Source organism: Nonomuraea sp. CA-143628, from assembly GCF_050942315.1.
Classification (GTDB): domain Bacteria; phylum Actinomycetota; class Actinomycetes; order Streptosporangiales; family Streptosporangiaceae; genus Nonomuraea.
On record NZ_CP192072.1, the window covers coordinates 2,536,175 to 2,590,297 of the forward strand.

Consider the following 54,123-nt stretch of genomic DNA (forward strand, 5'->3'; position numbering starts at 1 on the left):
CCTCAACGTGGCGCTGATCACCCCCGGCGGTTCGGAGTACACGGTGGCCGAATGCCGCGACTGGCTGGAAGGGGCCGGGTTCCGGTTCATCCGTGCCCACCGCCTTCCCATCGGCAACGACACGGTCGTGGTCGCCGAGCGGACCGGCTGATCCAGCGGAAGGGGCAGGGATCATGACGGAATGGGATGTCCCCGCGTTGCTCGAGGTCGCGGCCAAGACACCGCGCGAGGCGTTGGCCGTCCTGGCCAACGCCGACCGGTTCGCACGTGCGATCCATGTGCTCGCCGAGCTGAACATCGCCGACCACCTCGCCGCGGGCCCCAGAACGGTGGCGGAACTGGCCGCCGAGGTGGGCGCGGATCGGCCATCGCTGTATCGGGTGCTGCGGTGCGCGGCGTCGGTGGGCGTTTTCACCGAGGTCGCCGAGGAGAGATTCGGGCTGTCCCCGATGGCGGAAGGGTTGCGTACCGACATCGCGGACTCGGCGCGCGACGCCATCGTCATGGATGGATCCGATTTCTTCTACCGGGCGCTCGGCGCGCTCGGCCACAGCGTACGCACCGGGGAAACGGCGTTCGACCACGTCTTCGGCATGCCGATCTGGCCCTATCTGGAGAGTGACTCCGGGTCGAGCCGCATCCTGGATGACGCGATGGCCGCCATCAACCGGCGGCTCGGCAACCGATATCTCGACCGGATCGACTTCGGCCGGTTCCGGCGGGTCGCCGACATCGGCGGCGGTAAGGCGATCTTCCTGGGCCTGCTGCTGGAGCGCTTTCCCGGATGCGCCGGCGTGCTCTTCGAACGGCCGGCGATGGTCGAAGCGGCCGTGGCCTCGATCGCCGAACAGGGGCTGTCGGACAGGGTGACCGTCACGGCGGGCGACTTCTTCGCCGGCCCGCTGCCGGCCGGGTGCGACGCCTACATCCTGAACATGGTCCTGCACGACTGGAGCGACGAGGCGGCCGCCCGGATCCTCCGCCAGGTCAGGACGGCGATCGGCGACACCGGTGCCGTGCTGTTCGTCCTGGAGCAGGTCGTGTCGGAGCTGAACACATGGGATCGCGCCAAGCTGCTGGACATCGACATGCTCACCGTCTGGGGCGGGCGCGAGCGCTCCATCCACGAGTGGGAACGCCTCCTGCGCTCGACCGGCTTCGCCCTGGCCAACCAACCCACACCCGGAGAATGGACGGTACTCGAATGCCTGCCTCAATGATGTTGAACCTGCTCGCCATGGCCGCGCTCGCTCCTCTGTGCGTCGGAGGGATCTTGCTGCCATGACGGATCATTCCCCGACTCTCACTCCGTTCGCGGGGCAGCACGTCGTCGTCACCGGCGGCAGCTCCGGAATCGGCCGCGCCGCGGCGCTGATCTTCGCCCGGCAGGGCGCGGAGACGGTGTTCATCACCGGCCGGGACGCGGAACGCCTGAAGGAGACGGCCACGCTGCATCCGAAGCTGGTCCCCGTGGTGGCCGACGTCTCCACCGCCGAAGGCGCCGACGCGGTGGAAGCGGCGGTCGGCGCGGGTCCCGGTGTCCTCGACGTCCTGGTGCACAACGCGGGGATCACCAAGAAGACGCCCCTGGGCAGGGTCGACATGGCGGACGTGATGACGGTGCTAGGCACCAACCTGATCGGCCCGCTGATCCTGACGGACCGGCTGCTTCCCCGGTTGCGTGCCCCCGGCGCCAGCATCGTGCTCGTCACGAGCGTCGAGGGGCACCGGCCGCCACCGTTCGGCTCCTCGCTGTACGCGGCGTCCAAGGCGGGCGGCGAGATGTTCACTCGGGCATGGGCGGTGGAGCTCGGCGAGCGAGGCATCCGGGTCAACGCGGTGGCTCCGGGTGTGACCAGGACCGACGCGGCGGCGCGCGCCGGCTTCAGCCCGGCCGACGCGCGGCTGGCGCTGGAGATCTTCGGGCAGGCCACGATCGCCGGACGGGTGGGCGAGCCCGAGGAGGTGGCCGTCTGGATCACCCGGCTGGCCGAGCCCGGCAGCGCGTACGTGACAGGACAGGTGATCTCGGTGGACGGAGGGATCGAGCTCACTGGTATCCCCCGGAAACGGCCCATGAGGCCGCCGGCCGAGGCCGCCGACGCGGAGCGGCAGAAGTCGCCGTGACCCATGCGCTTCGAGGACCTCTTCATCGCGGCCACCGGTGTGTGGTTGCCGCCCGCCGTACCGGCCGATGGCGTCACACCGGGCAGCCCCCGCTCTGACGGCATCACGTCGGTGACGGTGTCCCGGAGCGAGTCCGCGCCGGAGATGGCCACCCGGGCGGCTCGCTCGGCCCTGGCGCGAGCGGGCCACCGCGGCGACGACATCCGGCTGCTGTTGCACGCGAACGTCTACTACCAAGGGCATGATCTCTGGGCGCCCGCCTCGTTCATCCAGCGGTACGCCGAGGTGGGGGACTGCCCGGCCATCGAGATCCGGCAGATGTCCAACGGCGGAATGGCCGCGCTCGGCCTCGCGGCCTGCCACCTGGTCGCGGCCGGGGACGGCGCGGCGGCGCTGATCACCGCGGCGGACCGGTTCTGCCCTCCGGGGTTCGACCGGTGGCGCAGCGACGCCGGGACGGTGTACGCCGACGGCGGCGCGGCGATCGTCCTGTCCCGCGGCGCCGGCTTCGCGCGGCTGCGCTGCCTGGTCACCGAGTCCGACCCCGGCCTTGAGCGGATGCACCGCGGCGACGATCCGTTCGGAGTCGAGCCGTTCTCGGTCCGCGGCCGGGTGGATCTCGATGCCGCCAAACGGGCCTTCCTCGCCAAGGCCGGGATCTCCGAGAGCGTGGCACGGGTCGCGGCCCGCCAGCACATGACGATCAAGCGGGCGCTCGCCGAGGCCGAGAGCAATCTGACCGACATCGACTGGTTCGTCCTTCCCAACTTCGGCCGCCGGCGGCTGGAGCTCACCTACATCGGCCCGTACGGCATCGACATCGAGCGGACCACCTGGCCATGGGGCCGGCGGGTGGGACATCTCGGCGCCGGGGACCAGCTGGCCGGGCTGGACCACCTGGCGGCGACCGGGCGGCTGCGGCCGGGCGACCGATGCCTGCTCGCCGGCGTCGGCGCGGGGTTCACCTGGTCGTGCGCGGTCGTCGAGGTCCTGGCGGCACCGGGCTACCCGGCGAGGGAGGACGACATGGCAAGGAAGGAGGGGCCCGATGACCGGTGACGGTCGAACCCGAACACGCCTGCTGGCCTGGTCAGGGGCGGACGAGCACGACTGGCGGCAGACCGGCGCCGCGCTGGAGCGATGGCTGACCACGGACGGTCCGCCCGAGTTCCAGGAAGCGGTGGACCAGTGGCGGCCGCCCACCCCGGCCGGGCCGGTACGCGGCGCCGTACTGGCCGCGACCCATGCCGAGGCCCTGGCCGGAGTGCGTGCCTCGGCGCCGCGACAGGGCCGGAGACGGCCCGTGGCGCTGCTGTTTCCCGGCCAAGGCGCCCAGCACGCCCGTATGGGGGCAGGGCTCTATCAGCGAGATCCCGAGTTCACCGCCCGCATGGACGAGGTCTTCGGGCTGTTCGGCCCGCACGGGCGGGCGATCAGGGACGACTGGCGATCACCGCGGCCGGCGCTCGACCTCGACGACCTGCGACGGGCGCAGCCGCTGCTCTTCGCCGTCGACTGGGCGCTGGGCAGGCTCGTGCTCAGCTGGGGAGTACGGCCGGCGGCGCTGCTGGGCCACAGCGTGGGCGAGGTCGCCGCGGCGGCGCTGGCCGGCGTGTTCACCATGGCCGACGCGGTCACGGTGATGCGCGATCGGATCGACCGGCTGACCGGGCTACCGCCCGGCGGAATGCTCGCGGTCGCCGCCGGTCCCGATGAACTGCGCCCGTTCCTCGCCGACCTCGACGGCGCGGTGGTGGTCGGCGCGGTCAACGCGGCCCGCCAGGTGATGCTGGCCGGCCTCGACGGGCCGCTGCGCCAGGTCGAGCGCGGCCTGCGCGCCGCCGGCTACGGGTGTCGCAGGGCCAGGGCGACGACCGCGTTCCACAGCCCGGCCATCGCCGCGGCGCTGGCCGGATCGCGGGAGGTGATGGCCGGTCTGGCACTGCGCCCGCCCGCCATCCCCCTCTACTCCGGCTACACCGGCGGGCTGATGTCGCCCGGTACCGCGACCGACGTGGATTTCTGGGCGGACCAGCCGGCGGAGCCGGTGCTGTTCGGCCCGGCGCTCGACCGGCTGCTGGCCGAGGGCGACTACCTGCTGGTCGAGGCGGGCCCGTCGGAGAGCCTCACCGCGCTCGCCCGGCGCCATCCGAAGGTGCGATCGGGTGCCGGCGACGTCGCGGCCCTGCTGCCGGCCGGGCCCGGCGAGGGCGAGCGGGATCGGCGCGCGGTGCTGGCGGCGGCCGCGAAGCTCTGGCTCGAAGGCCACGACCTCGACCTTGAGCGCTTTTAGCGACGTGACGGCAGAAAGGTGTGCCAGCAGATGGATTCCCCAACTGAGGTGCTGATCGCGGGCGCCGGGCCGGTCGGCCTGACCGCGGCACTCGACCTGACCCGGCGCGGCATCGGGGTGCGGATCATCGACGCCGCGCCCGGTCCCGCCACCACCAGCAGGGCGATCGCGACCCATCCCAGGACACTGGAGATCTACGAGCAACTGGGGGTGATCGACGCCGTGCTCCGCAGGGGGCGGCGGATCACCGGGTTCGCGCTGTACAGGGACGGGCGCCGGCTGGCGCGGCTGGCCGCCGACTACACGGCCATGCCGACCCGATTCCCGTTCACCATGGCCATCGACCAGATCGTCACCGAGGAGATCCTCCGTGACGCCCTGCGCGAGCACGGGGTCGTGCCGGAGTGGGGAGTGCGGCTGGAGTCACTCCAGCAGGACGAGGAGGAAGTGACGGTCCAGCTGCGCCAGGGCGACTCCCGCCAGAAACACGGGGTGCCCTGGTTGATCGGCTGCGACGGAGGCCACAGCACCGTGCGCTCGGAGCTCGACCTCACGCTGGTCGGCACGTCGAGGCAGACCTGGCTGCTGGCCGACGCGCAGGTCGAGACCGACCTCCCGCCGAACAGCATCTACTGGATCCGCGCCGAACGCGTCACCATGATGGCCGTGCCGTTCATCGAGCCCGGCCGATGGCGGCTGCTGGACACGGTGGACGTCGACTACGACGGAGACCCGGTACGGCTCGCCGAGCGGCTGACCCGCAAGCTGCGGATCGGGCTCGGGCGGCCGGTGGTAGTACGTCCGCCCGGCTGGGTGTCGGTGTTCACCGCCCAGCAGCGCATGGTGCGGACGATGCGCCGTGGCCGGTGTTTCGTCGCCGGCGACGCGGCTCACGTGCACAGCCCGGCGTCCGGCCAGGGCATGAACACCGGGATCCAGGAGGCGTACAACCTCGGCTGGAAGCTGGCCATGGTCATCAGGGGCCACGCCGGGCAGGCGCTGCTGGACACCTACGGCGTCGAGCGCGTCCCCGTCGGCGCGGAGCTGCTGACCTCCACCGAGAAGGCCACCCGGCTGGTGCAACTGAGCAACCCCGTGGCGGACCGGCTGCTGCCCGTGGTCTTCGCCGCGGTCTCCAACATCCCCGCGCTGCGCAGGCGGATGCAGGGCAGGATGCTCGGCGCGGTGTCCGGCCTGAACCTGGAGTACTCCGACAGCCCGCTGACGCTCAACGGCGCCGAGCCGCGCCCGGGCCCCGGCCAGCGACTCACCCGCCGCGTCGCCGGTCCGCCGGAGTCGGCCGCCGAGCAGGCACTGACCGCGGAGCTCCAGGACCCGCGCTGGACGCTGCTCGTCGCCGGTGACCTTCCCGAGCCGCTCGAAGCCGCGAAAACCCGTCACGACGCGTGGCTGTCCGTGCGCTCGGCCGGTTTCGACCTGCCGGACCATGACGGCGCGCTGCGCGCCGGCCTGGGGTTGACCGACGGCGGCTGGATCCTGGTGCGTCCGGACGGCTATGTGTCGGCTCGCGGCCGGCGGCTGGACCGGGAGCTCATCGACACGCTCTCTGCCCGGCTGTGGCCGGACCGGACGGTCGAGCGGACCTGAAAGGAACGGCGGAGCGGGGATTCCCGCTCCGCCGTTCCCACATCAGCCGACGCGCCGCTGCATGGCCTTCTCCAGGCGCGCGTGCAGCTTCGAGCCGGACTCCTGACGCATCATCCGGCGCAGCATGATGGGCGCGATCAGCGCACCGGCCACCGCCCACGCGACGAGTACGGCGACGCCGGCCGGAAGCCGCCACGATCCGCCGATCTCCACGGCGGCCATGGCGTCGGGCAGCAACGCCGAGCGGGCGCCGAGACCCAGCCAGTACATCGGGAAGGCCTCGCCGATCCACTGCAGCGCCTCGGGCAGCCGGGTGATCGGGTAGAAGACACCGGAGACCGCCGCCAGCGCGCACAGCGGGAACATGACCAGCCCGAAGCTATGCGAATTGGGCAGCAGCGGACCCACGGCCATCCCCACCGGCAACGCCGCCGCCAGGCCGAGGAGCGACACGACGGCCAGTGTCAGCCAGGTGCGCGCGCCGTGGACGACCAGTTCGGGGAACACCGCGAGGCCGGCGCCGAGAGTCAGCGCCGCCGTGATGGCGATGGAGCAGGACAGCCCGACGACCTTACTGACCAGGTAGCCCACCATGCCGCCCGGCACGGTCCTGGCGCGCAGCAGCGTCCCGTCCTCCCGCTCGACCGCCAGGGTCCCGGCCATCGTCGCGATGCCGTTGAGACCGATGTTCGCCCCGAGGACGCCGGGCAGCATCGTCACTCCCAGCGAGAACTGCGTGCCCGGCACCGCGAACCCCCGGGTGAACAGCATGGCGGTGAAGAAGATCCCGGTGGAGATGAGCGTGACCACGACATGGTGGCTGTCCAGGAACAGCTGCCGCAGCTCGATCAGGCCGTGTCGTACCCCCGCGCGCAGGGGGACGTACGCGGCCCTCATCGCGACCTCACGGGTGACGTGCCGGATTCCCAGTCCCGCACCAACGTCAGGTAGCTCTGCTCAAGGGTGGCCCGGTGCACCTCCAGATCATCGATGTCCGCGCCGTGTTCGGCGTAGAGCTGGTGAACGAAGCGGGCCGGCGCCGGGGTGGAGGCGTTGAAGCGCCGGCCGTTCCTGCTCCAGCGCACCTCGGAGGTCTCGCTCGCGCGGCCGGACAGTTCCTCGGGCGATCCGTCCGCGATGATCTGGCCGCCGGCCAGCAGCAGGATCCGGTGCGACAACCGCTCGGCCTCGGCGAGATCATGGGTGGCGAGTACGACGGTGATCCGCTCCGTCTCCACCAGCTGCTTGATCATCGTGTGGAAGTCGTGCCGGGAGCGGGGATCGAACCCCACCGTCGGCTCGTCGAGGAACAACAGCTGCGGCCGGCCGACCAGCCCGATGGCGACGTCGAGGCGCCGGCGTTGCCCCTGCGTCAGCCGGCGCAGGTTCTGCCCGGCCAGGTCGGTGAGCCCGACGAGCTCAAGCAACGCGTCACAGTCCCACGGCCTGGGCATCGACTCCCGCGCGAACGGGACGTAGTAGGTGCCCAGGTGGGAGATCAGCTCGCGTACCCGCCACTTGCCGTGATCGGCCCACGACTGGAGGACCACCCCGATCTCGGCGCGCCAGCGCCGGTCGCCGTGCACGGGATCCGCGCCCAGCACCGACACCTGACCGGCGGAGCGCAAGCGGAACCCCTCGAGAATCTCGATGGTCGTGCTCTTGCCGACGCCGTTCGGTCCGAGCAGGGCGACCACCTCCCCTCGCCGTACCGCGAAGGTGAGTCCGGCCAGCACCTCGGTGTCGCCGTACCGCATCCGCAGGTCCCTGACGTCGATGACGCTGTCGGCGCCGGACGGTGTGACCGGCGCCGGAGAGGGCTGCACGATCACCGGTCGATGACCGCGATGGCGCGGACCGGGTAGCTCCCGACTCCCGCGATCGGCGCGGGCAGCACGGTCAGCCTGGCGCCGGTGTCCGGCAGCCGGTCCAGCCGGGTCAGGCTCTCCAGCAGGTAGATGTCCGCGCCGAGCAGGAGGTTCTGCGCGGGTTTGCTGTTGTCGGTGCCGCTGTCGATGTTCTGGCTGTCGATCCCGACGATGCCGGGGCCGGCGTCGAGCAACGCCTTCACCGCGTCCTGCGTCAGGAACGGCGAGTCCTTGAAGAACCCGCCGGTGCCCCAGTGCCGGTCATGACCGGTGTTCACCAGGACGGCCTGGCCGGCCAGCTCGAGCCCCTCGAACACGTCAGGTCCGATCGATCGCCCGTCCGGCAGTTTCTCGGGGGACACCCGGACCACCGTGATCGGGACGTCCACCATGCGCTCCAGGCTCAGGCCCGCGACGTCGGCGGCGTCGACGTGGAACTGGCTCGGCGCGTCGATGTACGTGGCCGTGTTGCCGCAGAGTTCCACCGTGGTCAGGGCGAACGTGACGCCGGGCGCGAGGAACCCCGCGGACTGCTCCCGGCTGATGAACTCGCTGATGCGCGGCTTGGGCATCCAGGGGTGGGTGAGCATGTCGTGGCTGATCGAGAAGCTCAGGTCGACAATGGTCCGGTTGTTCGGCATCTGGCTCTCCGCTCTGTCGGTCGGAGATCACCGTCGCAGCGTGGTGTCGAAGGGCGATAAAGGCGCGGTAGGGGCTGAAAGTTCTTCTCCGGCCCGATATCCGCTCGACGAGGCGGCGACAGAGTCCATCGAGGCACCCGCATTCGTGGCAGGGGAGAAGCATTGATGGGTACGCGAGACCGCCGGGTGGTGATCACCGGGATGGGCGTTGTGGCTCCGGGTACCCCCGGCCGCAAGGCCTTCTGGCAACGGCTCGTCGACGGGCGCCCGGCATTTCGCCCGATCAGTTTCTTCGACGCCGGCGCCTTTCGCTCCAGGATCGCCGCCGAGTGCGACTTCGATCCGGCGCGGGAGGGCTTGACCGCGCGGGAGATCAGGCGACTCGATCGCGCGGCGCAGCTGCTCCTGGTGGCCGGTGACGAGGCCGTGGCCGACAGCGGCGTCGACATCGACGGCTCGGCCGAGCGCGCCGGAGTGAGCATCGGTACGGCCGTCGGCTGCACCATGCGCCTGGAGAGCGAGTACGTGGTGCTCAGCGACCAGGCCCGGCGATGGGAGGTCGATCCCGGCTATGTCGTGCCGCACCAGTACGACTATTTCGTCCCGAGTTCGTTCGCGGCGGAGGTGGCCACCCGCTTCGGCACCCTGGGCCCGGCGACCGTCGTCTCCGCCGGGTGCACCTCCGGCATCGACTCCGTGGGGCACGCCTGGCGGTTGATCCGCGAGGGCAGCGCCGACATCATGCTGGCCGGCGGGACCGACGCGCCGATCTCGCCGATCACCGTCGCCTGCTTCGACGCGATCAAGGCCACCTCGCCCCGCAACGACGATCCGGTCAACGCGATGCGTCCCTTCGACCGGCACCGCAGCGGCTTCGTGCTCGCCGAGGGCGCCGCCGTACTCGTTCTGGAAGAGTACGGAGCGGCCCGGCGACGCGGGGCGCATATTTACGCCGAGATCGCCGGTTACGGAGCGATGTGCAACGCCTATCACATGACCGGCCTGCGTACCGACGGCGCCGAGCTCGCGGGTGCGATGGACGCCGCGCTGACCACGGCGGGCGTCGCGCCGGACGCGGTCGACTACCTCAACGCGCACGGCACCGCGACCCAGCAGAACGACCGGCACGAGACCGCGGCGATCAAGCGCGCGCTGGGTCAGCACGCGTACTCCGTGCCGATCAGCTCGGTCAAGTCGATGATCGGCCACTCGCTCGGCGCGATCGGCACCATCGAGATCGCCGCCAGCGCGCTGGCCATCGAGCACGGCACGATCCCGCCGACCGCCAACCTCACCGAGCCCGACCCTGAGCTGGATCTCGACTACGTCCCCTTGACCGCGCGAGAGGCCCCGCTGCGTACCGTGATGACGGTGGGCAGCGGCTTCGGCGGGTTCCAGAGCGCGATGGTGCTGCGGGGGCGGCCGTGACCGGAGCCTTGATCACCGGACTGGGTGTGATCGCGCCCACCGGGCTCGGAACCGACGCGTACTGGGCCGCCACCCGCGCCGGTCACCTCGGCATCCGTCGGATCGGCCGGTTCGACGCCACCGGATGGCCGGCGCCGCTCGGCGGCGAGGTGGACGGGTTCGACGCCGCGGCTCACCTGCCGGGCCGCCTGATCGCGCAGACCGACCGAATGACCCAGTTCGCCCTGGCGGCGACCGACTGGGCGGTGGCCGAAGCGGGCCTCACACCCGACGACCTGGCCGGCGCGTCGATCAGCACCGCGGCCGCGTTCGGCGGTTTCGAGTACGGCCAGCGGCAGCTCCAGTCGCTGTGGCGGCAGGGCCCCAAGCACGTCAGCACCTACATGTCCTTCGCCTGGTTCTACGCGGTCAACGCGGGCCAGATCTCCATCCGGAACGCGACGCGCGGCCCGGCCGGCGTCTTCGTCGGCGAGCAGGCGGGCGGGCTCGACGCGATAGGGAACGCGTTGCGCCAGGTGCGCTCCGGCGCGGCCGTGGTGATCACCGGCGGTATGGAGAGCTCGCGCTCCCCGTACGGCCATGCCTCCCATCTCGGCAACCGGGACATCAGCCGGGAGCCGCGGCCGGACCGGGCCTACCTTCCCTTCAGCGCCGACGCGTGTGGTTACGTGCCCGGTGAGGGCGGAGCGATCCTTGTGCTCGAACCCGATGCGGCGCCCCAGCGCCGGCATCCGGTGCGGTACGGGCGCGTCACCGGGTACGGCGCGGCGTTCGACCCGGGCGCCACGGGCTCGGGCCTGCGCCGCGCCGCCCAACTGGCCCTGGCCGACGCGCGGCGCAGGCCTGAAGACATCGACGCGGTGTTCGCCGACGCCGGTGGCACCCGCGCGCTGGACCTGGCCGAGGCGACGGCCATCGCCGAGCTCTTCGGGCCGCACGCCGTACCCGTCGTGGCGCCGAAGGCCGGCACGGGCCGGCTGTTCTCCGGCGGCGGCCCGGTGGACGTCGTGGCGGCGCTGCTGGCCTTCCGCGATGGCGTGCTGCCCCCTGCCGGACGCGTCACCGCGCCGGACCCGGCCTACGGGATCGACTTGGTGACCACGGAGCCCCGGCAATGGTCAGGGCGCAGCGCTCTGGTCCTCGCCCGCGGCACGGGGGGTTTCCACTCCGCCCTGGTGCTGACCGCGTCCGACGACTGACCAGACCAGACCAGATCCCACTCAGACGACGACTGACGAGACCAGACTGACCAGGTCAGACCACACTCAGAGACGAGGAGCGCCATGGACCGCATCGACGTATCGACTGTCCTCCGGATCCTGTGCGAGGCGGCGGGGGAGGACGGTGGTGCGGACCTCGCCGCTGACGACCCGGGAACCACGCTGGGTGATCTCGGCTTCGACTCGCTGGTGTTGATCGCGGCGACGACCAAGGTCGAGCTCGAGTTCGGTGTGACCATCCCGGAGGACCGGCTGGCCACCGTGGCGACCGTCGCGGACTTCCGCGACATGGTCAACGAGTCCCTCCTCGACGCGGGGTCCCGCTGAGCGAGTCTGGCCGTTCTCCCGTCATGGGAAACGGCCAGTGGTGTTTGTGGGCTACTGGGGATCCTGATTGGCTTCGGGGGCGCCTTCGAGGGTTTCCGGCGTGATCACCTCTACCTCGTTCTCCTTCAGCGCCTCCAGAAGGTCAGGCGGTGGGGTGGAGTCCGTGACCAGGTAGTCGGCGCCCCCGAGCTCGGCCACCTGGGCGAAGAGCCGGCGACCGAACTTGGAGGAGTCCGCCAGTATCGCCACGCGCGCCGCCCGAGAGATCATCTCTCGCATCATCGCCGCCTCGGCGAGGTTGCTCGTGGTGTAGCCGGCGGCCGCCGAAACGGCGCCGACCCCGATCAACGCCAGATCGCAGCTGATGTCCAGCTCGCTGCCGCCGGACGCCCGGAAGCTGACGGGGCCGATGGTGGCCAGGGTGAGAGGGCGGACCGCGCCGCCGACGACGTACACGTCGCGGATCGCCGAGGACGGCAGCGCCGGGGGTACGAGCAGGCTGTTCGTCACCACTGTCAGGTCTCGGTGATTACGCAGGTTACGGGCCACGGCGAGAGTGGTCGTACCGCCATTGATCATGACGATGGACCCGTCTTCCACCAGCGACCCGGCGAGTACCGCGATCTTCTCCTTCTCGCGTTCCTCCATCTTGAGCCGGACGTCCACGGCCCGGTCGACCCGGGAGAGGGTCGACTGACTGACCGCTCCGCCATAGGTGCGGACCAGGACGCCTTCGGCGCTCAGCTGGTCCAGGTCCCGCCGGATCGTGTCGATGGAGACGCCGAAGCGCTCCGCGAGCGCGCTGACCGTGACCTGCCCGGTCTCCGCGACGTATGCCGCCAGTTGGGCTTTACGTCCTGCGGGTAGACGACGCTGCCTATCCTCTTCGTCAAGGGTCACTGACCCTCCCATCTCTGCGGTAGTTGCGTCATGGATCAACGCAACAGAGGGGTGATACAGGTCCTAGAACTGCAGACTACCGCATAGTGCTGCTTCTCTCAGGCGAGATGCCGCTTACCGCACGGGCCTGGGCGCTGCGATCCACCTGTGACTGTGCGCCTCTTCCCTTTTCTTTGCCGAACTGTGCGGTTTCTAGCGGAACTTTGCTGTTGCTAGGTCTTGTGAGGCGACGTCACGCGTTGTTAATGTGGCGGAAACCGGCAAAGAGCGGTAACACCTGTACAGCAAGGAGGTCGCGATGACCGGAGGCAGCACCCGGTTGCAGGGCCGGACACGGCGACTACTCGGGGTGGTGGCGGTGGCGGTGCTCAGCGCCACGGCCGTGGGATGTGGTTCCAACTCGGGAACCAGCGCGGGATCAAGCGGCGGCCCTGTCACGCTGGAGTTCGCGCAGTGGTGGGCGCCGGAGCTACCGGCGGGATCGTTCGACAAGCTCATGACGGAATTCACCGCCCAGAACCCGAACATCAAGGTCAAGCTGCTGAGCGCTCCGTACGCGTCCACCAAGCAGCAGCTGGTTTCCGGAGCGGCGTCGAGGACGTTGCCTGATGTCGTGGGCCTCGATGGCGCGTGGGTGAGCGACTTCGCCAAGCAGGGTGCCATCGCCGACATGTCCGAGCTCATGGCGAATGCGAAGTACGACTCAAGCCAGCTCGCCAGCCAGATCCAGGTCAAGGGCAAGACCTACATGATCCCCGTGGTGAACTTCGTCTACCCCCTGTTCGTCAACAACGATCTGCTCGAGAAGGCGGGGGTCAAGAAGCCGCCGAGCACACGCACGGAGTTCCTGGACGCGGCCAAGAAGATCACCGCGCTCGGCGGCAACGTCAAGGGCTGGGCCCTGCCGCTCGACACCGCCGTTCCCAACGGCATTCAGAATGACGTGATGTCATGGCTGTGGGCATCGGGCGGCAGCATGCTCACCAAGGACGGCAAGCCCGACCTGACCGGCCAGGGCGTCAAGAGTACCGTTGAGTACGTCAAGAGCCTGAACGACGCGGGCGTCATCGCTCCCGGATCGCTCACCATGAAGGAGCAGGACAAGGTGGAGAAGTTCTCCACCGGCCAGGTCGGCATGATGATCGATTCCTTGGCTCACATCACGCTGATCAAGAAGAACAATCCCAAGCTGAACTTCACGGTGGTGCCGATCCCGGCCCAGGACGGCTACACCGGTAAGCGCGGCATCCCGTACGCGTCCTGGGGCATCGGCGTCGCCGACTCCTCGGAGCACAAGGCCGAGGCGTTCAAGCTGGTCCAGTTCTTGATGGACAAGAAGGCGAACGCGGAGCTGAGCACGCTGGCGAAGGGCTTCCCCGGCAACAAGACGGCCGAGCCGGACTTCAGCAAGAGTGACTCGCTGTTCAAGACGGCCTTCGACATCTACAAGGCGGGCTATCCCGCCAACGAGTTCGTGGGCCTGCCGAAGGCCGAAGACCTCATGCGCAGCTTCGACGAGCAACTGCAGCTCCTGCTCACCGGCAAGCAGAGCATCGACGACACCCTCAACAAGGCGCAACAGGCCTGGGTGCCGGTGCTCTGACCTTCCGCACTTCGTGGGCCGCGCCGACCGTGCGGCGCGGCCCCGAACCAAGGAGACATCGATGGACACCGCGAAACTCGATCCGGCGGCCTCCCCGGGAGCCGCACCATCGGCATCGAAATCCCCTGTGGGCCGACGAAGAAGTACGCGGCCTTTCCCCGTACAGCGTGTTGTCCCGTACGGCTATCTCTCGCCGACGTTGATATTGATCTTTGTGCTGATGATCATCCCCATCGCGATGGTGGTCAGCTATTCGTTCAAGGACAACGTGATCGTCGAGCAGAATCCGGTCTTCGCCGGTCTCGCCAACTACACCACGGTGCTCACCGATCCCAATTTCCTGGCCGCGCTGAAGAACACGTTCATCTTCATCACTCTGAGCACCGTCGCGCACCTCGGCCTCGGGCTGGCCTTCGCGACGATGCTCAACACGCCGTTGCTGGGCGGAGTGACGAAGGCCATCTTCCGCATCGTCTACATCCTGCCCTGGCTGTTCACGGTCGCCGTGATCGCGGTCATCTGGCGGCTCATGCTGGACCCGTCCGGGGTGGTCAACTACGTCCTGACGACGATCGGCGTGCTGCGCGCGGAAGTGAGCTGGCTCTCCGACCCGAACATGGCGCTCTGGGCGTTGACCTTCATCAACATCTGGGCCGGCTTCCCCTTCTTCATGATCAGCATCCTCGCCGGGTTGCAGGGAATCTCGCCCGTTCTGTACGAGGCGGCCTCCGTGGACGGCGCGACCACTTACCGCAAGTTCCGCAATGTGACGCTTCCCCAGCTGAAGCCGGTGCTCCTGAGCATGGCGGTGCTCGATCTCATCTGGACCTCTCAGCAGTTCGCCCTCATCTGGATGACCACCGGTGGCGGCCCGCTGAACGTGACCGAGATGCTCAGCACCTATACCTACAAGCAGGCCTTCAGCAGTTACGAGTTCGCCACCGCGTCCGCCGCCGCCGTCATAGTCCTGCTGCTCACGATGATTCTGGCCGTCTTCTACGTACGCCTGCAAAAGGAGAGGTGATCACCCGTGCTCACCCGTCAAAGGCGGCGCCTCTACGCGAAGATCGCCGTGCTCGCAGGCTTGATCGTCGGCGCGCTCTTCGCCGGCCTGCCGGTCCTGTGGATGCTGTCGACGTCGTTCAAGACCAATGGGGAAGTCTTCCAGGTCCCGCCACGGCTGATCACCGACAACTTCTCGTTCGACGCCTACATGAAGATCCTGGGCGACGCGGCCGAGTTGCGGTTCTTCATCAACAGTTACATCGTCGCGCTGTCGGTGACGGTGCTGACATTGTTCGTGGCGATTCTCGCGGCATATGGATTCAGCCGCTACGACTTCCCGTTGAAGCGATCCATCAACGTGGTGATCGTCAGTGTTCAGGCTGTGCCGCCGATCACACTCGTCATTCCCTACTTTGGTCTCGTGGTGGGACTCGGCCTGTATAATACCTATGCGGGGTTGATTCTCACGCACATGGTCTTCACCTTGCCCTATGCGATCATCATGATGACCGCTTATTTCAATACCCTGCCCCGGGAATTGGATGAATCCGTCAAGGTGGACGGGGCGTCGAGCTGGACGGCTCTCTGGCGGATCCTGGTGCCCATTTCGGTTCCCGGGCTGGTCGCCGTGGGCGTCTACACCTTCATGATCTCGTGGAACGAATACCTGTTCGCGCTGACGCTCACCCGTACCGACGACATGCGAACCGTCCCCATCGGCATCCAGCTGTTGATGGGCCAGCACTCCTACGAGTGGAACCAGATGATGGCCATGAGCATTCTGGGATCCATTCCGGTGCTCCTGTTGTTCCTCATCTTCCAGCGGCGATTCATCGGCGGCCTCACCTCGGGTGCCGTCAAGACCTGACGCATCATGCCCGTCCCGCGGCATAATCAACCAATATTCAAAGGAGAAATAGAGTAATGCTGACGACCGGCAAGGTGCTCCTGGCCGCCGCGCACGAGAACAACTTCGCGGTGCCCGCCTTCAACATCAGCGACTACGCCATGTTCAACGGCATCGTGGACATCAGCGAAGAGAAGAACGCGCCGCTCATCATCGGGATCCATCCCGACGAGGTGCGGCACCTCGGAGTGGACGTGATCGCCGCGTTCACCCAGCGGGCCCATCGCTCGTCCGTGCCGATCGCGATTCACTGGGACCACGGTGCGACCTATGAGGAGATGCTGACCGCGATCCGGATCGGCTTCACCTCGGTGATGATCGACGCCTCGATGAAGTCCTTCGAGGACAACATCGCGCTGTCCAAGAAGGTCACCGAGACCGCGCACGCGGTCGGCCTGTCGGTCGAGGCGGAGCTGGGCACGATCGGCAAGACCGACAACGAGGCCGAGGACGGCAGCGACGCGATCATCTACACCGACCCGGCGGACGCCGTGACCTTCGTACGGGAGACCGGGGTGGACAGCCTCGCCGTGGCCATCGGCACCTATCACGGCATCTACCCGAAGCACCTGAAGCCGGAGCTCAAGCTCGACCTGCTGAAGGAGATCAAGGACCGGGTCAGGATCCCCCTCGTGCTGCACGGCGGCTCGGGCAACCCCGACGAGGAGATCGCGGAATCGGTCAAGCTCGGCATCAACAAGATCAACATCTCCAGTGACATCAAGTTCGCGTACCACATGAAGATGCGCGAAGTCCTGGCCGATGAGAGCCTGCGTGAGCCGAACTCCATTCAGCCGCCGTGCATCGAGGCGATGAAGGCCGTGGCCGCGCAGAAGATCGACCTCTTCGAAGCGACCGGCAAGGCATCTCTCTACTGACATGGCCAGCCATGTGGTCCTGGGCTTGGGGGGATGCGTCGACTACGAGCTCAAGCTGTCCTCGGCGGTCTTGGAGCGGCTGGTCGGCGAGTATGAGATCCACAATGCCGAACTGACGTCATCGGTCACCGTGACCGACGAGCGCGAGCTGGTCATCTCCATTCTCACCTACCTCAAAAAGGGCGGAGGAGGCGAGCACTTCGTCGCCTCCTCCGAATGCCTGAGCGCGTTCGCGGGGAGGTTCCCCAAACGGACGACTCTGGGCGGCACCTCCGTCCGAGCGGCGCTGGAGATGAGCCGGCTCGGCGTACCCTCCACCCTGCACCTGGTCAGCCTCAACGACATCGTCCGCCGCCTGCTGCCGGCCAGCTGCGACTACATCTGCAGCGGTGACCAGGACACCCTCTACCCGCACCTGATCGTGCAGTACGACCAGGACCTGCGGGTTCGAGCGGGCGACATCGACATCCGGGCGCCGTTCCCGAACAGATTGATCTACGTCAACGACCCGGCGAACGAGTCCATGCTGCTGAGTGATGAGCTGGGCTCGTTGCTCCGCGACGCACGGGTCTTTCTGATCTCGGGATTCAACGCGATACGGGACCAGGAGACACTCGACCGGCGTCTGTCCACGCTGAGAAACCACATGCGACAGCTGCCGGCCGAGGCGGTCGTCTATTACGAGGACGCCGGATTCCACGAGCCGGGCCACAGCCAATTGGTCCGCGACGCGCTTCTGGAAGTCATCGACGTCTACGGACTGAACGAAGACGAGCTGCAACTGCACCTGGGCTACGCCGTCGACCTGCTCTCCGTGACGGAGGTGGCCCGCGCCCTCGAATCGCTGCGCGCTCTCATCCCCGTGCCGACCCTGGTCGTGCACACCAAGTATTGGTCGGCGGCGTTCGGCGAGAGAGCCGGCGAGTACGCGGAGCCCCTGAACGAGGGCATCGTGATCGCCAGCACCCGCTACTCCCACGGCGATGGGTACACAGAGCACCAGTACGAACTCATGCGGAACCGGCCAAGACGCACGGAGTCGGTGGAGTTCGCCGCGGCTCTGGAAGACCGGATGGGCGAGGTCGTTCGCTGCCTGCCCGGCTTCGACCTTGACGTCGCCGCGCCCACGACCATCGGGCTCGGCGACGCGTTCGTCGGCGGTTTCCTGGCCGCGGTCGCCCAGGGCCGGTCAAGCACATGAGCTGACCTGCGGTTAGGAAGTCGCGGCGAGCGCGTCCCGTACGGACATCAGGCCGAAACCGAGCAGGTTGAGGCCCTGCCAGGTCGCCGGGGAGGCGGCGCGCTCGTCGTCGGCGGTCAGCCCGTACGTTGTCCATGGTCTTCGGTGATCGAGGCGTTGTCCGGAGGGGCCAGGGCCCGAAGTGTGAGCCGGGCGAACTAACGTGATGACCATGCTGTACGCGACCACTTCGAACTGGCCTGACACGAAGAGTGACGGAGGCCATACTGAGTGGATGCGTGCCCCCAAACGCCGTCGTCCGCTTCCGCGTAGCCTGGTGACACCGCCGGAAGGCGTCCGCCTGGACGAACTCGCAGAGCGGGTCTCCTATGTCGGCAGCGGTGAGCACAAGTCCTACCCCTCGTTCGCGGGACAGCCCAGGCTGCGGGCTGATGCCAGCAAATGCGATCCCAAGTTCACTGATCCGGTGGAGATCACGGATTGGCTGAAGACGACCATCGCGTGCGGGAACATCGGCGCGCCGTGGGAAGGAGATTTTCCACGGTACGCATGGCGTCGATTGGATGATGTCGTCTACGAGGCCAGGTTGGTGAACCGGGAGCTGGGCCAGTACAAGGGATATCCGCTTGATCGCAGTGAGTGGCCGGAGAAGCTCTACGAGGTCGGCGAGGGCGAGGACCAATGAATGCCGTTCCGGAGTTGGCTATTCGGTGGGAGTGGGAGGCCGCACCGTCGGTCAAGGCGCCCGAGCATCGAGCCACCTGGGCGCGGATCGAGATCGCTGTCGGCGCCGAGCATGTCACGCTGGTCGAGGACCAGGAGTCCGGTAGTTCGCGCCGGTCGATCTACTGCCCCCTTTACCCGCTCGCGGAGTGGGCTGCCTACAACTGGTGGCTGCTGCGCGCGGACGCGCGCCCGGCACGGAGCTTGGATTTGTGGGGCCTGGAGCACTACGACTCCCGGCAGTTCAGGCGGCATTCGTTGCGCGGCATCGGAGACGGTTTCCTCTGGCCCAACCTGGCGCTCATTCCCGAGGGGGAACACAAGCGGCTGATCTGGCAGCGCGACCGATTCCCGACATCAGGCAGGCCGATCAGGTTCCTGGCGGACGGTGAGGCGTTCGTCGACCGCGATTCCGTCGACCGCGAGCTCGTCTCCGTCATCTCCGCCGTCCTTACTCGTCTGGCCGAGCAAGGGGTCACTGATACGCCGCTGGAAAAAGAGTGGGCGGAGATTCAGAGAGCCGACCCTGATGAGGTCGAATTCTGCCTGGCCGCCGCGCGCCTCGGTCTCGACCCTTACAGCGAGGCCGAGCCGTACCAGCAACTGATCATGAGAGCCGCGGCTGAATTGCGGGGGGACCTTCTCGGTGACTTCCTGGACGCGGTGGAACCTGCCCGCATCGGGCAGGCTCTGGAATGGATCCGCGGCGCACGAGCTGAGATCGAACAGGCGCCGGAAGCGGAAGCAGCGAGAACGCTTCGCGAAGAGCTCCGGCGATCTCGGGCGGCGCCGGGGAACTGGTCGTGGGAGAAAGGCTGGAATCAGGCACGAGTGGTGCGTCGGATTCTGGGACTCGCCGACCAGGATGTCTTCGATCTCTCTACCTATGTGAACAGCATCGACCGGCCCACAGCGGACAGAGGGCTACAGGCCGTTGGTGGATCAACCGGTGGCTCTGGCCCGTTGGCGGTCGTCGAGCCTGGCCGACCAGGAGCTTCCCGGCGGTTCACGCTCTCGCGAGCGCTCTGGCACTACTTGTGGGAGTCGGAGCCCCTCTTTCTGGTCACCACCGCCTACACGGAACGTCAGAAGGTCGAGCGAGCCTTCGCCGCCGAACTGCTGGCGCCCGCGCAAGGCATCGGTGAGTTGTTGAGCGTCCCTCCTGAGATCGCGATTCAGGACGACCTCGATGGGATCGCCGCTCATTTCCAGGTGTCACCGATGGTGATCAAGCATCAACTGGACAATCAGCTGCTTCCGATTTAGTCGGCCGCGTGTGTGGTGACGGACGTCATCACAGCGCAGGTCTTCGGGGGTCGGGCGAGGTTCGGTGGTTACGAAGTCGCGGCGAGCGCGTCCCGGACGGACATCAGGCCGAAACCGAGCAGGTTGAGGCCCTGCCAGGTCGCCGGGGAGGCGGCGCGCTCGTCGTTCGCGGTCAGGCCGATGCCCCAGATCCGGTCATAGGGGCTGGCCTCGACCAGGACCCGGTTCCGGGTGCCGAGCAGGAAGCCGGCCAGCTCGGGGTGCTGGGCGAATTTGGCGAGGTTGCCGCGGACCACGATGTCGAAGCGGTGGGCGTTCCAGACGTCCTCCTCGAAATCGCGCACGCCCCGGCCGAGTTTCTTGGCCTCGCCGGGATGACCCGCGGCGAGGATCTCGGCGGCGGTCTGATGGTCGTCGAACAGCCACGCCTTGTGAGCCATCATGTAGTGCTCGGCAGAGGCGAAGGTGTGGCCGCCTTCGGTGAACGTGACCGGCCACCACTGGGACAGGCAGCCGGGGCCGACGCCGCCGTCGCGGGTCGGCTGGTGGCCCCAGAAGAAGAGGTAGCGCAGAACCTGGCCCGCCTGCTCGGCGGCGATCGCCTCGGCCACGGTCTGGGGAAGCGCGATGCGGGGGAGTTCGTCGGACACGCCCACACCGTCCCACAGCCGCGCGGATCCGCCAACGGCCGAGGTGTGCCGCGTGCGGACGCTTTCCTTGGGGCGTCTGAAAAGCCCGGGGAAGATCGTGATCTGTTGACGGGGCTTTACCGCATGGATCGAGGGGATGTTTGCGATGATGACTCGGGAAGGGTGAGCTCTCGATCGGAACACGGGAGGTGAAGCCGATGTCCTACAGCCCTAAGCTCGCAGCGGCGTTGTCGGGTGCCACGCTTCGCCAGCTTGTGCACTGGCGTAAGGCCAGCGCTGGCCGGGGAGCTGTGCTCGTCCCAGAAATCTCCGAAACCCGGCCGATTCTCTACTCGTTTCGCGACGTGGTGGCGTTGCGGACCTGCATGAAGCTGCGTAACGACGCCTCCCTGCAGAAGATCCGGCGGGCTCTGGACACACTCCGTGCCGATCTGCGGGAGCGTGAGCACTTGTCGGCCTATCAGTTGGTGGCCGATGGCTCGACCATCTATCTTGTGGAACCCGGTCAGGCGACTGATCTGGTGCATCGCACGGCAAACGTCGTCATACACGAACTCATCGATGTGTTGCGGCCGTTCTACCGCGATGGCCGCCATATCCCGGATCTCCTTCAACCACGTGATCACGTCACCGTGGATCCTGCCGTCAGGGGCGGAATACCGGTGATCGAAGGCACTCGCGTGCCCTACGACGAGGTCGCCGCATTGCTGCGGGACGGCGTTCCAGTCGAGCGGATCTCCGATTACTTTCCCAGCGTGACCGCCTCAGCGGCGCTCGACGCGGTCGACTTCGCCGACTACGTCGACAGCTATGAACCGTTGCTAATCCCATAGTCAGGTATCAGCAGTCCGGGCGTTTCCGTCCGGAGGGTCCGTAACGGTGTCACCGGAGCGTTGGGGGCTCGGTGTCTTGTTGACGGTCTCTCGTTTCCTTCCGCTGCTGCGGGATCACGCCACCTGCCCGCCCACCCGTGGCCTTGTGGCTGCGGGTGGTGGCGCGGGTCTTCTGGTCGGCTCCACGAGGTTTCGGCGCTGGCGCGCCCTGGTCTCCGGCCACTCCGGTACCAGTGGTGCGGTCCGCCGCGAGGGCGGCGAGGTTGCGGGCCGCGTTCTCGTCCCGGTCTATGACCAGGTCGCAGGCGCCGCAGGTGAAGACTCGGACGTGCAGCGGCAGCTTGGCTTTCACCGCGCCGCAGCCCGAGCAGGTCTTGGAGGAGGGAAACCAGCGGCCCGCGACCACGGTGCGTGCGTTGTTCCAGCCGCTCTTGTAGGTGAGCTGGCGCCGGATCTCCCCGAACCCGGCGTCGGCGATCTTCCGTGCCAGACGACGGTTCTTGAGCATCCCGGCGACGTTGAGGTCTTCGACGACCACCGTGCCGTACTCGCTGGTGATGCGGGTGGTCAGCTTGTGCAGGGCGTCGGCGCGAAGGTTCGCGACCCGGTGGTGCACCTTGTTGCGCTGCTCATTGGCGCGGCGCCACCGCTTCGACGGTGCCTGCCCGGTGCGCCGGTCCGGGCCCTGGCGGCGGGAGACGCGACGGGACAGGCGCTTGAGAGTCTTCAGCGCGATGTCGTAGTGGGCCGGGTTCGGCTCGTAGCGGATCTCGCCCAGACTGTCGGCCGTCACCGCCAGGTGCTTCACACCGAGGTCAACGCCCACAGCGGCATCGGGCCGCGTCACGCGTGGTGTCTCGCGCTTGACCTCGACCTGGAAGGACACCAGCCACCGGCCCCGCTCGTGCCGGACGGTGGCCGACAGGATGCGGGCGCTGCCGTTACCGATGCGGCGCTGGAGTTTGCGGGTGGACTCGTGGGTACGGATCGTGCCGAGCCGGGGCAGGGTCACATGCCTGCGGTCGGGCTCCAGGCGGATCGTGCCGGTGGTGAACCGGCAGGCCGGCCTGGCCTTGTGCTTGGACTTGCGCCGGGGCTTGCCCATCCGGCGGCCGGCACGCTTGCCGTTTTTCGACTTGGCGTAGTTATCGAACGCCGCCGCCGCGTCGGCCAGGCCCGTGTTGTAGGCCTCCTTGGAGTTCTCGCTCCACCAGTCGGCGAACCGCGGATCAGTGTGCTTGACCGTGTTGAACGCTTTGCGGAGAGACGGCAGCGACCACGGCCGCCACTCGGTCAGCTCATCGGCGCCGATCCCGTAGGTCTGTTCGGCGGCCCGCTGGGACCACGACGCACGAACCCACGACACGGCCCAGTTGAACGCGGCACGGGCGGCACCGCAGTGCGATCGAAGCGCTTGCTCCTGGATGCTGTTCGGGTCCAGGGCGAACCGGTAGGCCTGCACAACGAAACCCGGCTGCGGCTCGAACGTGCGCCGCTTCTTCTCCGGCTTCTCCGGTGCGTGTTCGGCCGTCTCGCTCACCCGGCGTCCTCGCTGGTGGCTGCTTTCACCGCACGCTCGGCACGCTTCCTCGCCGCCTGCTGTCCATACAGGCGGGCGCACATCGAGGTGAGCGCGTCGGTCATGTCGCGCACCAGGTCGTCGGTGCTCTCCTTTGGATCGAGGACGACTAGGCGACGCCCAGAGGCGGACAGGGCGGTTTCCAGGTGCTGGACTCCGAAGCGGGCCAGCCGGTCGCGGTGCTCCACCACGATCACCTCGACCTTCGGGTCGGACAGGAGCCGGTGCAGCTTGCGCCGAGGACCGTTCAGCCCGGAGGCGATCTCCTTGACGACCTCACCCACCGCGAGGCCAAGGAGGTTCGCGCCCTCAACGACACGGGCCGTCTGCCGGTCGAGGTCTGGCTTGTGGTCGGCGGACGACACCCGGCAGTAGGCGACCACCCGGCCCCGCGCCGCGGCAGGCGCGTCGTCAACGAGCCAGGTACCGGACGGAGCCTGGCGGGCGGGGACCGGCATCGTGCCGTTCTTCACTCACCGCCAAGCGGTCTGGTAGCTGACGCCCTGTCGACGCGCCCACTCCGAAAGCTTCACGCTCCGAGTATATACGACTACAGAAAGCTATGAATGACTATGCTTCACGGAGCAGATACCAACCCCCGGGGAACCGCGTGCGGCTGCTGCTGGATGAGAATGTCCCCAAACCCCTCCACCAGGTTCTCGGCGCGTTCATTCTGAACCATGAGATTACTCATCTGCTCGATCTTGAGGGTTGGTCGGGAACGCGTGATGAGAGTCTCTACCCGCGGGCGGCCGCCGAGGGGTTCGATGTCATTTTGACCAACGACGGTCGGCGGATGCAGCGTCCACGAGAGGTGGCGGCCATCGCCGCCGCCAAGCTGCATCGGATCGAATACCCGCACAAGCATCCCGGACTGGTCGGGATGGGCATTGCGATCGCGACGGTCACCGCTGGGCTTCCCAGTGCGCTGGCCTTGTTGGCGGAAAGTGATGGCCAGCGGTTGATCACTTTTCGTGGAGTCGACCCGACGGCGGCAAGCCGCTTGCTTCTGGTCGACCCAGTGATTTCCCCACCAAAGTTCTGGCCTACGGACGGGTAACGGACGCTGTCCCGGCGCAGCAAGCTGACGGCTTTGGAGTGCGGCCCATGCCTCGCTTCGACGGCCCAGAGCTCCTGATCCCCGACCGCGCGAAGTGGCCGGGCGGTCAGGCCGGAGTTTGAGACTGCCGCACCCCGCGGCGCCACACGTCGGCGATGGCGCGTGTGGCGGTGATGTCGCGGGTCGGGTCGCCGTCGACGAGCAGCAGGTCGGCGCGGAGGCCCGGGGCGATCCGGCCGCGGTCGGCGAGTCCGAAGCAGCGGGCCGGGACGCTGGTGGCCGCCGCGAGCGCCTGCTCGGCCGTCAGTCCGGCCCCGGTGAGCGTCAGCAACTCGTGGTGCAGGCCGGCGCCGTGTGGAGGGCCGAAGGGCGTGCAGTCGGTGCCCGCCAGCAGGGGGACTCCGGCCCGGAAGAGGGCCAGGGCGGCGTGCGAGGCGTTGGCCGCGCCTGCGGAATGCAGGGGAATGTCGCTGAACTCCCGGTTCAAGGTGGCCTTCGATCGCTCTGACATCCGGGAGGCGACCCGCTCGTCCCGCAGGAGCTCCGTGCCGCCGGGATCGCCGGTGACGGCCTCGATGTACGTGATCGTGCTGATGGTGAACGCGTCGTACGCGGCGATCCGGGCGGCGACCTCCTCGACCATGGCGTGATCGGTGTCGGCGAAGAGGTGCGCCAGCCCGTCGACGCCCGCGTCCAGGGCGATGATCGCTTCCCGCGCGGTGACCGTGTGCGCGATGGCCTTGAGCCCGGCGGCGTGCGCGGCCTCGACCAGGTCGGCGGCGAGCTCCGGGCTGAGCACGGGCAGCCGCGTGCCGCCCGAGGAGCCGTCGTCGATCGCGATCTTCAGGTAGTCGGCGCCCTCCGCCAGCCGGGCCTCCACGAACGCCTTGGCCTGGCCGGAGTCGGCGACTGTGTCGATCGTGGCGTCCGCGCCCAGGGCCTTCAGTACGTCGGGAGTCATGATCTGGGTCGGGTGCCCGCCGGGCGCGGTGGCGATGACGCTGGAGCTGCGCAGGTCGGCGACGTCATCGCGCTCGGCGGCCTGCCGGCGCTGTTCGGCCAGCAGGGGCGGCAGGTTGTTCAGGTCGAGCTCGGTGGTGACGCCGAACCGCAGCGCCTCGGCGAGGTCGCCCTCGAAGACGTGCGCGTGCGCGTCGATCAGGCCGGGGAGCAGGGTCTTCCCGGTGCCGTCGAGCACGATGTCGGCGGGGCCGCCCGGCTCGCCGATGCGGTCGCCGTCGATCAGCACGTCGGCGCCGGAGACGGTCCGCTCGCCGTCGAACACGCGGACGTTGTTGATGAGAGTACGCATGGCTCTCCAGAAATCAGATTCGATGTCAAACTATCTTGATAGAGGATAGTAAGACGTCGAACTATCCGATGTCTAGGAGATGATGGCGCTCTGCTTCCCCGCCACCGCTGCCATCACAAAGCGGTCGAGAAGCGGCAGACGGGCCAGGTGGAGGGCGGCTCTGCGGGCCAGCAGGTCCCAGCGCGTCTCCGGCACGAACCAGCGGACACCCTTGCGCCCCACCTCCTGCTTTTCCGCCACCACCGGGCGCAGCACCCGTTCGTACTCGGCCAGGGCGGACTCGATCGACGGCTCCGCCGAGAGGCGGTCGGCGAGGATGTAGGCGCCCGCGATCGCGAGTGAGGCGCCCTGACCGGCCACCACCGACACCGCCTGGCAGGCGTCGCCGATGAGCGTCACCCGGTCGCGGCTCCACTGCGGCAGCTCCACCTGGGCGACCTGGTCGTAGTACATCTGCGCCGCGGGCGGGCAGGCGGCCAGCGCGCGAGGGGCGAGCCAGCCCAGTGACGCGTACTCCTGGCGGACCCGCTCACGGGGGTCGGCGGGCAGGGTGCGCTCGTCCGTGCGGTGGACGGCGAAGACGGCGACCTGGTCGCCGCGCAGGGCGTAGAAGCCGAGTTGCCTGGTCATCGTGTCGGTCAGCGTCAACCCCCCGGCCACCTCGGCCCGGAACTCCGGGTCGGTGAAGATCCAGGCGGCCGTGTGGAAGCCGAGGTGGCGCAGGAAATCGCGCTCCTCGCTGAACACCAGGCCGCGGACCGTCGAGTGGATGCCGTCGGCGCCCACCAGGAGGTCGGCCTCCAGCGTGTCGCCGTTGACGGTCACCCGGACGCCGTCCGGGTGGTTCTCGACGCCGGTGAGCGCGGCGCCGTAGCGCAGGTCGACGCGGTCGGAGAGATATTCGCGCAGGGATCGTTCGAGGTCGGGCCGCATGATGCTGATCAGGCGGCCGTCCACGACCTTGGCGAACTGGTCGAAGCCGAGTCCGGCGCGGCGGCGGCCCTCGTCGTCGCGGTACGTCATCTCCGTCACTGTGTAGCCCACCTCATGGAGACGGGGCAGTACGCCCATGGCCTCCGCGGCGTCGAATCCGGGGCCGAAGAAGTCGATCATGTAGCCCTGGGTACGGGGGGCGGGGGACCGCTCCAGCACCACCACGTCCCAGCCGATGGTGTCGAGGCGCTGGGCCAGAGCCAGCCCGCCGATGCCGGCACCGCAGATCACGGCTTTCATGTGAGTTCCCTTCTGTCGAGAAGTCGTCTGAGTACGGGGGCGACGGCCGGGGCGGTCAGTCCGGGAGTGAAAGCCCGGTGCAGCATGAGGCCGTCGATGGCGGCGGCGACCACCGCCGCCGTCTGGTCCGGCGCCGCCACGCCCTGGGCGGCCAGCCGCGAGGCCAGCCGGTCGCGGAAGGCGGTGATCACCTCGGCCAGCGACCGGCGCAGCGTCTCGTCGCGGGTGGCCGCCAAGTACGTCTCGGTGAACAGCAGCGACATGGGGTCGCGGCCGTCGTGCTCGTCCAGCGTGGCGAGCATGAGGTCCAGTGCTTCCTCCGCCGTGCCGGCCTGCTCCAGCAGCGGGCCCACCCCCTCGACCAGGCCCCGCATGGTGCCGATGGCGGCCTCTGTGAGCAGCGAGTGCACCGAGGAGAAGTGGTAGTGCACCAGTCCGGGCGTCACGCCGGCGCGCTCGGCGAGCATCCGCGTGCTCACCGCCGACCAGCCGCGCTCGGCGATCAGCTCCGCGGCCACGCGCAGCAACCGCCCGCGCACCTCGCGGCCCTGGTCCGCCGACTTGGGTCCGGGCATGGATTCCTCCGTTTGGACGTACGCCCTGGGCGATCGACCAAGGCGTTTGACCAAAGGATAGCATCCGAGGCATGACGGAGATCTTCACGAGCTGGAAATCCTGGCGGGACGCCGAGCAACCGCTGGCCGCGGCGCTGCCGGGGGAGACGGTCGCGGTGCTGGAGGAGGCCGTGGCCTTCGCCGAACAGCGGCACGGGGATCAGTTGCGGCCGACCGGCGTGCCCTACCTGGAGCATCTGCTGGAGGCGTTGGAGGTCGCGGTGCGTGGGGCGGGGGTGCGCGACCCGGACGTGCTGGTGGCGATCGTGCTGCACGACGTGGTCGAGGACACCCCGTGCACCCGCGCGGAGATCGCCGAGCGGTTCGGAGAGCACGTCGCCGAGCTGGTCGCCTGGGTGACCAAGCCCGCGGTGGCCGCCCCACAGGACAAGCCGGGCGTGGCCGCCACCGGGCAGGACAGGGCGGCGGCGAAGGCGGCGGTGAAGGCGGCCTACCTGCGGGGGCTGGCGGCAGCGCCGCCGCAGGCCGTGCTGGTCAAGCTGGCAGACCGGGTGAGCAACGTGCAGGAGCTGCACCGGGTGCCGGTGGACTTCCAGCGGCGATACCACCGGGAGACGGTGGAGCACATCCTGCCGCTGGCGGCGACGTCACCGTGGTTCGCCCGCTGGTTCGCTGCTTGGCGGGACGACTGGCGGGCCTTCGAATCCTCTGAGTAGCCGACGCAAGGATTAGCGGCTGTGCAGGCGGGCCAGCCGGTTGCGGACGCCGTCGAAGTGGGCGAAGACCGCCGCGGTCTTGTCACCGGCCTGTACGGCCGTGTAGATGTCGCGGTGCCGCTTGGCCACGTCGGCCGGGGGCTCGTCGGGCGTGCCGAGTTGGTCGCGCAGCTGGTGGTAGACGTCCCAGAACGCCCCGAGCAGCTGGCTGACCAGCGGGTTGCCGAGCGGGCGGTAGAGCAGGTCGTGGAAGAGCCGGTCCGGGAAGGCGATGAGACCCTGCCCCTATCCTTGCCCTCAAGGAGGGCCAGCCTGTTAAGCCCAGGCTGGGCCTCCCCTAAGACACCAGCAGCCGCATCACCTCCCCGGACGGCTCCTTCGCGGGTTCGGGGAGGGCGAGGTCAGCCCACACGAAATGGCCGAGCGCCTCACTCCCGTACGCACCGGTAGTGACCGCGAGCTCGGCGACGATCGCCAGCCCGCGGCCGCCGAGCGCCACCCCGGCCAGCCCCTCCAGCCCGGCTGGGCCCCCGAGATCGATGAGGTCGTCGTCCGGGGTCGGCTGGTGCGAGCAGGGGGAGGGTGCTCCGATCAGCCACCCGGCCCCGCCGAGGTCAGCGACCCCGACCCGCACCAGGGTGCCGAAGGCCAGCTCCACACCGAACCAACCGCCCGGCTGACCCGAACGCGTGTAGAGCACCGAGTTGTTCGCGAGCTCATCGATCACCAGGCCCGCGTCATCCTCGCGGCCGGTACCAGTGAACAGCTTCTCCACCAGCTTGCGTGCCTTGCGGACCTGCTCGGGCACACCCGGAAAGGTGTAGCGGAGCACCCTGGGAGGAGCCGACGCCCGCCATTCCTTCGCCGAGGCGCTCGTGGTCGTGTGCATGTTGCCTTCCTTGTCGGGGTCCGGGTCGCCGGGCGGCGGCCGGGAGATCATGCGTCTGCCCGTCATCGCGGACGACCGGGCGGACGGCAAAGTGAGGGGCGCGGTCATCGGGATCTCCTGCCATGCTTACGGCCCTTGCGGGCCTGGGTTCGCCCATCCGGGGCGGCTCAACCGGAGGAAGGCGATCATGTCAGCGGCTTCGTGTCAGCCGAGCCGTCAGGCAGGGGTTCCCCATGGCGGACGTGCCTCCGATTGCGTGAGCGCGGGCGTCGTTCTCCGGTCTCGCTGAGAGGACTCCTTTCGAGGTCCGCGATGGTCAGCCCGATGTAGGGGTCCGGCTGGATCAGGACCGTAAGAACTCCGGCTTCGGTACGGTCGCGAGCCCAGCTGTGATCGGCGGGCGTGAAGTCGTCGTCAATCCAGATGAGCGGCTGATCGGTGAAGAGCTCGGTGATGGTGTCGCGTTTCCAGAGGTAGCCGTCGGGGTGGCTGGTGATGAGGGGTAGGCGGGGAAGATCAATGTGGTCCCAGATCGGCAGGCCGAGGCGAGTGCCGATAAGGGGCGCGGCGTCGGCGCGCCAGCTGGTGCACCACAAGGGGGTCAGGCCGTATCTGGTCGCCAGGTCGAGGACGAGGCGGCCGGTGGCGGGGTTGAGCCAGATCTTGACCGGGTCTCCGTAGCCGGTGGGGGTGACGTGGTGGGTGCGGAAGCCGGTGGGGGTCTGGCCGTTGGGGCCGGGGAAGGGGATGTGGACGCCGTCGATGTCGCATAGGAGGTGCATGGCCAGCTCCTGGTGTAGATGAGGACCAGGTCCGTGGTGTCGGTGGCGCGCAGGGTGAGGGCGAGCCGTCCGCCGGGTCGAAGGACGCGAGCGGTCGCAGTGAGGAGCGGGCCGGGCTCGGTGGGTTCGAGGAAGGAGAACGCGCCGAAGATCGAGAGGCAGAGGTCGACGGAGGCAGGCGGGAGGGAGCGGAGGTGGCTGGTGGCGTCGGCACGGACGAAGGCAAGTCCGGGATGCTCTCCGTAGAAGGAACGGGCGCGCTCGATCTTGTGGCGGTCGTGGTCGACGCCGACCGCTTCGGCGTGATGGTAGGCGGCGAGGTGGGCGAGATTGTGCCCGCTGCCGCAGCCGAGTTCGATGACCCGCTTCCCCGCCAGGTCGCCGAAGACGTCCGGAGGGGGTCCGACCCCGTTGGCGCGGGTCCATTCGAACCGGCCGCGGACGGTCAGGCGCGGAGGAGGAGTGCGGCTTCGGTGAGGTGGCGGGAGATCGCGGAGATCCATGCGTCTTCGGCTCCTTCGGCCCACCCGATGACGAGTTGGTGGGTGAACCAGTCGGCGACCCAGACACGGTGCCAACCCAGTGCCCAGCGGGCCGCGATCAAGCCGCCTCGGCTGGCCGCCGCCGCCTCGGAGCCGCCGGCCGCGATGTAGGAGGTGATGAGCTCGCTGAGCTTGGCCGGGTCGGGAGCGTCGATGGTGCCGTGCCAGGAGGCCAGGTCGAGCAAGCCGGGCCCGCGGAAGGCTCGGGCGAAGTCGAGCAGGTACGTCTCTGTGCCGGTGGGGTAGACGGAGGTCGAGTGCCATTCGGAGTGGCAGAGCCCGTACGGCGCGAGTTCGGCTCCAGCCGCGCGATCGTCGGCCACCTTCGCCAAAGCAGCCGCCGTCCCGATCAGGGCGCCGAGGTCATGGCGGGCGCGGTTGTGCTGGTTGAGGCGTGCGTGAATCTTCTCGGGCATCGCCGCCAGGCTCTGTTCATCCATGAACGGCAGGTCCTTGGTGTCGATGACTTCGTGGACGCGGACGGCCAGTGCCGCGCCTTCGGCGTCGGTAACCGCGCGCGTCGCCGGGCCGAGGTCGGTCAGCAGCATTCCCAACAGCTCGGGCGTGTGGTCGACCGCGAGGCGTGCCGGGACGGGCAGACCCCCTTGCTCGGCGACGTCCAGGGCGTGGTGCTCGGCGGAGAAGGGGCCTTCGGCGTACTTGAACACCACCGAGGTGCCGTCGGCCAGATGGAGGCGTTCCACGCCGGAGCGTGCCCAGACGCGGATCTCCTCGCGTTCGGCCCGCCCCTGCCCAAGGGCGTCCAGCAGCCGGGCTAGCAGAAGGTCTACCTCGATGGTGTCCAAGGTCCTGGGCCTTCCTTATCGAGCGGTGGGGACGCGGCAGGCTTCGACGGCCGCGATCCAGCTGTTCTTCATGGTTGCGAGCTCGGTCCGGAACTTCTCCAGTGGAGCGCCGTAGGGGACGACCGCGCCGCCGGTCTGGTTCGGGACGGACTGGCAGCCGTGAACGAGACGTCCGCCCAGGGCAGTGTGGGCGCGGACCAGCTCCAGGCGGCGGGCCTCGTTGAACCAGCCGCCGTGGTAGACCTCATCCAGCATGTCGCCTTCGGTGTCGGTCAGGTCGAACACCGCGCGGGTGGTGGAGTTGAAGAACCAGGCCGGGCCGATGTTGGAGATCTCGCCGGTCAGCTCGACCTTGTTGAGCGCCATGAACGTGCCCGCCTGCCGGAGCATCCTCAGGTGGTCCTCGGTGATCTCGGGCATGCCGAGGTCGGCGAGGTGCTCGGCGCGGAAGACGTACCGGTATACCTCGTACCCGATCTGCAGGACGGTCGAGGCGTCGCTGGTGGGGGTGGCGTTTGCGCGGATGTAGTCCAGCGCGATCTGCTCCAGCGAGGTGTCGGAGGTCTCGCGGGCGTCGAGCATGTCGCGCTGTACCCGCGGCCAGGGGATGACGAGCCAGGTGTGGTTGGTGAACTTGAAGAAGTACTCCTCGGGGTCGAGGGTGACGCGGTGGCCGTCCACGGTGATGCCGGGGATGCGGTTCCAGCGCGGGTCGAACGCCTCGGGCAGCTCGACGTTGATCTCGGGGACGCGGTCCCTCGGGTGCTTTCGCTCGACACCCGTGACGACGTCGAGGCCGGCCTGAGCGGTCATCAGTAGGCTCCTTCCACGGAAGCGTTCTCACGCTCCGGATTGGCGTTGCTGCTAAGAGTGGCCATTCCATGAACGGGGCCGCTATGGTCGAAGGAGTCGCAGAGCGTTTAATCGGTTTATCCATAGGGAGTTCCGATGGCGAGGCCCCCCGGCCAGCGCTCCCCGAATGACCGGCTGCGGGAGATGATCTCGGCCTCCGGTCTGGGCTATGAAGGAGTCGCTCGCGCCGTCGTGCGTGTCGCTGCGGAGAACGGCGAAGCGCTGCGCACCAACAAGTCGGCCATCGCGCACTGGGTGGCGGGCATCGAGCCGGGTGAACGCACCATCGGCTACCTGGTCGAAGCACTCTCGCGCCGCGCCGGGCGTCAGGTGACCCGACAGCAACTTGGTTTCTCCACCGATGAACCGCCGGCACTCGAGGGTACTGAGCCCATCGAGACCGCGACTCTTCTTGGCAGAACCGACGTCGAGAACCAGGGCTACCTCGCCACGGCCGTCTACACCGCCGCCCAAGTGAGGATGCCTCTCGACTACGATGCCGAGGCGGTGAGCAGGCTCCTCCGGGCGCGCACCGGACTGGCCCGAGTCGGTGCGGCTGAGGTTGCTGTCGTCCGGCAGATCACCAAGGCGTTCGGCGCGGCCGACGAACGGCTCGGTGGAGGACACGGGCTTTCTACCGTTGCGGCCTACCTTTCCGACACCGTCGCCCCCACATTGTCAGGACGCTTCGCCGACGAAGCAACACGACGCGACGCATTCAGCGCCGCAGCCGAACTAGCCTGGCTACTCGGATGGAAGCACCACGACCTCGGTCACGAGGGCGCTGCCCAGCGTTACTACCTCACCGGCTTCCAACTGGCGGTCGAGGCCGACCCCGGCGCCCACGCCGCCTGGATGATGCGAGCGATCGCCCACCAGGCGCTCAGCTTGAAGGAACGCCACCACAGCCGAGATCTCATCGAAGCCGCTCTCAAGCGAGCCGAAGGCCGTTGCGACGGCGCGACCGAGGCGCTCCTGCACATCACCCACGCGAGGTCGAGCGCGGCACTTGGGGAGAAGGCCCGCGCCGCACGCGCGCTTCTCGCAGCCGAAGACGCCCTGAGCTCTCAAAGAGATTCCCAGCCCTCTTACTCGCTGCTCATGGGACCGGCCTTGGGAACCGTCGACTCCCACACCGCGAGAACCCTGACCGAGATCGGCGATCACCTCGGCACCGAGGCCCGCCACCGGGCAGCCTTCACCTCGTGGGACCCCATCGCCTACCCGCGCGTCCACCTGCTCACCCACATGGACCTCGGCGACTGCCTCGTCGCTCAAGCACGAGCCGATGAAGCGATCGGAGCCTGGAGCCAGGCGCTCGACCTCGCCGAAGGGATGGCATCGGGCCGCAGCAGGACCGCTCTAGCGGGAATCCATCCGATCCTCGCCGTCTACAAACGCCGAGGCGTCCCCGGAGCAGCCCTGCTGGAACAGCGCATCCGGCAGGCGGCCACCGCCGCATGAAAGGATCGCATCCATGCCCACGCCCGGCACCGCCCTGCCACCCGCGCTCGAAGCGCACACCCTCCTCGTCGCCGCCGTCATCGTCCACGATCAGGAGCAGAGGCGGGTCCTGCTCATCCGGCGAGGACGCCAGGCGAAGTTCGCCCCCGACCATTGGGACCTCCCCGTCGGTAAGACGGGTAAGGGTGAAGTCGTCACCCAGACCGCAGTCCGCGAACTCAAGGAGGAAACCGGCCTGGTCGTGGACCCCGCCGACCTCCGCGTGGCCGGTCTGATTCACTGCTCCTGGGGCGTCGAAGCGCCGAACGGCTTCGTCACTGTCGTCTTCGTCGCCAGCGCTTGGAGCGGCGACCCCGTAAACGCCGAACCACACAAACACGGTGACGTCGCGTGGCATCCGGTCGATGAAGTGCCCGAGGAATTTGTGTCGACCACACGGACCGCACTGATCAACTACCTCAACAGCGGTCCTATGGTGACCACCGAAGGCTTCTGATGTCGGAGCCCCTCATCCTCGGTATCGATGACCTGCGGCCGCTGCCCCGGACTTCGCGGGTCGCCCGCACCAGCGAAGAGGGCATCCAACTGCTTCAGGAACACCGCGACGGCTTCATCGACGAACTCTGGCTTGACCACGACCTGGGCGGCGACGACAGCATCATGCGGGTGGTCACGCTCCTGGGTCCCGGCCGAGGAGCTCGACGACTTCAATGCTCATATCGTTGGGGCGATCGAGGTCATCCACGAGTTCCATCAATGACCCCAACCTGCTCCGTGGCGAGGTGCGGGTTTCCTCCGCGTACATACATCTCTGTATGACCACCGAAAACCCCCCGACAGGGACAGTTCCGATTGCAACATGGCCACACCACAACCACTGCCAACCAGTAGGTCGAACCGGGCGAATGCGGTACGAGAGGTGGCGGCCATCGCCGCCTCCAAGCGGGACAATGCGGCGGTGAAGGGGGGTCAGCGGGTGTGCAGGCGGGCCAACCGGTTGCGGACGCCGTCGAAGTGGGCGAAGACCGCCGCCACCGCCGCGGTCTTGTCACCGGACTGCACGGCCGTGTAGATGTCGCGGTGCCGCTTGGCCACGTCGGCCGGGGGCTCGTCGGGCGTGCCGAGCTGGTCGCGCAGCTGGTGGTAGACGTCCCAGAACGCCCCGAGCAGCTGGCTGACCAGCGGGTTGCCGAGCGGCCGGTAGAGCAGGTCGTGGAAGAGCCGGTCCGTCTCCGGTGACACGTCGCCGACCAGCGCCTCGCTCTCCATGCGGGCCATCACGTCGGCCACCGGCGTCAGGTCGGCCTCGGGGCCCAGGTCGATGAGCCGCTGGACCAGGCCGGCCTCCAGGATCTCGCGGATCTCGGTGAGGTGGGTGAGGTGGCTCTTGCCGTCCTGGAGGGTGATGCGGCTGTGGAAGGCCAGCTCGTCGACCAGCCCGGCCAGCGACATCCGGCCGACGAACATGCCGAAGCCGTGACGGATGTCGACGATCCCGACGGCCTGGAGCGCCTTGAGCGCCTCCCGCACGGAGTTGCGGCTGACCTGGAGCTCTTCCATGAGCTCGGTTTCGGTGGGCAGGGGATCACCCGCCACGAGCCCGCGCCGGAGGATGAGCTCTTTGACGCCCTCCTGGGCCTCGACGGCACGGCTGGGCCGCGGGCGCGGGACAGTGGTCATGAAAAATCCCTTCGTCGTAAGCGCTTAGGTAACATTCCGGAAATCTCCTGTTGACCTCAACCGGGTCCGGCCCATAGCGTCCACCCTACGCACAACATAGGACATGGGATGTCCCACGTTCTACATTGGGACCGTAACGAAGCGGCCTAATGCGCACCAACCCCAGGAGGCATCCGTGAGCTCTGAGTTCAGCCGCCGCGACTTCCTGCGCTACAGCGGGGCCACGGGTGCGGCGGCGTTCATCGCCACCACCCTCTCCGCCTGCTCGGGTGGCCCGGCCTCGACCGGTTCGGTCGGCGCCGGATCCAACAAGGACCTGATCACCGCCGTCATCGGCTATGGCAACGACCAGAGCTGGGATCCGACGCAGACGGCCTCGGCCTTCGCGATGGCCGGCATCCAGCACGTCTACGAGGGCCTGCTCGACACCGACCCGATCACCCGCGAGCCGTACCCGGCCCTGGCGACGGCGCTGCCGACGGACCTGAACGCCACCTCGTGGAAGTTCACCCTCCGCGATGGCGCGAAGTGGCACGACGGCCAGCCGGTGACCGCCGACGACGTGGTCTTCACCTTCCAGCGCATCCTCGACCCGGCGGCCAACGTGCTGACCGGCAACTTCTTCAAGTCCTGGCTCCAGGAGGTGAAGAAGATCGACGACAAGAACGTCGAGCTGGTCTTCAAGTTCGCCTTCCCCGACGCGGCGCCCAGGCTGACCATCGCCAAGATCATGCCCAAGCACGTCTTCAGCCAGCCGGGCGCCTGGGACCAGGCCAAGACCGGCAAGGCCGTCGGCTCGGGGCCGTACAAGCAGAGCGCGCACAACCCCAAGAGCAACACCACCTTCGAGGCCTTCGCCGACTACAACGGGCCGCGCCCGGCGTCCGCCAAGAAGATGAACTGGCTGACGATCGTGGACGCGGCCGCCCGCGTCGCGAAGATCTCCGGCGGCTCGGCCGAGGCGCAGATCGCCGACAACATCCCGTACGCCAACGTCGAGCAGCTCAAGCAGCAGGGGCTGAGCGTCGAGGGCGGCGCGGGGATGAACCACATGTTCCTGATGTTCAACACCGGGACCAAGCCGTTCGACGACGTCCGCGTACGCCAGGCGCTGCACTACGCCATCGACAAGAAGAAGCTGATCGACGTGGCCCTCAAGGGGCACGGCACCGCCTCCAGCTCCTTCCTCAACGAGGGCCACCCCGACCACAAGCGGGCCTCGGTCGTCTACGACTTCGACCAGGAGAAGGCCAAGGCGCTGCTCAAAGAGGCGGGCGTGACCAACCTGACGGTCAACCTGATGGCCGTCAACGTGAGCTGGATCGCCGACTGCCTGCCGACCATCGCCGCCTCCTGGGAGGCGATCGGCGTCAAGACGACGCTGGAGCCGCAGGACACGGCCGCGCTGTTCGCCAAGATGGACCAGTTCCAGGACTATCAGGTGGTCGCGGCGGCCTCGAACCCCAACCAGTTCGGCATGGACGCCGACCTGATCATGCGCTACAACTTCGTGTCCGGCGGCCTGTGGATGAAGTACAGCCACTGGGGCGACAGCAAGGACGCCAAGGCCCTGTTCACCCAGATGGACGAGGCCACCAAAGAGCCCGACAAGGCGGCCAAGACCGCGAAGGTCCAGAAATATCTGGATCTCATCGCCGAGCAGGCGGTGCTCTACCCCGTCGTCCACACCGAGCTGATGACCGCCTGGGACCCGAAGAAGCTGACCGGGATCCGCGCGCAGGCATACCCGGGCATCAACGTCCTCCAGGCCAAGCGCACCTGAGCCCATGGCCTTCATCGTCAGAATGCTCCTCCGGCGGATCCTCGTCCTGGTCCCGCTGGTGCTCGGGGTCGCCGCGTTCGTGTTCATCGTGATGCGCTTCTCCAACAGCAAGCCGGAGTACGCATACTTCCAGGGCGCGAACCCGACCCCCGAGCAGATCCACCAGTTCCAGGTCGAGAACGGCCTGCTCGACCCGCTGCCGCTGCGCTACCTGCGCTTCGTCGGCGACCTGGTCCGCGGCGACCTGGGCACCAGCGTGCTCACCAAGAAGCCGGTGCTCGAATCGGTCACGACCGCGCTGCCGCTGACGCTGCAGCTCACGCTGCTCGGCCTGCTCGTCGCGGTCGTGCTGGCGCTGATCTTCGGCGTCACCGGGGCGTTGTTCCGTGACCGCTGGCCCGACCAGGTGATCCGCGTCGTGTCCCTGGTCGGGGTGGCGGCCCCGGCCTTCTGGCTGGCGCTGCTGATGATCCAGTGGCTCGCGGTGGGGGAGGGGCTGTTCCCGACCGGCGGCTACATCAACCCCGCCGACTCGACGAGCGGCTGGCTGCGCTCGATGACGCTGCCCGCGCTGTCGCTGTCGCTGCCGGTCGCGGCCCAGCTCACCAGGATCATCCGCACCTCGATGGTGGAGGAGCTCGACCGCGACTACGTACGCACCGCGATCGGCAGCGGGCTGCCGCCGATCGTGGTGGTGGGCCGCAACGTGCTGCGCAACGCGCTGATCAATCCGCTGACCGTGCTCGGCCTGCGCATCGGCTACCTGATCGGCGGCGCGGTGGTCATCGAGCAGATCTACGGCCTGCCGGGCATGGGCCAGCTCATGATCAACGCGGTGCGTGACGGTGACCCCGCGGTCGTGCAGGGCGTCGTGCTGACCGTCGCGGTCGGCTTCATGGTCGTCAACCTGCTGGTCGACGTCCTGTACCTGCTGGTCAACCCCAGGCTCAGGAGCGCCACCTGATGAGACGTGGACTGACCGAACGCCTCGCCAAGCCGGGCGTCAACCTCAGACGGCTACGGCCGCTGTCGTGGATCGCCGTGGGCGTCGTCGCCGTGATCGTGCTGGCCGCGCTGCTCGCTCCGGTGATCGCGCCGCACTCGCCGTACTTCCAGGAGGTCGCCGGCGGCGGCCCGTCCGCGAGCCACTGGATGGGACTCGACAGCGCCAACCGTGACATCCTGTCCAGGCTCCTGTACGGCGCGCGCTGGTCGTTGCTCATCGGCCTCGGCGCGACCGTCCTGGCCCTGGTCGTGGGCGCCGTCATCGGCGCCGCCGCGGCCACCTCCCGCCGGGCCGTCGACGAGACGATCATGCGTTTCCTCGACGTGATCATGGCCTTCCCCGGCATCGCGCTGGCCGCGGTGCTGGTGGCGGTGTTCGGCGGCAGCATCCCGGTGCTGGTGATGGCGATGGCCTTCCTCTACATGCCCTCGGTGGCGCGGGTCGTACGGGCCAACGTGCTCGCCCAGTACGGCGAGGACTACGTCGCGGCCGAGCGGATCATCGGCGCCCGCACCCCGCACATCCTGATCCGGCACATCGCCATCAACTGCGCCGCGCCGGTGCTGGTGTTCTGCACGGTGATGGTGGCCGACGTGATCGTGTTCGAGGCGTCGCTGTCGTTCATCGGCGCCGGAGTACGCCCGCCGAACCCGTCATGGGGCAGCGTCATCGCCGACGGCAAGAACATGGTGCTCCTCGGCGGCTGGTGGGCCACGGTCTTCCCCGGCCTGCTCATCCTGATCACCGTGCTGGCCCTGAACATCCTCTCCGAGGGCATCTCGGACGCCTGGGCCGCGCCCGCCACCCGCAAGGCCGCCATCAAGAAGGACGACGCGTTCGAGGCGGCCCGGCCGGGCTCCGGCGAGGTCGTCGAGCTGCCGGGACTGGCCGAGGCCGCCCGCAGACTGGCCGAACGGGCCCGCCCCCTGCCCTCGGGCCCGCCGATCCTCGCGGTGGAACGGCTGCGCATCGGCTTCACAGAAGGCGTGGACATCGTCGACGGCATCGCCTTCGAGGTACGTCCGGGCGAGGTCCTCGGACTGGTCGGCGAGTCCGGCTGCGGCAAGTCGCTGACCGCGCTGACCATCATGGGCCTGCAGCCCCGCGACGCCCGCGTCAGCGGCCACGTACGCTTCGACCAGCAAGAACTCCTCTCGCTGCCGCGCCGCGCCCGCCGCCGCCTGCTCGGTCACGAGATGGCGATGATCTACCAGGACGCGCTCTCGTCGCTGAACCCGGCCATGACCATCAAGGCCCAGCTCAAGCAGGTCACCCGCCGTGGTGGCCGCCGGACACCGGCCGAACTGCTCGAACTGGTCGGCCTGGACGCCAGGCGTACCCTGTCCTCCTACCCGCACGAGCTGTCCGGCGGGCAGCGGCAGCGGGTGCTGATCGCGATGGCGCTGTCACGCGAGCCCAAACTGATCGTCGCCGACGAGCCCACCACCGCGCTCGACGTCACCGTACAGGCGCAGGTCATCGAGCTGCTGCTGGAACTGCGCGCGGAGCTCGGGTTCGCGCTGATCCTCGTCTCGCACGACCTCGCGCTGATCGCCGACGTCACCGACCGCGTCGTCGTCATGTACGGCGGGCAGATCGTGGAGACCGGCGCCACGGCGACGCTGGTCGGCGCGCCCGCTCACCACTACGCGCGCGGGCTGCTCGGCTCGGTGCTGTCGCTGGAATCGGGGGCCGAACGGCTGACGCAGATCCCGGGCGTGGTCCCTGCGGCGGCGGACTTCCCGGCCGGCTGCCGCTTCGCCGACCGGTGCCCGATGGCTACGGACGTGTGCCGTACCGACACTCCGGCGCTGGAAGGGGACACCCAGCGGCACGCGGTGGCGTGTCACCATCCCGCTGTCGTCCTCGTGGGGAGTGATCAGCATGCTTGAGCTGAAGGACGTGCACGTCGTGCACAAGGCCCGCTCGGGCGGGCTGTTTTCGCGGGACCGCGTCTACGCGCTGACCGAGGCGAACCTCTCGGTCAGCCCAGGCGAGACGGTCGGCGTCGTGGGGGAGTCGGGCTGCGGCAAGTCCACGCTGGCCAAGGTGCTGGTGGGCCTGCAACGGCCGACCTCGGGCACCGTGACCTTCCGGGGCAAGGACCTGTGGGCGCTCAAGGAGGCGGAGCGGCGGGGGCTGATCGGATCCAGCGTCGGGATGATATTTCAGGACCCGTCCACGGCGCTCAACCGGCGGCTGCCCGTCAGCAAGGTGCTCCGCGACCCGCTCAACGTGCACGGGCGCGGCACCCCGGCCGAGCGGGACGCCCGCGTCCGCGAGCTCCTCGACCTCGTCGGCCTGCCCGCCGGCGCGGCCGACCTGCTGCCCGGCCAGCTGTCCGGCGGGCAGCGGCAGCGCGTGGCCATCGCCAGGGCGCTGGCCCTCGAACCCGACCTGCTCATCGCCGACGAGCCGACCAGCGCCCTTGACGTGTCCGTACGGGCGCAGATACTCAACCTGCTGCTCGATCTGAAGGAGCGGCTCGGGCTGGCGCTGGTGTTCGTCTCGCACGACATCCAGACCGTCCGGCGGATGAGCGACCGGGTGGTGACCATGTACCTGGGCAGGATCGTCGAGCAGACCCCCGCGCACGCCGTACCCCTGAACGCCCGGCACCCCTACACGCGGGCGCTGTTCTCCGCAACGCCGGGACTGATCTCCCCGATCAACCCGATCCCGCTGGTCGGCGCCGTGCCCTCGGCCACCAGGCCGCCGAGCGGCTGCCCGTTCCGCACCCGATGCTGGCGGGCGGACGAGGAGTGCGGCGCGGCCTGGCCCGCGGCGCGCAGCGACGCCGACCACCTCTTCCACTGCTACCACCCGGTGGCGGCGGGAGCCACCGACCTCGAACTGATCCAGGAGCGCCCATGACATTGACCGGTGTGATCCCCCCGGTGTGCACCCCGATGACCGCCGACGGCCAGGTGGACGCCGCGTCGCTGATCCGGCTGGTGGACCACCTGCTCGACGGCGGGGTGGACGGGCTGTTCGTGCTCGGGTCGTCGTCGGAGGTGGCCTACCTGCCCGACGCCCAGCGCCGGGTGGTGCTCGACACCGTGGTCGGTCATGTGGGCGGACGGGTGCCGGTGCTGGCGGGGGTGATCGACATGACGACGCCGCGGGTGCTCGAACACGTGCGTGTCGCGGTCGAGGCCGGGGTGTCGGGGCTGGTGGTGACGGCGCCGTTCTACACGCGCACCCATCCCACCGAGATCCGCACCCATTTCCGGACCATCAGCGCCGAGAGCGGATTGCCGGTCTACGCCTATGACCTGCCGGTCGCCGTGCACACCAAGCTGACCGCCGAGCTGCTGCTGGGGCTGGCCGCCGAGGGGGTGCTGGCCGGGGTCAAGGATTCGAGCGGGGACGACGGCGGTCTGCGGCAGGTGATCCTGGGCCGCGAGGCGCCGTTCAGTGTGCTGACCGGGTCCGAGGTGACGGTGGACTCCGCCCTGTGGATGGGCGCCGACGGGGTGGTGCCCGGTCTGGGCAACGTGGATCCCCACGGGTACGTACGGCTCTACCAGGCGGCGCGCCGGGGCGACTGGGAGGCGGCCCGGCTGGAGCAGGAGCGGCTGGTACGGCTGTTCGAGATCGTCACGGTCGGTGGCGGCCGGATGGGCGGCAGCTCGTCGGGACTCGGCGCCTTCAAGGCCGCGCTGCACCTGCGCGGCGTCATCGACCACCCGGCCACCGCGCTCCCACAGGTCCCGCTGAACGACGAGGAGACCGGCCGCATCGGCAAGCACCTGGCGGCCGCCGGTCTGCTGTAGCAGCAGGGCAGGTGCTAAGGCTTGCATCAGCGGACAATCGTATGACAATCGGTCTCCGCCATCCTGTCCTGGTGACTACTGACAACGCCCCTGCCATCTGGGAGATGGTGGTCGTCCACCGCGTGTTCCGCCGCGAGTTCAGGCTGGCCCCCGAGCTGATCCGGCAGGTGGCCCCCGGCGACACCGAGCGGGCCGCCACGCTGGCCGCGTACTTGGGCGAGATCCTGGCAGGCCTGCACCACCACCATGAGGCCGAGGACAAGCTGCTCTGGCCGGTGCTCCTGCGCCGCGTACGGCTGGAGGGCGCCCTCATCCGCACGATGGAGGAGCAGCACGAGCGCGTCGCCGGCCACATCTCCGTGCTGGAGGAGCTGCTGCCCGCCTGGCGGGCCGAGGCCGACGCCGACCGGAGGGACCGGCTCGCCGACACGCTGACGCTGCTCCACGACGAGCTGCTGGTCCACCTCGACCAGGAGGAGGAGCGCATCCTGCCACTCGTGGCCGCGCACCTGACCAAGGCCGAATGGGACACACTCTCGGAGTACGCCCGCGCCCAGCTGCCCAAGGACCGGCTGCTGGTCAACCTGGGCGCGCTGCTGGAGGACGCCACGCCATGGGAGCGCGAGGCCTTTCTCCGCCTGATGCCGATGGCCGCCCGTGTCCTGTGGAGGCTGATCGGCCAGCGGCAATACCGGCGCGAATGCCAGAAAGTCCGGTTTAGAACTTTTGGTGTGGTGCACGCGTCAAAAAGCCCATGAAGACGTTCAGGATCGCCGCCGCACTCGTGGGCGGGCTGCTGCTGATCGGCGGCGCCGGCCCCGCGCTGGCACAGGAGATGGCGCAGCCGGCCGCGGCCCCGCAGCGCTGCTCCACGACCCAGCTCCAGGTGCGCCTGGGCCGGGTGGACGCCGGGGCGGGCAACCGCAACGCGCCGCTGGTGTTCACCAACCGGTCGCGGGCCGCGTGCACCCTGCAGGGCTATCCGGGGCTGGTGATGTTCGACAAGCAGAGTGACGCCCTGCGGACCCGCGTCCGCCGGACACCGGGAGCGCGGCCGAAGGTGACGCTCAAGCCTGGCGGCAGTGCCCGCGCCGACCTCCACTGGACGGTCGTGGAGACCGGCACCGAGACCGCCTGCCCGGGTGCGGCCCGGCTCATGGTCATCCCGCCGGACGAGCGTGCGCACACGGAGATCGCGTTCGTCGTCGACCGCGTGTGCGACCAGGGCCGACTCGACGTCACACCGATCAAGTGACCTACCGGCGGCCCTGACGTCACACCGATCGAGTGACCGACCGGCGGCCCTGACGGCATGCCGGTCAGGAATCCGACCGGCGCAGGCGCGGTCGTGCCGGGGTGGGGTGGGGTGGCTAGCGGCTGACCCCGTCGGCGGGTCGCTGGAGCAGGTTCAGGTCGGCCCGGCTGGGCAGGCTCTCCCAGTCGCCCTGCGAGGTCACCGCGAAGGCCCCCGCCGCGCACGCCGTGCGCAGCCGCTGGTCGGCGTCCGCGCCGGCCAGCCAGTCGGCCAGCCACCCGGCCGCGAACGCGTCCCCGGCGCCGACCGGGTCCACCTCCGTCACCTGGTACGGCTGAGCCTGCCGTACCGAGCCGCCCGAGAACTCCAGAGCCCCCTTGGCACCCGACTTCACCAGCACGTGGGCGGGACCGAGCGAGCTGAGCGCCTTGGCCAGGTCGACGCCCCCTTCGACGTCGGTGACCAGCCGGCCCTCCGCCTCGGTCGCGAACAGCACGTCCACGTCGCCGATCGTCTCGCGCAGCCAGGCGCCGGCCTCCTCGGGCGTCCACAGCGCCCGGCGGTAGTTGATGTCCAGCGACACGAACACCCCGGCGGCGCGGGCCACGGCGATCGACCGCCGTACGGTCTCGCGGGCGGACGCCGACAGGGCCGGGGTGATCGCGGAGACGTGCAGTACCCGGGCGGCCTGGATGAGGGCTGGGTCGACGTCTTCGGGCGTGATCCGGGAGGCGGCGCTCCTCGCGCGGTAGTAGCGGACGTCGACGAGGTCGGCCGTCCGCCGGCCCTTGATCATCAGGCCGGTTGGCGCCCCCGGATCCGTGACGGTCCGTACGTCGACGCCCTCGCCCTGGAGCGTGAAGCGGATCAGTTCGCCGAACTCGTCGGCCCCGACCCGGCTGATCCAGGTGGCGCTGTGACCCAGGCGGCTGACACCGATGGCCACGTTCGACTCGGCGCCGCCGACACCCAGGTCGAAGTCGCGGGCGAAGCGCAGCGGACCGGTGCGCCGGGCCGCGAACAGCGCCATGGTCTCACCGAAGGTCACCAGATCGGTCATCGAGTCGAGCTCCCAGCTGTTCGAAGATGCGCGGTGCCGCCGTGGGGACGTTCGGCCGCCCCACAGGCTACCCGCCGGTCCGCTTTACCTAGGTAAACACAGGGAACCGAAGACGCTACCCGCCGACCAGGAGCGGCATCACGCTGGCGCCGGTGAAGTGCCGGGCCAGCCAAGCGCTCGGTTAGCCCGGCGCCCGGGCTAACCGAAGATCTGACGCTCGCGCCGGGTGTAGCCCGGCCTCGTGGCGGCCGCCAGCAGGCGCAGTGGCCGGCCCGCCCTCTTGAGCAGGAGCGCGGCCTCCTCGGGCGTGGCGTGGCGGAGCAGCCACGGAGTGGTGAAGGCCAGTTCGCGGAGCGTGGCCCGCCTGGTGACCTGCCGCTCCACCCGTACATAGGCGTCGAACGGCACGAACCTGAAGACGATCGGGAACAGCTCGGACTCCTCCTCGGCGAGGTGCTCCTCAAGCGGCTCCAGCAACTCGCCCAGCTCCCGGCCGAGCGCGCCCGGATCGCCGCTCAGCGCGGCGCGGCAGCGCTCCAGCAGCGGGCCGAACGCCGGGTGGCCCGTGGTGTAGCCGGTCAGGTCGACGGACTGGCCCGCCGCGCGCTCGATGGCCGGCCACAGCAGTTCGCGCTCGTTGGCGTGGTGGTGGTCGACCTGGGTGAGCAGCGAGGCCGTGAAGCCGCGCACCGCCCTGCCCTTGGCCGCGCCGAGCTCGGCGGGCCCGGTCAGCAGCTCGGCGAGCCGCCGCAGGTCGGTCAGCATGGCGCGGTGGCCGACGTACATCGAGGTGAGGTCGGCCATCGAGGTGAGGTCCGGCATCGAGATGGGGCCCGGCCTCAAGACGGGGCTGGCCCGGAGCGCGTCGTCTTCGCGAGCGGCGGCCGCCCGCCGGGCCGCCGGGCCGTTCGCCCGCCGGGCCGGCGCGTCGCCTGAGCGGCGGGTCGGCACGCCGCCTGAGCGGCGGGTCGCCGCGTCGCCCGAGCGGCGGGTCGCCGCGTCGTGCGCCGCCCAGTCGCGCAGCCGGGGCCAGGCGCGGAAGAGCGCGGCGCTGGCCGGGGCGACCCGGTCGTCGCTGATCGCCACCAGCTTGCCCACCTCGGTCGTGACGGGCTCGACCCGGACGCTGAGCCGTACCAGCAGGCCGGCGGCGACCAGGCGGGTGAGCACGCTCCCCTCGTCGCCGTCGTCCTTGACCTCCTCGCCGTCCAGCAGGCGCAGCAGCAGGCCGGGCAGTTCGCCCTGCTGCGCCGGGGTGAGTGAGGCGTACACCTCCTCGGCCACCTCGCCGAGCGAGCGCGGTCCGGTCAGTCCGCCGGGCCGGCGCAGCTCGGCCGGACCGCGCGCCGGCAGCTCCTCGGCGGAGGGCCGGTCGGCCGGGTTCTTCGCCAGGGCGCGCCCCACCAGGTCGCGCAGCCGCGGCGGCAGCTCGCCGAGATCCGGGTCGACGGTCAGCAGCCGGTGCATGATCGCGCCGAGGCTCTCGCCCTGGAACGGGTCGCGGCCGGTGGCCGCGTAGAGCACGACCGCGCCCCAGGCGAACACGTCGGCCGCCGTCCCGGCCCGCTGCCCGGTGAGTACCTCGGGCGCCAGGTAGGTGTGCCGCCTGCCGATCGGGTCGCCGGCCGCCATGCCGTAGTCGATCACTCGCGGGCCGTCGGGGGCCAGCAGCACGTTCTCGGGCTTCAGGTCGCGGTGGGTGATGCCCGCCTCGTGCAGCGTCCTGAGCGCGGTCGCCAGGGCGAGCGCGAGCGCGAGCAGCTCGTCACCCGCGTACGGCCCGTGGACGGCCACCGCCTGCCGCAGATCGGGCCCGTCGGCGAACTCGCTGACGATGTAGGGGCTCTCGCTGTCGAGCCCGACGCCGACCACCCGGGCCAGGTGGCGCGGCTTGATCAGGCCGACGGCCTCGGCGAGCTGTCTGGTGACCTCGCCCCGAGGCACCTTGATCGCGAACCGGCGGCCTTCGTCGTTGTAGGCGTCGTAGACCACCCCGCGCCCGCCCGCGCCAAGCCGCCCGGCCAGCCAGTAGCCGCCAAGTCTCTCGGGGTCACCGGGCACCAAGCGCATCGTCACTGCTGCTTAGATGCACGAAATCGTGATTTGGTTGCAAGACGTCACAGGTCCCCCGCGCGCCCCGGAGGACCCGTGCGTCATGATCATTATGTCAGGCTTTCTGATCTTGGCCGCCATTCGGTCCGCAGCACCGACATGGTGATGGCATCATGCCACTCCCCGTCCCAGAGCAGCGCGTCACGTTGCACGCCCTCCTCGACGAATCCCACCTTCTTGTAGACGTGCCTGGCGCGGTCGTTGAAGGCGAAGACCTCCAGGCCGATCCGATGCAGCGGCGTCGTCGTGAAGGCATGGCCGAGCAGCAGCTCGATGGCCTCCGTGCCGTAGCCCTTGCCGAACGCGCGAGCGCCGATCAGCGCGATCCGCATGCTGCACGCGAGGTTGCCCGCGTCGAGCTCGTTGAGCACGATCTCGCCCACGAAGCCGCCTTCCGCGATGATCGCCAGGTCGAGACGGTCGGCGTGCTGACTCCTCGTCGCGTACCAGTGGCGGCTGGCCTCCCGGTCGAACTCGCCGTGCGAGCCGGTCAGCCGCCGCACCTCGGGGTCGGTGACCAGCTCGAACAGATCGTGGGCGTATTCGGGGCCGACCGGGCGCAGGGTCACTCGATCGCCCTGGAGGGTGGGCTTTTCAGCGAACATCCCCCCTCACTATCAAGCCTGGTCAGCAGGGGCAAACCCGACCCGGCCATGACCGCTGGTTTGTTTTTCGACATGGGGATAGAGGTTCCTCTTGTCAAGGAGGTAAAAAACATGACCATCGCCGGAAGCATCATCCTCATCATGCTCGGTGCGATTCTCACCTGGGCCGTCGAATTCGACCTTGCCGGTATCGACATCAACGTGGTCGGCGTCATCCTCATGCTCGGTGGTGTGGTCGGCCTGCTGTTCGGGATCTACCGGATCAGCGTGACCCGCAGGGCCGTGGCCCCCATCGACGAGCCGGTGGTCCGTCACGACGTCTACGAGGAGCCCGAGGCTCGCCGGACCCATGTGTACGAGGAACGTCGCCGCTATGACGAGCCGCCCCTGTAAATCCAGAAGGTCAGCCGGCGGGCCGGCTGACCCCCCCGACCCCTCTCACAGCACCCGCTTGACCGCCTCGGCTATCGCGTGGCGGTCTATGCGGGCGTCTGCCAGCTGCTCCCGCGGCGTCGCAGACCCGGGCAGCTCCCGTACCGCCAGCTTCACCACGCGCGGCCCGAGCTCGCTGACGGCGTCCTGCACGGCGTCACCCAGCCCGCCCTCCGGCCGGTGGTCCTCCACCGTGATGAGGGTGCCGGTGGTGGTGGCCGCCTCCATCAGCGTGGCCGTGTCGATCGGCTTGATCGAGTACATGTCGAGCACGCCCACGGGGATCCCCTCGCGGCTCAGCTCGTCGGCCGCCGCGAGCGCCTCGTGCACGGTGATCCCGGCCGCCACGATCGTGGCCCGATCCGCCGCCGACTGCCGTAGCACGGACGAGCCGCCCACGGGGAAGCGCTCGCCCGGCTCGTAGATCACCGGCAGGTCGCCACGGGTGGTACGCAGGTACGACACCCCTGAGATGTCGGCCATCGCGGCCGTCAGCGCGGCGGCCTGGTTGGCGTCGCACGGGTAGAGCACCGTGCTGCCGTACACCGCGCGCATCATGGCCAGGTCCTCCAGCCCCATCTGCGACGGGCCGTCCTCGCCGATCGACACGCCGGAGTGCGAGCCGACCAGCCTGATCGAGGCGTGGCTCACCCCGGCCATCCTGATGAAGTCGTACGCCCTGGTCAGGAAGGCCGCGAAGGTGGCGGCGTAGGGGATCCAGCCGCGCACCTGAAGGCCGATCGCCATCGCGACAAGCTGCTGCTCGGCGATGTAGCACTCGATGAAGCGCTCGGGGAACTCCTTGGCGAAGTCCTCGGTCCTGGTCGAGTCGGCCACCTCGCCGTCGACCACGACCACCTCGCCACGGGCCGCGCCCAGCGCGACCAGCGCCGCGCCGAACCCGTCCCTGGTGGCGACCTCGTCGCCGGTCTTGTACGCGGGCAGTGCCAGCTGTCCGTTGTGGAAGCGGAACGGCTCCCCGTTGGGCTCGGGCGGCCGCACCTCGACCCGCACGTCCCGTACGCCGCCCAGCTCCCCGATGGCCTTGTCCGGGTCCTTGAGCGCCTTGCCGTGGGCGCCCTCGCGGTTCTCCACCTCCAGGACGCCCTCGCCCTTGCGCGTCTTGGCGAGGATCACGGTCGGCCGCCGGCGGGTGTTGCAGGCGTCGTTCAGCGCGAAGTCGATCTGTCCTGGGTCGTGCCCGTCGATCTCGATCGTGTGCCAGCCGAACGCGCCGAACCTGCGGGCGTACGCGCCGGTGTCCCAGCCGTGCCGCGTCGGGCCGCGCTGGCCCAGCCGGTTGATGTCCACGAGCAATGTCAGGTTCGCCAGCCCCTCGGCACCCGCCTGCTCGGCGGCCTCCCAAATGGACCCCTCGGCCAGCTCGCTGTCGCCGCAGAGCACCCACACCTGGTACGGCAGGCGCTCCAGCCGCCCGGCCGTCGCCACCCCCACCCCGATGGGCAACCCCTGCCCGAGCGAGCCGGTGGCGACGTCCACCCAGGGCAACTTGGGCGTCGGATGGCCCTCCATACGACTGCCACGCTTCCTGAACGACAGCAGCTCATCGTCGGTGATCGCGCCCGCGGCCTTGTACAGCGAGTAGAGCAGCGGCGAGGCGTGACCCTTGGAGAAGATGAGATGGTCGTTGGCGGGGTTGCCGGGGTTCTGGAAGTCATAGTGCAAGTGGCACGCGAACAGCACCGCCATCAGGTCGGCCGCCGACATCGACGAGGTCGGATGGCCGGAACCGGCGGCGGCCGAAGCGCGTACGGAGTCCACACGCAACTGCGCGGCGAGTTCGGACAGGAAATGCAGATCGCGATCAGGCATCAGGTCCCTCCTCGTGGTTGCCCCGCCGCCTACCCCCTCTGGCTTGCTTAACGCCCGGATTTGCCGCCCCGGCCGAGGGCCGCGAGGCCGGTCGCCGTCGCGGCGGCGGCCAGGGTGAGGAGCACCGCGCGCCGGTGCTGCGACAGCCAGAGCTGCGGGCTGCGGGCGTGCGAGCGCTTGTCGAAGCTGCCGTGCGCGCCGTAGTCGCGGTCGTCGTCCACGGGCGTCCAGAGGTTGGCCGCGTCGCTGCGCGGCTTCTCGTCCGTCTGCTGGGAGTCCACGCCGGTCCGCGCCAGGTAGCGGTCCACCAGGGCGGGCGCGATCCGCTGCGCGACCAGGGTGGCCGCGGTCGTGGCGCCGACCCAGTACTCCTTGCGCTCCGGGTGCTCGGCGGCGTACACGATGCCGTGGGCCGCGACCTCGGGCTGGTAGATCGGCGGCACCGGCTGCGGGTGGCGGCGCAGTTTGCTGAGCACCCAGTCGAACTGGGGCGTGTTGACCGCCGGCAGTTGCACCATGGTGATCTTGACGTTGCTGCGGGCCGCCAGGAGCTCGACCCGTACAGACTCGGTGAAGCCCTTGATCGCGTGCTTGGCCCCGCAGTACGCCGACTGCAGCGGGATCCCCCGATACGACAGGGCCGAGCCGGTCTGGACGATGACGCCCCTGTTGCGGGGCCGCATCAGATCGAGCGCTACCCGAGTGCCCCAGACGTAGCCGAGGTAGGTGACCCTGGTCGTCCGCTCGAACTCCTCCGGGGAGACGTCGGAGAACCTGGCGAACACCGAGGAGAACGCCACGTTGATCCACACGTCGATCGGGCCGATCTCCGCCTCGATGCGCTCGGCCGCCTGACGTACCTGGTCGTACTCGGCCACGTCCGCCTCATAGACCTGCCCGCTCCCGCCCGCGACGCCGACGTCCACGGCGGCGGCGCCCAGGCCGGTCGTCCCGCGGGCGATCAGTGCCACCTTGGCGCCCTTCGTCCCGAGTTCGCGCACCACGGCGCGGCCCACGCCGCCGCTCGCGCCCGTCACCACGACCACGCGGCCACGGAGGTCGTCGGTGATTTCCGTCTTGGTGGTCAGATTCTCGGCACTCTGTGGCGCCATGAAGGTCAACCCGCCTCTCCTGATCTACCGCGGTGCTGCCGCCGGATGGCCAGCACCATGTCAATGACCGTGGCGATCGCCGCCACGACCGCGATGCCCGTCATCACCGGGGCCCTGGCGATGACGCCGAGCACGGCGAACGCGAACAGGAACATCAAGATGAAGGAGCCCACCCTGATGTGCGCCACATCGCGCGGTGTCGCGGGGACCATCGCGTGGGATCGCTCATCCCGGCTCTCTTCCCAACCGTTGTTCTCCGGCATATGGCTGTTCTCAGGCATATGGCCCACCTGCCCCCGCCGTTTGCCGCTTAACGTCGTGGGTAGCCGCGCCGGCGTGCCTGAACTACGGCCGAGCGACCAGAACGAGCCGGGTATCGCGCGCCGCCGGCGCGGTCGCGGGTTCAGCTACCACCGGCCCGGCGGCGGCACGGTGCGCGACGCCGGGACGCTGAGCCGGATCAGGGCGCTGGCCATCCCGCCGGCCTGGACCGACGTGTGGATCTGCGCCTCGCCGGACGGGCACCTCCAGGCGGCCGGCACCGACGCCGCCGGGCGCAGGCAGTACCGCTACCACGACGACTGGCGTGAGCAGCAGGACCGGGAGAAGTTCGACCGGGTGCTGGAGCTGGCCGAGCGGCTGCCCGCCTTCCGTGGACGCGTCGAGAAGCAGCTCTCCGGGCGCGGGCTGACCAGGCAGCGGGTGCTCGCCGCCGCCGCGCGGCTGCTCGACGTCGGCTTCTTCCGGGTCGGTGGCGAAAGCTGCGACTCCTACGGCCTGGCGACGCTCAAGATGGAGCACGTGTCCTGCGGCAAGGACGTGATCACCTGCTCGTACCCCGCCAAGGGCGACATCTCCCGCGAGACCGAGGTGGCCGACCCGGGGGCGTGCGCGGTGATCAGATCGCTCAAGAGGCTCAGAGCCGACGGCGAGCTGCTGCGTTACCGGCACAACGGTGGCTGGGCCGACGTACGCAGCGAGGACATCAACGACTACCTGCGCGAGACGATCGGCTACGAGGTGACCGCGAAGGACTTCCGCACCTGGCACGCGACCGTGCTGGCCGCCGTGGGGCTGGCGGTCTCCACCCACGCCGGGACCGGCAAGCGGGCGGTCACGCGGGTGATGAAGGAGGTGGCCGAGTATCTCGGCAACACCCCCACGGTCGCCCGCGAGTCCTACGTCGACCCGCGGGTGGTCGAGGCGTACGACCGGGGCAAGACGATCGCGGGAGCGCTGACCGAGCTCGGCGCCGACGCCGGCTTCGGCCAGCTGGCCACGCGTGGCCCGGTCGAACGGGCGGTCATCAGCCTGGTACGCGCCGTTTGAGTGGTTTTCCTCCGGGCATGCGGCGTCTGGAGAAGGAGGAAGTTGCGATGGAAGCTCCGCAGTACGTCGCGGCCAGGGTCCAGCGGGCGCTGGCCGAGGATGCGCGCACGCACGAGCTCGGCATCCGGGTCGACATCAGAGGCGATCAGCTGTTCCTGCGCGGCCAGGTGGACGGCGCCGAACAGCGCGAACGGCTCGGGGCGGTGGCCCACGAGACGGCGCCGGCCCTCCACCTGCACAACGAGATCAAGATCGTGGAAATCACCGAGCCCGGAGAGGATGAGCACCTTGACTGACCTGCGTATAGCGGCCGTGGGGGATGTTCACCTGGGCGAGGACAGCCGTGGCCACTACCGGAAACATCTGGAGGGCATCGAGGAGCGCGCCGACGTGCTGATGCTGGCGGGCGACCTGACCCGCCACGGCACGCTGGCGGAGGGCCGGGTGGTCGCCGACGAGTTCCGCGACCTGCCCGTCACCGTCGTCGCCGTGCTCGGCAACCACGACTACCACTCCGACCAGCAGTACGAGATCGCTTCTGAGCTCCGCGACGCCGGGGTGACGGTGCTCGACGACGACGGCGCCGTGCTCCAGTGCGGCGAGACGAAGCTGGGGGTGGTCGGCGGCAAGGGCTTCGGCGGCGGGTTCGCGGGCAAGAGCGCGAGCGAGTTCGGTGAGCGGGAGATCAAGAACTTCGTGGCGCACACCCGGCACATCGCCGAGGCGTGGAAGGTGGCGCTGAAGGAGGTTCAGGCCGACCATCGCCTGGTGCTGTCGCACTACTCGCCGATCAAGGAGACGCTGGAGGGCGAGCCGCCCGAGATCTACCCGTTTCTCGGTAGCTACCTGCTGGCCGAGGCGGTCGACACCGCCGGGGCGGACCTCTTCGTGCACGGGCACGCGCACAAGGGCACCGAGAAGGGCATGACGCCGGGCGGGATCAGGGTCCGCAACGTGGCCCTGCCGGTGCTCGGCAGGGCGTACGGGGTCTACTGCCTCGACGACTGCGACTGACCCGAGGCCTCATCGAGCACAGGATGCGGTCGGCTGACCCGAGGCCTCATCGATCACAGGATGCGGGCGGCGACGATGCAGACGTCGTCGTCCGAGGCCCGGCCGCCCAGGTGCGACAGCACGCAGTCGATCATCTTCTCCGGGTCGTCGCCGACGCACTGGCTCCCGGCCTGGGCGAGGGCGGCGATCCCGGCGTCGAGGTCATGGCTGCGCCGTTCGATGACGCCGTCGGTGTAGAGCACCAGGGTGTCGTCGGCCTCCAGCTGTGTGGTGGCCAGGCCGTACTGGGCGGCCTCGAAGGCGCCCAGCATGGTGCCGGGCACGCCTTCGAGCAGCTCGGCGTGGCCGTTCCTGACCAGGATCGGCGGCGGATGGCCGGCGTTCGTCCAGGTCAGCGTGCGGTCCATGGGGTCGAAGTGGCCGATGATCGCGGTGCCGGTGACGGTCACACCCTCGTTGGAGTGGACGAGCAGGTCGTTCAGCCAGGTGGTGAGCTGGTTGGCGGGCGCGTGCGTGTAGGCCAGGCCGGCCAGCGCCGAGCGCATCTGCAGCATCAGGCTCGCCGCCGCCAGACCGTGGCCCATCGCGTCGCCGATCGCCAGCAGCACCCTGCCGTCGGGGATGGGACGGGCCTTGAACCAGTCGCCGCCCAGCCGGGCCAGCTCCTCGCCGGGCAGGTAGCGCACCCCGATGGACAGGCCGGGCAACTGCATCAGCCCCCGGCGTACCGGCAGGATCGTGTTCTGGAGCTGGACGGCGACGCGGTGCTCCTCCTCGGCCCGCTCCCGCTGCCGGGAGGCCTGCGCGTGGGCGACGGCCAGGGCCCGCTCCCTGCGCCGGTTCTTGGTCACGTCCTGGACGAGGAAGCGCACCTTGATGGGCAGCCCGTCGGTGTCCAGGACCGGTTCGCTGACCACGCTGAGATGCCGCAACCCATGCCGGTGCTGGATGCGGAACTCCGTCTCGACCGCCTCGCTGTGCTCCAGGAGTGTGCGCAACTGGTCGTCCACGATGGACAGGTCCTCGGGCACCACCACGAGGGGCAGCTCTTCCAGGGGCAGCGGTCCTTCGCCGTGCTCCCTGCCGAACATCTCGTACATCTGCGGCGTCCACAGCGTCCGCTCGGTGGCCAGGTTCCATTCGCCCCAGCCCAGCTCGGCCAGCCGCTGCGCCCGTTCCCAGCCGGCGACCAGCACTTCCTCATCGTCCAGCGGGCGCCAGGTGACCAGCAGGCCGTTGTCCATGCGCACCGCGCGGACGGTCATCGTGGCCGGCCAGAGCATGTGGTCCCGCGCCTCGACGAACTCCAGCGGCCCCCGGTGCAGCGTCTCACCGGTCTCCAGGACGTGCAGGAGGTCGTCGAACAGCCCCGAGCCGGCCGCGCCGGGACTGGTCTCGATGAGGCGGCGCCCGCGCAGCTCCTCGGGCGTCCGATCGGCCGGCTCGCCGGCCTGCTGGTTGGCGGCCGCGATCAGGAAGTCCACGACGCGGCCCGTGGCGTCGCGTACGGGGGTGAGGAAACACGCCGGGACGTGCACGCTTTCGAGGACTCCGATGACCCAGCCGGGCAGTTTCGGCGGCTCGACGGGCTTGTCGGGCGGCCGATCGACCCCCATGGCGACCTCGACGAGCGAGATCCCGCTGTCGTGCGCCATCCGTGACAGCTCGTCGGCGGCTTCCGCGGGCCTGACGTTCAGCCGTATCGCCAGCCGGGCGGTGGCCTCGTCGACGATCGCCTCGTTACGCATCCGGCGACGTAGCCGCGTCAGCAGCTCGCGAATCCCGGCGGCCGCCGCGCCACAGTCGTAGCGGCCGCCGAACGGCGGGTAGTTGCTCAC

56 protein-coding genes and 1 pseudogene (1 of these 57 running past the window's edge) are annotated in these 54,123 nt (G+C 69.1%); 33 read left to right on the forward strand and 24 right to left on the reverse strand.

Annotated features, from left to right (window positions below):
* The 6 genes from ACQP2T_RS11880 to ACQP2T_RS11905 form a co-directional block, all read left to right on the forward strand.
* Window positions 1-151, forward strand: the final stretch of a protein-coding gene (locus ACQP2T_RS11880; RefSeq protein WP_433516190.1) for a methyltransferase. 872 nt of this gene lie to the left of the window's left edge; the window shows 151 of its 1,023 coding nt (coding positions 873-1,023); the start codon falls outside the window, past its left edge; the stop codon is at window positions 149-151.
* A 22-nt stretch (window positions 152-173) separates the two neighbouring features.
* A complete protein-coding gene (locus ACQP2T_RS11885) occupies window positions 174-1,220 on the forward strand; it encodes a methyltransferase (protein ID WP_433516191.1) in 1,047 nt (348 codons plus the stop codon).
* Between the two features lie 61 nt (window positions 1,221-1,281).
* Window positions 1,282-2,127: an SDR family NAD(P)-dependent oxidoreductase gene (locus ACQP2T_RS11890; RefSeq protein ID WP_433516192.1), complete on the forward strand. Its 846-nt coding sequence runs from the start codon at window positions 1,282-1,284 to the stop codon at window positions 2,125-2,127.
* Window positions 2,128-2,130: 3 nt separating this feature from the next.
* On the forward strand, window positions 2,131-3,186 hold the full coding sequence (locus ACQP2T_RS11895; protein ID WP_433516193.1) for a ketoacyl-ACP synthase III family protein: 1,056 nt from the start codon (window positions 2,131-2,133) through the stop codon (window positions 3,184-3,186).
* Window positions 3,176-4,420, forward strand: coding sequence for an acyltransferase domain-containing protein (locus tag ACQP2T_RS11900; protein WP_433516194.1), 1,245 nt, complete (start codon window positions 3,176-3,178; stop codon window positions 4,418-4,420). Before ACQP2T_RS11895 ends, ACQP2T_RS11900 begins: the two co-directional genes overlap by 11 nt.
* Before the next feature lie 30 nt (window positions 4,421-4,450).
* A complete protein-coding gene (locus ACQP2T_RS11905) occupies window positions 4,451-6,028 on the forward strand; it encodes an FAD-dependent monooxygenase (protein ID WP_433516195.1) in 1,578 nt (525 codons plus the stop codon).
* 42 nt (window positions 6,029-6,070) lie between these two features.
* Here the strand turns inward: ACQP2T_RS11905 and ACQP2T_RS11910 are convergent, their stop codons facing one another.
* The 3 genes from ACQP2T_RS11910 to ACQP2T_RS11920 all read right to left on the reverse strand — a co-directional run bounded on the left by ACQP2T_RS11910 (window position 6,071) and on the right by ACQP2T_RS11920 (window position 8,537).
* Window positions 6,071-6,925, reverse strand: a complete 855-nt coding sequence (locus tag ACQP2T_RS11910) for an ABC transporter permease (RefSeq protein WP_433516196.1) — start codon at window positions 6,923-6,925, stop codon at window positions 6,071-6,073.
* A complete protein-coding gene (locus ACQP2T_RS11915) occupies window positions 6,922-7,785 on the reverse strand; it encodes an ABC transporter ATP-binding protein (protein WP_433519759.1) in 864 nt (287 codons plus the stop codon). Before ACQP2T_RS11915 ends, ACQP2T_RS11910 begins: the two co-directional genes overlap by 4 nt.
* Window positions 7,786-7,856: 71 nt before the next feature.
* Complete coding sequence (locus ACQP2T_RS11920; RefSeq protein WP_433516197.1) at window positions 7,857-8,537, reverse strand: cyclase family protein; 681 nt, start codon at window positions 8,535-8,537, stop codon at window positions 7,857-7,859.
* Between the two features lie 165 nt (window positions 8,538-8,702).
* Between ACQP2T_RS11920 and ACQP2T_RS11925 the strand changes: the two genes are divergently transcribed.
* From ACQP2T_RS11925 to ACQP2T_RS11935, 3 genes are all read left to right on the forward strand, one after another.
* A complete protein-coding gene (locus tag ACQP2T_RS11925; RefSeq protein WP_433516198.1) occupies window positions 8,703-9,965 on the forward strand; it encodes a beta-ketoacyl-[acyl-carrier-protein] synthase family protein in 1,263 nt (420 codons plus the stop codon).
* A complete protein-coding gene (locus tag ACQP2T_RS11930) occupies window positions 9,962-11,164 on the forward strand; it encodes a beta-ketoacyl synthase N-terminal-like domain-containing protein (RefSeq protein WP_433516199.1) in 1,203 nt (400 codons plus the stop codon). Before ACQP2T_RS11925 ends, ACQP2T_RS11930 begins: the two co-directional genes overlap by 4 nt.
* An 84-nt stretch (window positions 11,165-11,248) precedes the next feature.
* Window positions 11,249-11,512, forward strand: coding sequence for an acyl carrier protein (locus ACQP2T_RS11935; protein WP_433516200.1), 264 nt, complete (start codon window positions 11,249-11,251; stop codon window positions 11,510-11,512).
* Between the two features lie 51 nt (window positions 11,513-11,563).
* Here the strand turns inward: ACQP2T_RS11935 and ACQP2T_RS11940 are convergent, their stop codons facing one another.
* Window positions 11,564-12,412, reverse strand: coding sequence for a DeoR/GlpR family DNA-binding transcription regulator (locus tag ACQP2T_RS11940; RefSeq protein WP_433516201.1), 849 nt, complete (start codon window positions 12,410-12,412; stop codon window positions 11,564-11,566).
* Window positions 12,413-12,710: 298 nt separating this feature from the next.
* Here ACQP2T_RS11940 and ACQP2T_RS11945 point away from each other — a divergent pair, with 298 nt between their 5' ends.
* The 7 genes from ACQP2T_RS11945 to ACQP2T_RS11975 all read left to right on the forward strand — a co-directional run bounded on the left by ACQP2T_RS11945 (window position 12,711) and on the right by ACQP2T_RS11975 (window position 19,995).
* Window positions 12,711-14,015 carry an ABC transporter substrate-binding protein gene (locus ACQP2T_RS11945; protein WP_433516202.1) on the forward strand — a complete coding sequence of 435 codons (1,305 nt, stop codon included), beginning with the start codon at window positions 12,711-12,713 and terminating at the stop codon, window positions 14,013-14,015.
* Between the two features lie 220 nt (window positions 14,016-14,235).
* Window positions 14,236-15,039: a carbohydrate ABC transporter permease gene (locus ACQP2T_RS11950; protein ID WP_433516203.1), complete on the forward strand. Its 804-nt coding sequence runs from the start codon at window positions 14,236-14,238 to the stop codon at window positions 15,037-15,039.
* Between the two features lie 6 nt (window positions 15,040-15,045).
* Window positions 15,046-15,888 carry a carbohydrate ABC transporter permease gene (locus ACQP2T_RS11955; RefSeq protein WP_433516204.1) on the forward strand — a complete coding sequence of 281 codons (843 nt, stop codon included), beginning with the start codon at window positions 15,046-15,048 and terminating at the stop codon, window positions 15,886-15,888.
* Between the two features lie 56 nt (window positions 15,889-15,944).
* Complete coding sequence (locus ACQP2T_RS11960) at window positions 15,945-16,805, forward strand: ketose-bisphosphate aldolase (protein ID WP_433516205.1); 861 nt, start codon at window positions 15,945-15,947, stop codon at window positions 16,803-16,805.
* 1 nt (window position 16,806) lies between these two features.
* Complete coding sequence (locus tag ACQP2T_RS11965) at window positions 16,807-18,006, forward strand: ADP-dependent glucokinase/phosphofructokinase (RefSeq protein ID WP_433516206.1); 1,200 nt, start codon at window positions 16,807-16,809, stop codon at window positions 18,004-18,006.
* Between the two features lie 274 nt (window positions 18,007-18,280).
* Entirely contained in the window at window positions 18,281-18,691 is a 411-nt protein-coding gene (locus ACQP2T_RS11970) for a hypothetical protein (RefSeq protein WP_433516207.1), read from the forward strand.
* Window positions 18,688-19,995, forward strand: coding sequence for an ImmA/IrrE family metallo-endopeptidase (locus ACQP2T_RS11975; RefSeq protein WP_433516208.1), 1,308 nt, complete (start codon window positions 18,688-18,690; stop codon window positions 19,993-19,995). Before ACQP2T_RS11970 ends, ACQP2T_RS11975 begins: the two co-directional genes overlap by 4 nt.
* 68 nt (window positions 19,996-20,063) lie before the next feature.
* Here the strand turns inward: ACQP2T_RS11975 and ACQP2T_RS11980 are convergent, their stop codons facing one another.
* On the reverse strand, window positions 20,064-20,645 hold the full coding sequence (locus ACQP2T_RS11980; protein WP_433516209.1) for an NADAR family protein: 582 nt from the start codon (window positions 20,643-20,645) through the stop codon (window positions 20,064-20,066).
* Between the two features lie 197 nt (window positions 20,646-20,842).
* On the opposite strand from ACQP2T_RS11980, the gene ACQP2T_RS11985 reads away from it, so the two are divergent.
* Entirely contained in the window at window positions 20,843-21,478 is a 636-nt protein-coding gene (locus tag ACQP2T_RS11985) for a DUF433 domain-containing protein (protein ID WP_433516210.1), read from the forward strand.
* A 49-nt stretch (window positions 21,479-21,527) separates the two neighbouring features.
* Here the strand turns inward: ACQP2T_RS11985 and tnpB are convergent, their stop codons facing one another.
* Together tnpB and ACQP2T_RS11995 are read right to left on the reverse strand one after the other, a co-directional pair.
* Window positions 21,528-23,018: an IS607 family element RNA-guided endonuclease TnpB gene (tnpB, locus tag ACQP2T_RS11990; protein WP_433516211.1), complete on the reverse strand. Its 1,491-nt coding sequence runs from the start codon at window positions 23,016-23,018 to the stop codon at window positions 21,528-21,530.
* Entirely contained in the window at window positions 23,015-23,530 is a 516-nt protein-coding gene (locus ACQP2T_RS11995) for an IS607 family transposase (RefSeq protein ID WP_433516212.1), read from the reverse strand. Before ACQP2T_RS11995 ends, tnpB begins: the two co-directional genes overlap by 4 nt.
* Window positions 23,531-23,667: 137 nt before the next feature.
* Between ACQP2T_RS11995 and ACQP2T_RS12000 the strand changes: the two genes are divergently transcribed.
* Complete coding sequence (locus ACQP2T_RS12000; RefSeq protein ID WP_433516213.1) at window positions 23,668-24,117, forward strand: hypothetical protein; 450 nt, start codon at window positions 23,668-23,670, stop codon at window positions 24,115-24,117.
* Between the two features lie 106 nt (window positions 24,118-24,223).
* On the opposite strand, the gene ACQP2T_RS12005 is transcribed toward ACQP2T_RS12000, so the two are convergent.
* The 3 genes from ACQP2T_RS12005 to ACQP2T_RS12015 form a co-directional block, all read right to left on the reverse strand.
* Window positions 24,224-25,429, reverse strand: a complete 1,206-nt coding sequence (locus ACQP2T_RS12005) for an amidohydrolase family protein (protein ID WP_433516214.1) — start codon at window positions 25,427-25,429, stop codon at window positions 24,224-24,226.
* Between the two features lie 72 nt (window positions 25,430-25,501).
* Window positions 25,502-26,662: an FAD-dependent monooxygenase gene (locus ACQP2T_RS12010; protein WP_433516215.1), complete on the reverse strand. Its 1,161-nt coding sequence runs from the start codon at window positions 26,660-26,662 to the stop codon at window positions 25,502-25,504.
* Window positions 26,659-27,237: a TetR/AcrR family transcriptional regulator gene (locus ACQP2T_RS12015; RefSeq protein ID WP_433516216.1), complete on the reverse strand. Its 579-nt coding sequence runs from the start codon at window positions 27,235-27,237 to the stop codon at window positions 26,659-26,661. Before ACQP2T_RS12015 ends, ACQP2T_RS12010 begins: the two co-directional genes overlap by 4 nt.
* A 71-nt stretch (window positions 27,238-27,308) precedes the next feature.
* On the opposite strand from ACQP2T_RS12015, the gene ACQP2T_RS12020 reads away from it, so the two are divergent.
* Window positions 27,309-27,953, forward strand: coding sequence for an HD domain-containing protein (locus ACQP2T_RS12020; RefSeq protein WP_433516217.1), 645 nt, complete (start codon window positions 27,309-27,311; stop codon window positions 27,951-27,953).
* 12 nt (window positions 27,954-27,965) lie between these two features.
* Here ACQP2T_RS12020 and ACQP2T_RS12025 read toward each other — a convergent pair whose 3' ends face one another.
* The 6 genes and pseudogenes from ACQP2T_RS12025 to ACQP2T_RS12050 form a co-directional block, all read right to left on the reverse strand.
* Window positions 27,966-28,226, reverse strand: coding sequence for a FadR/GntR family transcriptional regulator (locus tag ACQP2T_RS12025; RefSeq protein ID WP_433519760.1), 261 nt, complete (start codon window positions 28,224-28,226; stop codon window positions 27,966-27,968).
* Window positions 28,227-28,290: 64 nt separating this feature from the next.
* Window positions 28,291-28,950, reverse strand: coding sequence for an ATP-binding protein (locus tag ACQP2T_RS12030; protein WP_433516218.1), 660 nt, complete (start codon window positions 28,948-28,950; stop codon window positions 28,291-28,293).
* Window positions 28,951-29,027: 77 nt separating this feature from the next.
* Complete coding sequence (locus ACQP2T_RS12035) at window positions 29,028-29,624, reverse strand: hypothetical protein (RefSeq protein WP_433520025.1); 597 nt, start codon at window positions 29,622-29,624, stop codon at window positions 29,028-29,030.
* A gap of 53 nt (window positions 29,625-29,677) precedes the next feature.
* A pseudogene (locus ACQP2T_RS12040) lies at window positions 29,678-30,127 on the reverse strand (class I SAM-dependent methyltransferase); the annotation flags it as partial.
* On the reverse strand, window positions 30,070-30,972 hold the full coding sequence (locus ACQP2T_RS12045; RefSeq protein ID WP_433516219.1) for a hypothetical protein: 903 nt from the start codon (window positions 30,970-30,972) through the stop codon (window positions 30,070-30,072). The gene ACQP2T_RS12045 and the pseudogene ACQP2T_RS12040, both read right to left, overlap by 58 nt.
* Window positions 30,973-30,987: 15 nt before the next feature.
* Complete coding sequence (locus ACQP2T_RS12050; RefSeq protein WP_433516220.1) at window positions 30,988-31,785, reverse strand: hypothetical protein; 798 nt, start codon at window positions 31,783-31,785, stop codon at window positions 30,988-30,990.
* Window positions 31,786-31,968: 183 nt separating this feature from the next.
* Here ACQP2T_RS12050 and ACQP2T_RS12055 point away from each other — a divergent pair, with 183 nt between their 5' ends.
* From ACQP2T_RS12055 to ACQP2T_RS12065, 3 genes are read left to right on the forward strand one after another with little or no spacing between them, the layout of a single operon-like run.
* Window positions 31,969-33,288, forward strand: coding sequence for a tetratricopeptide repeat protein (locus ACQP2T_RS12055; RefSeq protein ID WP_433516221.1), 1,320 nt, complete (start codon window positions 31,969-31,971; stop codon window positions 33,286-33,288).
* A 13-nt stretch (window positions 33,289-33,301) separates the two neighbouring features.
* Window positions 33,302-33,784 (forward strand): NUDIX domain-containing protein, encoded by a 483-nt coding sequence (locus ACQP2T_RS12060; RefSeq protein ID WP_433516222.1) that lies wholly within the window; start codon window positions 33,302-33,304, stop codon window positions 33,782-33,784.
* Window positions 33,784-34,107 carry a cyclic-phosphate processing receiver domain-containing protein gene (locus ACQP2T_RS12065; RefSeq protein WP_433516223.1) on the forward strand — a complete coding sequence of 108 codons (324 nt, stop codon included), beginning with the start codon at window positions 33,784-33,786 and terminating at the stop codon, window positions 34,105-34,107. Before ACQP2T_RS12060 ends, ACQP2T_RS12065 begins: the two co-directional genes overlap by 1 nt.
* A gap of 150 nt (window positions 34,108-34,257) precedes the next feature.
* Here the strand turns inward: ACQP2T_RS12065 and ACQP2T_RS12070 are convergent, their stop codons facing one another.
* Complete coding sequence (locus ACQP2T_RS12070) at window positions 34,258-34,968, reverse strand: FadR/GntR family transcriptional regulator (protein ID WP_363996737.1); 711 nt, start codon at window positions 34,966-34,968, stop codon at window positions 34,258-34,260.
* Between the two features lie 175 nt (window positions 34,969-35,143).
* Between ACQP2T_RS12070 and ACQP2T_RS12075 the strand changes: the two genes are divergently transcribed.
* The 7 genes from ACQP2T_RS12075 (at window position 35,144) to ACQP2T_RS12105 (ending at window position 42,788) form a co-directional block, all read left to right on the forward strand.
* A complete protein-coding gene (locus ACQP2T_RS12075; RefSeq protein WP_433516224.1) occupies window positions 35,144-36,751 on the forward strand; it encodes an ABC transporter substrate-binding protein in 1,608 nt (535 codons plus the stop codon).
* A gap of 4 nt (window positions 36,752-36,755) precedes the next feature.
* Window positions 36,756-37,715 (forward strand): ABC transporter permease, encoded by a 960-nt coding sequence (locus tag ACQP2T_RS12080; protein WP_433516225.1) that lies wholly within the window; start codon window positions 36,756-36,758, stop codon window positions 37,713-37,715.
* On the forward strand, window positions 37,715-39,649 hold the full coding sequence (locus ACQP2T_RS12085; protein ID WP_433516226.1) for a dipeptide/oligopeptide/nickel ABC transporter permease/ATP-binding protein: 1,935 nt from the start codon (window positions 37,715-37,717) through the stop codon (window positions 39,647-39,649). The genes ACQP2T_RS12080 and ACQP2T_RS12085 overlap by 1 nt, the downstream gene beginning before the upstream one ends.
* Window positions 39,642-40,631: an ABC transporter ATP-binding protein gene (locus ACQP2T_RS12090; RefSeq protein WP_433516227.1), complete on the forward strand. Its 990-nt coding sequence runs from the start codon at window positions 39,642-39,644 to the stop codon at window positions 40,629-40,631. The genes ACQP2T_RS12085 and ACQP2T_RS12090 overlap by 8 nt, the downstream gene beginning before the upstream one ends.
* Window positions 40,628-41,533 carry a dihydrodipicolinate synthase family protein gene (locus ACQP2T_RS12095; RefSeq protein WP_433516228.1) on the forward strand — a complete coding sequence of 302 codons (906 nt, stop codon included), beginning with the start codon at window positions 40,628-40,630 and terminating at the stop codon, window positions 41,531-41,533. Before ACQP2T_RS12090 ends, ACQP2T_RS12095 begins: the two co-directional genes overlap by 4 nt.
* Window positions 41,534-41,604: 71 nt before the next feature.
* On the forward strand, window positions 41,605-42,291 hold the full coding sequence (locus ACQP2T_RS12100; RefSeq protein WP_433516229.1) for a hemerythrin domain-containing protein: 687 nt from the start codon (window positions 41,605-41,607) through the stop codon (window positions 42,289-42,291).
* Entirely contained in the window at window positions 42,288-42,788 is a 501-nt protein-coding gene (locus tag ACQP2T_RS12105) for a DUF4232 domain-containing protein (RefSeq protein ID WP_433516230.1), read from the forward strand. The genes ACQP2T_RS12100 and ACQP2T_RS12105 overlap by 4 nt, the downstream gene beginning before the upstream one ends.
* Window positions 42,789-42,903: 115 nt before the next feature.
* On the opposite strand, the gene ACQP2T_RS12110 is transcribed toward ACQP2T_RS12105, so the two are convergent.
* The 3 genes from ACQP2T_RS12110 to ACQP2T_RS12120 all read right to left on the reverse strand — a co-directional run bounded on the left by ACQP2T_RS12110 (window position 42,904) and on the right by ACQP2T_RS12120 (window position 46,565).
* Window positions 42,904-43,848 (reverse strand): sugar kinase, encoded by a 945-nt coding sequence (locus ACQP2T_RS12110; protein ID WP_433516231.1) that lies wholly within the window; start codon window positions 43,846-43,848, stop codon window positions 42,904-42,906.
* Window positions 43,849-44,046: 198 nt separating this feature from the next.
* Window positions 44,047-45,918, reverse strand: coding sequence for a protein kinase domain-containing protein (locus ACQP2T_RS12115; protein WP_433519761.1), 1,872 nt, complete (start codon window positions 45,916-45,918; stop codon window positions 44,047-44,049).
* Between the two features lie 92 nt (window positions 45,919-46,010).
* Window positions 46,011-46,565, reverse strand: coding sequence for a GNAT family N-acetyltransferase (locus ACQP2T_RS12120; RefSeq protein WP_433516232.1), 555 nt, complete (start codon window positions 46,563-46,565; stop codon window positions 46,011-46,013).
* Between the two features lie 111 nt (window positions 46,566-46,676).
* On the opposite strand from ACQP2T_RS12120, the gene ACQP2T_RS12125 reads away from it, so the two are divergent.
* Window positions 46,677-46,958 (forward strand): hypothetical protein, encoded by a 282-nt coding sequence (locus ACQP2T_RS12125; RefSeq protein ID WP_433516233.1) that lies wholly within the window; start codon window positions 46,677-46,679, stop codon window positions 46,956-46,958.
* A 45-nt stretch (window positions 46,959-47,003) separates the two neighbouring features.
* Here the strand turns inward: ACQP2T_RS12125 and ACQP2T_RS12130 are convergent, their stop codons facing one another.
* From ACQP2T_RS12130 to ACQP2T_RS12140, 3 genes are read right to left on the reverse strand one after another with little or no spacing between them, the layout of a single operon-like run.
* Window positions 47,004-48,830: a transketolase gene (locus ACQP2T_RS12130; RefSeq protein WP_433516234.1), complete on the reverse strand. Its 1,827-nt coding sequence runs from the start codon at window positions 48,828-48,830 to the stop codon at window positions 47,004-47,006.
* Window positions 48,831-48,877: 47 nt separating this feature from the next.
* Window positions 48,878-49,942, reverse strand: coding sequence for an SDR family oxidoreductase (locus ACQP2T_RS12135; protein WP_433516235.1), 1,065 nt, complete (start codon window positions 49,940-49,942; stop codon window positions 48,878-48,880).
* A 5-nt stretch (window positions 49,943-49,947) separates the two neighbouring features.
* Window positions 49,948-50,223, reverse strand: coding sequence for a hypothetical protein (locus ACQP2T_RS12140; RefSeq protein WP_433516236.1), 276 nt, complete (start codon window positions 50,221-50,223; stop codon window positions 49,948-49,950).
* A gap of 55 nt (window positions 50,224-50,278) precedes the next feature.
* Between ACQP2T_RS12140 and ACQP2T_RS12145 the strand changes: the two genes are divergently transcribed.
* The 3 genes from ACQP2T_RS12145 to ACQP2T_RS12155 are packed head-to-tail and all read left to right on the forward strand — an operon-like array spanning window position 50,279 to window position 52,285.
* Window positions 50,279-51,271 (forward strand): DNA topoisomerase IB, encoded by a 993-nt coding sequence (locus ACQP2T_RS12145; protein WP_433516237.1) that lies wholly within the window; start codon window positions 50,279-50,281, stop codon window positions 51,269-51,271.
* A gap of 47 nt (window positions 51,272-51,318) precedes the next feature.
* Window positions 51,319-51,567, forward strand: a complete 249-nt coding sequence (locus ACQP2T_RS12150) for a BON domain-containing protein (protein ID WP_433516238.1) — start codon at window positions 51,319-51,321, stop codon at window positions 51,565-51,567.
* On the forward strand, window positions 51,560-52,285 hold the full coding sequence (locus ACQP2T_RS12155) for a metallophosphoesterase family protein (protein ID WP_357950678.1): 726 nt from the start codon (window positions 51,560-51,562) through the stop codon (window positions 52,283-52,285). The genes ACQP2T_RS12150 and ACQP2T_RS12155 overlap by 8 nt, the downstream gene beginning before the upstream one ends.
* Before the next feature lie 53 nt (window positions 52,286-52,338).
* Here the strand turns inward: ACQP2T_RS12155 and ACQP2T_RS12160 are convergent, their stop codons facing one another.
* On the reverse strand, window positions 52,339-54,123 hold the full coding sequence (locus ACQP2T_RS12160; protein WP_433516239.1) for a SpoIIE family protein phosphatase: 1,785 nt from the start codon (window positions 54,121-54,123) through the stop codon (window positions 52,339-52,341).

Coding starts and splice junctions, on each gene's coding strand:
- ACQP2T_RS11885 (WP_433516191.1), top strand. CDS start 174: ATGACGGAATGGGATGTCCCCGCGTTGCTCGAGGTCGCGGCCAAGACA.
- ACQP2T_RS11890 (WP_433516192.1), top strand. CDS start 1,282: ATGACGGATCATTCCCCGACTCTCACTCCGTTCGCGGGGCAGCACGTC.
- ACQP2T_RS11895 (WP_433516193.1), top strand. CDS start 2,131: ATGCGCTTCGAGGACCTCTTCATCGCGGCCACCGGTGTGTGGTTGCCG.
- ACQP2T_RS11900 (WP_433516194.1), top strand. CDS start 3,176: ATGACCGGTGACGGTCGAACCCGAACACGCCTGCTGGCCTGGTCAGGG.
- ACQP2T_RS11905 (WP_433516195.1), top strand. CDS start 4,451: ATGGATTCCCCAACTGAGGTGCTGATCGCGGGCGCCGGGCCGGTCGGC.
- ACQP2T_RS11910 (WP_433516196.1), bottom strand. CDS start 6,925: ATGAGGGCCGCGTACGTCCCCCTGCGCGCGGGGGTACGACACGGCCTG.
- ACQP2T_RS11915 (WP_433519759.1), bottom strand. CDS start 7,785: ATGCGGTACGGCGACACCGAGGTGCTGGCCGGACTCACCTTCGCGGTA.
- ACQP2T_RS11920 (WP_433516197.1), bottom strand. CDS start 8,537: ATGCCGAACAACCGGACCATTGTCGACCTGAGCTTCTCGATCAGCCAC.
- ACQP2T_RS11925 (WP_433516198.1), top strand. CDS start 8,703: ATGGGTACGCGAGACCGCCGGGTGGTGATCACCGGGATGGGCGTTGTG.
- ACQP2T_RS11935 (WP_433516200.1), top strand. CDS start 11,249: ATGGACCGCATCGACGTATCGACTGTCCTCCGGATCCTGTGCGAGGCG.
- ACQP2T_RS11945 (WP_433516202.1), top strand. CDS start 12,711: ATGACCGGAGGCAGCACCCGGTTGCAGGGCCGGACACGGCGACTACTC.
- ACQP2T_RS11950 (WP_433516203.1), top strand. CDS start 14,236: ATGATCATCCCCATCGCGATGGTGGTCAGCTATTCGTTCAAGGACAAC.
- ACQP2T_RS11960 (WP_433516205.1), top strand. CDS start 15,945: ATGCTGACGACCGGCAAGGTGCTCCTGGCCGCCGCGCACGAGAACAAC.
- ACQP2T_RS11965 (WP_433516206.1), top strand. CDS start 16,807: ATGGCCAGCCATGTGGTCCTGGGCTTGGGGGGATGCGTCGACTACGAG.
- ACQP2T_RS11970 (WP_433516207.1), top strand. CDS start 18,281: ATGCGTGCCCCCAAACGCCGTCGTCCGCTTCCGCGTAGCCTGGTGACA.
- ACQP2T_RS11975 (WP_433516208.1), top strand. CDS start 18,688: ATGAATGCCGTTCCGGAGTTGGCTATTCGGTGGGAGTGGGAGGCCGCA.
- ACQP2T_RS11985 (WP_433516210.1), top strand. CDS start 20,843: ATGTCCTACAGCCCTAAGCTCGCAGCGGCGTTGTCGGGTGCCACGCTT.
- ACQP2T_RS12005 (WP_433516214.1), bottom strand. CDS start 25,429: ATGCGTACTCTCATCAACAACGTCCGCGTGTTCGACGGCGAGCGGACC.
- ACQP2T_RS12010 (WP_433516215.1), bottom strand. CDS start 26,662: ATGAAAGCCGTGATCTGCGGTGCCGGCATCGGCGGGCTGGCTCTGGCC.
- ACQP2T_RS12015 (WP_433516216.1), bottom strand. CDS start 27,237: ATGCCCGGACCCAAGTCGGCGGACCAGGGCCGCGAGGTGCGCGGGCGG.
- ACQP2T_RS12020 (WP_433516217.1), top strand. CDS start 27,309: ATGACGGAGATCTTCACGAGCTGGAAATCCTGGCGGGACGCCGAGCAA.
- ACQP2T_RS12030 (WP_433516218.1), bottom strand. CDS start 28,950: ATGACCGCGCCCCTCACTTTGCCGTCCGCCCGGTCGTCCGCGATGACG.
- ACQP2T_RS12035 (WP_433520025.1), bottom strand. CDS start 29,624: ATGCACCTCCTATGCGACATCGACGGCGTCCACATCCCCTTCCCCGGC.
- ACQP2T_RS12050 (WP_433516220.1), bottom strand. CDS start 31,785: ATGACCGCTCAGGCCGGCCTCGACGTCGTCACGGGTGTCGAGCGAAAG.
- ACQP2T_RS12055 (WP_433516221.1), top strand. CDS start 31,969: ATGATCTCGGCCTCCGGTCTGGGCTATGAAGGAGTCGCTCGCGCCGTC.
- ACQP2T_RS12060 (WP_433516222.1), top strand. CDS start 33,302: ATGCCCACGCCCGGCACCGCCCTGCCACCCGCGCTCGAAGCGCACACC.
- ACQP2T_RS12065 (WP_433516223.1), top strand. CDS start 33,784: ATGTCGGAGCCCCTCATCCTCGGTATCGATGACCTGCGGCCGCTGCCC.
- ACQP2T_RS12070 (WP_363996737.1), bottom strand. CDS start 34,968: ATGACCACTGTCCCGCGCCCGCGGCCCAGCCGTGCCGTCGAGGCCCAG.
- ACQP2T_RS12080 (WP_433516225.1), top strand. CDS start 36,756: ATGGCCTTCATCGTCAGAATGCTCCTCCGGCGGATCCTCGTCCTGGTC.
- ACQP2T_RS12085 (WP_433516226.1), top strand. CDS start 37,715: ATGAGACGTGGACTGACCGAACGCCTCGCCAAGCCGGGCGTCAACCTC.
- ACQP2T_RS12090 (WP_433516227.1), top strand. CDS start 39,642: ATGCTTGAGCTGAAGGACGTGCACGTCGTGCACAAGGCCCGCTCGGGC.
- ACQP2T_RS12095 (WP_433516228.1), top strand. CDS start 40,628: ATGACATTGACCGGTGTGATCCCCCCGGTGTGCACCCCGATGACCGCC.
- ACQP2T_RS12105 (WP_433516230.1), top strand. CDS start 42,288: ATGAAGACGTTCAGGATCGCCGCCGCACTCGTGGGCGGGCTGCTGCTG.
- ACQP2T_RS12110 (WP_433516231.1), bottom strand. CDS start 43,848: ATGACCGATCTGGTGACCTTCGGTGAGACCATGGCGCTGTTCGCGGCC.
- ACQP2T_RS12115 (WP_433519761.1), bottom strand. CDS start 45,918: ATGCGCTTGGTGCCCGGTGACCCCGAGAGACTTGGCGGCTACTGGCTG.
- ACQP2T_RS12120 (WP_433516232.1), bottom strand. CDS start 46,565: ATGTTCGCTGAAAAGCCCACCCTCCAGGGCGATCGAGTGACCCTGCGC.
- ACQP2T_RS12125 (WP_433516233.1), top strand. CDS start 46,677: ATGACCATCGCCGGAAGCATCATCCTCATCATGCTCGGTGCGATTCTC.
- ACQP2T_RS12130 (WP_433516234.1), bottom strand. CDS start 48,830: ATGCCTGATCGCGATCTGCATTTCCTGTCCGAACTCGCCGCGCAGTTG.
- ACQP2T_RS12135 (WP_433516235.1), bottom strand. CDS start 49,942: ATGGCGCCACAGAGTGCCGAGAATCTGACCACCAAGACGGAAATCACC.
- ACQP2T_RS12140 (WP_433516236.1), bottom strand. CDS start 50,223: ATGCCTGAGAACAGCCATATGCCGGAGAACAACGGTTGGGAAGAGAGC.
- ACQP2T_RS12150 (WP_433516238.1), top strand. CDS start 51,319: ATGGAAGCTCCGCAGTACGTCGCGGCCAGGGTCCAGCGGGCGCTGGCC.